The 55282-nt window shown below is 66.7% G+C and carries 58 protein-coding genes and 3 pseudogenes (2 of these 61 running past the window's edge); 36 read left to right on the top strand and 25 right to left on the bottom strand.

Going from position 1 to position 55282, the window contains the following annotated elements; translation table 11 throughout:
* The 6 genes and pseudogenes from EPN51_RS14220 to EPN51_RS29020 form a co-directional block, all read left to right on the top strand.
* On the top strand, positions 1-813 hold the 3' portion of the coding sequence (locus tag EPN51_RS14220; RefSeq protein ID WP_293043611.1) for a class I SAM-dependent methyltransferase. It extends 111 nt beyond the left edge of the window; 813 of the gene's 924 nt are visible here — the last part of the coding sequence; its start codon lies beyond the left edge, outside the window; the stop codon is at positions 811-813.
* Positions 814-974: 161 nt separating this feature from the next.
* On the top strand, positions 975-1157 hold the full coding sequence (locus EPN51_RS14215; protein ID WP_293043609.1) for a hypothetical protein: 183 nt from the start codon (positions 975-977) through the stop codon (positions 1155-1157).
* A 6-nt stretch (positions 1158-1163) separates the two neighbouring features.
* Positions 1164-2186, top strand: coding sequence for a YhjD/YihY/BrkB family envelope integrity protein (locus EPN51_RS14210; protein ID WP_293043607.1), 1023 nt, complete (start codon positions 1164-1166; stop codon positions 2184-2186).
* Between the two features lie 59 nt (positions 2187-2245).
* Complete coding sequence (locus EPN51_RS14205) at positions 2246-3019, top strand: enoyl-CoA hydratase/isomerase family protein (RefSeq protein WP_293043605.1); 774 nt, start codon at positions 2246-2248, stop codon at positions 3017-3019.
* Positions 3020-3085: 66 nt separating this feature from the next.
* Complete coding sequence (locus EPN51_RS14200; RefSeq protein ID WP_293043604.1) at positions 3086-3748, top strand: cutinase family protein; 663 nt, start codon at positions 3086-3088, stop codon at positions 3746-3748.
* A gap of 29 nt (positions 3749-3777) precedes the next feature.
* Positions 3778-3989: pseudogene (locus EPN51_RS29020) on the top strand (hypothetical protein).
* Here the strand turns inward: EPN51_RS29020 and EPN51_RS14195 are convergent.
* Complete coding sequence (locus EPN51_RS14195) at positions 3926-4771, bottom strand: MOSC N-terminal beta barrel domain-containing protein (RefSeq protein ID WP_293043602.1); 846 nt, start codon at positions 4769-4771, stop codon at positions 3926-3928. The pseudogene EPN51_RS29020 and the gene EPN51_RS14195 overlap by 64 nt on opposite strands.
* Before the next feature lie 99 nt (positions 4772-4870).
* A complete protein-coding gene (locus EPN51_RS14190) occupies positions 4871-6238 on the bottom strand; it encodes a PPE domain-containing protein (RefSeq protein ID WP_293043600.1) in 1368 nt (455 codons plus the stop codon).
* A 369-nt stretch (positions 6239-6607) separates the two neighbouring features.
* Here EPN51_RS14190 and EPN51_RS14185 point away from each other — a divergent pair, with 369 nt between their 5' ends.
* From EPN51_RS14185 to katG, 5 genes are all read left to right on the top strand, one after another.
* Positions 6608-7789, top strand: coding sequence for a glycosyltransferase (locus tag EPN51_RS14185; RefSeq protein WP_293043598.1), 1182 nt, complete (start codon positions 6608-6610; stop codon positions 7787-7789).
* Between the two features lie 61 nt (positions 7790-7850).
* The gene (locus EPN51_RS14180) at positions 7851-8894 is read left to right on the top strand and encodes a class I SAM-dependent methyltransferase (protein WP_293043596.1); all 1044 of its coding nucleotides are present in this window, start codon (positions 7851-7853) and stop codon (positions 8892-8894) included.
* A 124-nt stretch (positions 8895-9018) separates the two neighbouring features.
* The gene (locus EPN51_RS14175; RefSeq protein WP_293043594.1) at positions 9019-10245 is read left to right on the top strand and encodes an Ig-like domain-containing protein; all 1227 of its coding nucleotides are present in this window, start codon (positions 9019-9021) and stop codon (positions 10243-10245) included.
* 112 nt (positions 10246-10357) lie between these two features.
* Positions 10358-10798, top strand: a complete 441-nt coding sequence (locus tag EPN51_RS14170) for a Fur family transcriptional regulator (RefSeq protein WP_293043592.1) — start codon at positions 10358-10360, stop codon at positions 10796-10798.
* A gap of 50 nt (positions 10799-10848) precedes the next feature.
* A complete protein-coding gene (katG, locus tag EPN51_RS14165; protein WP_293043590.1) occupies positions 10849-13089 on the top strand; it encodes a catalase/peroxidase HPI in 2241 nt (746 codons plus the stop codon).
* A 156-nt stretch (positions 13090-13245) separates the two neighbouring features.
* Here the strand turns inward: katG and EPN51_RS14160 are convergent, their stop codons facing one another.
* On the bottom strand, positions 13246-14049 hold the full coding sequence (locus EPN51_RS14160) for a DUF1906 domain-containing protein (protein WP_293043588.1): 804 nt from the start codon (positions 14047-14049) through the stop codon (positions 13246-13248).
* 258 nt (positions 14050-14307) lie between these two features.
* Between EPN51_RS14160 and EPN51_RS14155 the strand changes: the two genes are divergently transcribed.
* From EPN51_RS14155 to EPN51_RS14145, 3 genes are read left to right on the top strand one after another with little or no spacing between them, the layout of a single operon-like run.
* Complete coding sequence (locus EPN51_RS14155; RefSeq protein ID WP_293043586.1) at positions 14308-15558, top strand: glycosyltransferase family 4 protein; 1251 nt, start codon at positions 14308-14310, stop codon at positions 15556-15558.
* A complete protein-coding gene (locus tag EPN51_RS14150) occupies positions 15552-16310 on the top strand; it encodes a class I SAM-dependent methyltransferase (protein ID WP_293043584.1) in 759 nt (252 codons plus the stop codon). Before EPN51_RS14155 ends, EPN51_RS14150 begins: the two co-directional genes overlap by 7 nt.
* Positions 16297-17373: a prenyltransferase gene (locus EPN51_RS14145; RefSeq protein WP_293043582.1), complete on the top strand. Its 1077-nt coding sequence runs from the start codon at positions 16297-16299 to the stop codon at positions 17371-17373. The genes EPN51_RS14150 and EPN51_RS14145 overlap by 14 nt, the downstream gene beginning before the upstream one ends.
* 13 nt (positions 17374-17386) lie before the next feature.
* Here the strand turns inward: EPN51_RS14145 and EPN51_RS14140 are convergent, their stop codons facing one another.
* Entirely contained in the window at positions 17387-18049 is a 663-nt protein-coding gene (locus EPN51_RS14140) for a class I SAM-dependent methyltransferase (protein WP_293043580.1), read from the bottom strand.
* A 125-nt stretch (positions 18050-18174) separates the two neighbouring features.
* On the opposite strand from EPN51_RS14140, the gene EPN51_RS14135 reads away from it, so the two are divergent.
* Positions 18175-18867 (top strand): cutinase family protein, encoded by a 693-nt coding sequence (locus EPN51_RS14135; RefSeq protein ID WP_293043578.1) that lies wholly within the window; start codon positions 18175-18177, stop codon positions 18865-18867.
* A gap of 204 nt (positions 18868-19071) precedes the next feature.
* The gene (locus EPN51_RS14130; RefSeq protein WP_293043576.1) at positions 19072-19713 is read left to right on the top strand and encodes a carboxymuconolactone decarboxylase family protein; all 642 of its coding nucleotides are present in this window, start codon (positions 19072-19074) and stop codon (positions 19711-19713) included.
* Between the two features lie 39 nt (positions 19714-19752).
* Here EPN51_RS14130 and EPN51_RS14125 read toward each other — a convergent pair whose 3' ends face one another.
* Together EPN51_RS14125 and EPN51_RS14120 are read right to left on the bottom strand one after the other, a co-directional pair.
* Complete coding sequence (locus EPN51_RS14125) at positions 19753-20208, bottom strand: hypothetical protein (RefSeq protein WP_293043574.1); 456 nt, start codon at positions 20206-20208, stop codon at positions 19753-19755.
* 132 nt (positions 20209-20340) lie between these two features.
* The gene (locus EPN51_RS14120; RefSeq protein WP_293043572.1) at positions 20341-20547 is read right to left on the bottom strand and encodes a hypothetical protein; all 207 of its coding nucleotides are present in this window, start codon (positions 20545-20547) and stop codon (positions 20341-20343) included.
* A gap of 253 nt (positions 20548-20800) precedes the next feature.
* Between EPN51_RS14120 and EPN51_RS14115 the strand changes: the two genes are divergently transcribed.
* Positions 20801-21649: a glycoside hydrolase family 16 protein gene (locus tag EPN51_RS14115; protein ID WP_293043570.1), complete on the top strand. Its 849-nt coding sequence runs from the start codon at positions 20801-20803 to the stop codon at positions 21647-21649.
* A 14-nt stretch (positions 21650-21663) separates the two neighbouring features.
* Here the strand turns inward: EPN51_RS14115 and EPN51_RS14110 are convergent, their stop codons facing one another.
* Both EPN51_RS14110 and EPN51_RS14105 read right to left on the bottom strand, forming a co-directional pair.
* Positions 21664-22509 (bottom strand): SAM-dependent methyltransferase, encoded by an 846-nt coding sequence (locus EPN51_RS14110; RefSeq protein ID WP_293043568.1) that lies wholly within the window; start codon positions 22507-22509, stop codon positions 21664-21666.
* 32 nt (positions 22510-22541) lie between these two features.
* A complete protein-coding gene (locus EPN51_RS14105; RefSeq protein ID WP_293043566.1) occupies positions 22542-23216 on the bottom strand; it encodes a hypothetical protein in 675 nt (224 codons plus the stop codon).
* Between the two features lie 75 nt (positions 23217-23291).
* Here EPN51_RS14105 and EPN51_RS14100 point away from each other — a divergent pair, with 75 nt between their 5' ends.
* Positions 23292-24302, top strand: coding sequence for an NADP-dependent oxidoreductase (locus tag EPN51_RS14100; RefSeq protein WP_293043564.1), 1011 nt, complete (start codon positions 23292-23294; stop codon positions 24300-24302).
* 3 nt (positions 24303-24305) lie between these two features.
* Here EPN51_RS14100 and EPN51_RS14095 read toward each other — a convergent pair whose 3' ends face one another.
* The 5 genes from EPN51_RS14095 to EPN51_RS14075 all read right to left on the bottom strand — a co-directional run bounded on the left by EPN51_RS14095 (position 24306) and on the right by EPN51_RS14075 (position 29917).
* Positions 24306-25142 carry a class I SAM-dependent methyltransferase gene (locus EPN51_RS14095; RefSeq protein WP_293043562.1) on the bottom strand — a complete coding sequence of 279 codons (837 nt, stop codon included), beginning with the start codon at positions 25140-25142 and terminating at the stop codon, positions 24306-24308.
* A gap of 29 nt (positions 25143-25171) precedes the next feature.
* On the bottom strand, positions 25172-25819 hold the full coding sequence (locus EPN51_RS14090; RefSeq protein WP_293043560.1) for a heme-binding protein: 648 nt from the start codon (positions 25817-25819) through the stop codon (positions 25172-25174).
* 266 nt (positions 25820-26085) lie between these two features.
* On the bottom strand, positions 26086-27540 hold the full coding sequence (locus tag EPN51_RS14085) for an aldehyde dehydrogenase family protein (protein WP_293043558.1): 1455 nt from the start codon (positions 27538-27540) through the stop codon (positions 26086-26088).
* 198 nt (positions 27541-27738) lie between these two features.
* Complete coding sequence (locus tag EPN51_RS14080; protein ID WP_293043556.1) at positions 27739-28638, bottom strand: NAD(P)-dependent oxidoreductase; 900 nt, start codon at positions 28636-28638, stop codon at positions 27739-27741.
* A 94-nt stretch (positions 28639-28732) separates the two neighbouring features.
* On the bottom strand, positions 28733-29917 hold the full coding sequence (locus EPN51_RS14075; protein ID WP_293043554.1) for an acyl-CoA dehydrogenase family protein: 1185 nt from the start codon (positions 29915-29917) through the stop codon (positions 28733-28735).
* 127 nt (positions 29918-30044) lie between these two features.
* Here EPN51_RS14075 and EPN51_RS14070 point away from each other — a divergent pair, with 127 nt between their 5' ends.
* Together EPN51_RS14070 and EPN51_RS14065 are read left to right on the top strand one after the other, a co-directional pair.
* Positions 30045-30425, top strand: coding sequence for an NYN domain-containing protein (locus EPN51_RS14070; RefSeq protein ID WP_293043552.1), 381 nt, complete (start codon positions 30045-30047; stop codon positions 30423-30425).
* A complete protein-coding gene (locus EPN51_RS14065) occupies positions 30422-31375 on the top strand; it encodes a nitronate monooxygenase (RefSeq protein ID WP_293043550.1) in 954 nt (317 codons plus the stop codon). Before EPN51_RS14070 ends, EPN51_RS14065 begins: the two co-directional genes overlap by 4 nt.
* A 15-nt stretch (positions 31376-31390) precedes the next feature.
* Here EPN51_RS14065 and tpx read toward each other — a convergent pair whose 3' ends face one another.
* Positions 31391-31885, bottom strand: a complete 495-nt coding sequence (gene tpx, locus EPN51_RS14060; RefSeq protein WP_293043548.1) for a thiol peroxidase — start codon at positions 31883-31885, stop codon at positions 31391-31393.
* Positions 31886-31995: 110 nt separating this feature from the next.
* On the opposite strand from tpx, the gene EPN51_RS14055 reads away from it, so the two are divergent.
* Together EPN51_RS14055 and EPN51_RS14050 are read left to right on the top strand one after the other, a co-directional pair.
* The gene (locus EPN51_RS14055) at positions 31996-32946 is read left to right on the top strand and encodes a GlxA family transcriptional regulator (RefSeq protein WP_293043546.1); all 951 of its coding nucleotides are present in this window, start codon (positions 31996-31998) and stop codon (positions 32944-32946) included.
* Positions 32856-33707: a DJ-1/PfpI family protein gene (locus EPN51_RS14050; RefSeq protein ID WP_366509436.1), complete on the top strand. Its 852-nt coding sequence runs from the start codon at positions 32856-32858 to the stop codon at positions 33705-33707. The genes EPN51_RS14055 and EPN51_RS14050 overlap by 91 nt, the downstream gene beginning before the upstream one ends.
* 74 nt (positions 33708-33781) lie before the next feature.
* Here the strand turns inward: EPN51_RS14050 and EPN51_RS14045 are convergent, their stop codons facing one another.
* The gene (locus tag EPN51_RS14045) at positions 33782-34258 is read right to left on the bottom strand and encodes a nuclear transport factor 2 family protein (protein ID WP_293043542.1); all 477 of its coding nucleotides are present in this window, start codon (positions 34256-34258) and stop codon (positions 33782-33784) included.
* A 59-nt stretch (positions 34259-34317) separates the two neighbouring features.
* Between EPN51_RS14045 and EPN51_RS14040 the strand changes: the two genes are divergently transcribed.
* Positions 34318-35088, top strand: a complete 771-nt coding sequence (locus tag EPN51_RS14040) for an SDR family oxidoreductase (RefSeq protein ID WP_293043540.1) — start codon at positions 34318-34320, stop codon at positions 35086-35088.
* A gap of 7 nt (positions 35089-35095) precedes the next feature.
* On the opposite strand, the gene EPN51_RS14035 is transcribed toward EPN51_RS14040, so the two are convergent.
* From EPN51_RS14035 to EPN51_RS14025, 3 genes are all read right to left on the bottom strand, one after another.
* Positions 35096-35779, bottom strand: coding sequence for a hypothetical protein (locus EPN51_RS14035; protein WP_293043538.1), 684 nt, complete (start codon positions 35777-35779; stop codon positions 35096-35098).
* A gap of 36 nt (positions 35780-35815) precedes the next feature.
* Complete coding sequence (locus EPN51_RS14030) at positions 35816-37048, bottom strand: serine hydrolase domain-containing protein (protein ID WP_293043536.1); 1233 nt, start codon at positions 37046-37048, stop codon at positions 35816-35818.
* Between the two features lie 72 nt (positions 37049-37120).
* Complete coding sequence (locus tag EPN51_RS14025; RefSeq protein WP_293043534.1) at positions 37121-38971, bottom strand: fatty acyl-AMP ligase; 1851 nt, start codon at positions 38969-38971, stop codon at positions 37121-37123.
* Positions 38972-39181: 210 nt separating this feature from the next.
* Here EPN51_RS14025 and EPN51_RS14020 point away from each other — a divergent pair, with 210 nt between their 5' ends.
* Positions 39182-39649, top strand: coding sequence for an SRPBCC family protein (locus tag EPN51_RS14020; RefSeq protein WP_293043532.1), 468 nt, complete (start codon positions 39182-39184; stop codon positions 39647-39649).
* A gap of 113 nt (positions 39650-39762) precedes the next feature.
* Here the strand turns inward: EPN51_RS14020 and EPN51_RS14015 are convergent, their stop codons facing one another.
* The 4 genes from EPN51_RS14015 to EPN51_RS14000 form a co-directional block, all read right to left on the bottom strand.
* A complete protein-coding gene (locus EPN51_RS14015) occupies positions 39763-40926 on the bottom strand; it encodes an LLM class flavin-dependent oxidoreductase (RefSeq protein WP_293043530.1) in 1164 nt (387 codons plus the stop codon).
* A gap of 172 nt (positions 40927-41098) precedes the next feature.
* Positions 41099-41482: a hypothetical protein gene (locus EPN51_RS14010; protein WP_293043528.1), complete on the bottom strand. Its 384-nt coding sequence runs from the start codon at positions 41480-41482 to the stop codon at positions 41099-41101.
* A 402-nt stretch (positions 41483-41884) separates the two neighbouring features.
* A complete protein-coding gene (aceA, locus tag EPN51_RS14005; protein ID WP_293043526.1) occupies positions 41885-44173 on the bottom strand; it encodes an isocitrate lyase ICL2 in 2289 nt (762 codons plus the stop codon).
* A 245-nt stretch (positions 44174-44418) separates the two neighbouring features.
* A complete protein-coding gene (locus EPN51_RS14000) occupies positions 44419-45132 on the bottom strand; it encodes an MBL fold metallo-hydrolase (protein ID WP_293043524.1) in 714 nt (237 codons plus the stop codon).
* 82 nt (positions 45133-45214) lie between these two features.
* On the opposite strand from EPN51_RS14000, the gene EPN51_RS13995 reads away from it, so the two are divergent.
* From EPN51_RS13995 to EPN51_RS13975, 5 genes and pseudogenes are all read left to right on the top strand, one after another.
* Positions 45215-45541 (top strand): metalloregulator ArsR/SmtB family transcription factor, encoded by a 327-nt coding sequence (locus EPN51_RS13995; protein WP_293043522.1) that lies wholly within the window; start codon positions 45215-45217, stop codon positions 45539-45541.
* Positions 45538-45651 (top strand): annotated as a pseudogene (locus EPN51_RS13990) (SRPBCC domain-containing protein); the annotation flags it as partial. The gene EPN51_RS13995 and the pseudogene EPN51_RS13990, both read left to right, overlap by 4 nt.
* 59 nt (positions 45652-45710) lie before the next feature.
* Positions 45711-46157: an SRPBCC family protein gene (locus EPN51_RS13985; protein WP_293043520.1), complete on the top strand. Its 447-nt coding sequence runs from the start codon at positions 45711-45713 to the stop codon at positions 46155-46157.
* A 66-nt stretch (positions 46158-46223) separates the two neighbouring features.
* Complete coding sequence (locus EPN51_RS13980; RefSeq protein WP_293043518.1) at positions 46224-46832, top strand: YbhB/YbcL family Raf kinase inhibitor-like protein; 609 nt, start codon at positions 46224-46226, stop codon at positions 46830-46832.
* 17 nt (positions 46833-46849) lie between these two features.
* Positions 46850-47704, top strand: a complete 855-nt coding sequence (locus EPN51_RS13975; protein WP_293043516.1) for a lipase family protein — start codon at positions 46850-46852, stop codon at positions 47702-47704.
* Between the two features lies 1 nt (position 47705).
* Here the strand turns inward: EPN51_RS13975 and EPN51_RS13970 are convergent, their stop codons facing one another.
* Positions 47706-49274, bottom strand: coding sequence for an NAD(P)/FAD-dependent oxidoreductase (locus EPN51_RS13970; protein WP_293043514.1), 1569 nt, complete (start codon positions 49272-49274; stop codon positions 47706-47708).
* A 104-nt stretch (positions 49275-49378) separates the two neighbouring features.
* Here EPN51_RS13970 and EPN51_RS13965 point away from each other — a divergent pair, with 104 nt between their 5' ends.
* The 7 genes and pseudogenes from EPN51_RS13965 (at position 49379) to EPN51_RS13935 (ending at position 54537) form a co-directional block, all read left to right on the top strand.
* Positions 49379-49978, top strand: a complete 600-nt coding sequence (locus tag EPN51_RS13965) for a TetR/AcrR family transcriptional regulator (protein ID WP_293043512.1) — start codon at positions 49379-49381, stop codon at positions 49976-49978.
* Between the two features lie 77 nt (positions 49979-50055).
* The gene (locus EPN51_RS13960; protein ID WP_293044057.1) at positions 50056-51027 is read left to right on the top strand and encodes a nitronate monooxygenase; all 972 of its coding nucleotides are present in this window, start codon (positions 50056-50058) and stop codon (positions 51025-51027) included.
* 65 nt (positions 51028-51092) lie between these two features.
* On the top strand, positions 51093-51575 hold the full coding sequence (locus EPN51_RS13955) for a carboxymuconolactone decarboxylase family protein (protein ID WP_293043510.1): 483 nt from the start codon (positions 51093-51095) through the stop codon (positions 51573-51575).
* A 21-nt stretch (positions 51576-51596) separates the two neighbouring features.
* Positions 51597-52238 carry a nitroreductase family protein gene (locus EPN51_RS13950; protein WP_293043508.1) on the top strand — a complete coding sequence of 214 codons (642 nt, stop codon included), beginning with the start codon at positions 51597-51599 and terminating at the stop codon, positions 52236-52238.
* Positions 52238-52732 carry an SRPBCC family protein gene (locus EPN51_RS13945; protein ID WP_293043506.1) on the top strand — a complete coding sequence of 165 codons (495 nt, stop codon included), beginning with the start codon at positions 52238-52240 and terminating at the stop codon, positions 52730-52732. The genes EPN51_RS13950 and EPN51_RS13945 overlap by 1 nt, the downstream gene beginning before the upstream one ends.
* 94 nt (positions 52733-52826) lie before the next feature.
* Positions 52827-53345: pseudogene (locus EPN51_RS13940) on the top strand (hypothetical protein); the annotation flags it as partial.
* 247 nt (positions 53346-53592) lie between these two features.
* Positions 53593-54537: an FAD-dependent oxidoreductase gene (locus tag EPN51_RS13935; RefSeq protein ID WP_293043505.1), complete on the top strand. Its 945-nt coding sequence runs from the start codon at positions 53593-53595 to the stop codon at positions 54535-54537.
* A gap of 2 nt (positions 54538-54539) precedes the next feature.
* Here EPN51_RS13935 and EPN51_RS13930 read toward each other — a convergent pair whose 3' ends face one another.
* On the bottom strand, positions 54540-54929 hold the full coding sequence (locus EPN51_RS13930; protein WP_293043503.1) for a phage holin family protein: 390 nt from the start codon (positions 54927-54929) through the stop codon (positions 54540-54542).
* Between the two features lie 51 nt (positions 54930-54980).
* Positions 54981-55282, bottom strand: the final stretch of a protein-coding gene (locus tag EPN51_RS13925) for an amidohydrolase family protein (RefSeq protein WP_293043501.1). The gene runs 766 nt beyond the window's last position; 302 of the gene's 1068 nt are visible here — the last part of the coding sequence; the start codon falls outside the window, past its right edge — the gene reads right to left on this strand; it ends in the stop codon at positions 54981-54983.

The raw sequence follows: 55282 nt of genomic DNA, 5'->3' as shown, positions 1-55282 counted from the left end.
CCGGACCCACTGCTTGACGACCGGTTCGCCGAGCCGTTGGTGCGGGCGGTCGGACACCCCTTCTTCACCCGGATGCTGGACGGCCAAATCCCGCTCGACAACGACGACTCGCCGATGACGCTGCAGCAGCGGCGCGAACAGATGACAGTGCGGACCAGGTTTTTCGACGATTTCTTCCGCGCCGCGACGGCCGCCGGCACCCGCCAGGCCGTCATCCTGGCCGCTGGGCTCGATGCCCGGGCCTACCGGTTGTCGTGGCCTGCGGGCACCGTGGTTTTCGAGGTCGACCAGCCCGAGGTCATCTCCTTCAAGACCGACACGCTCGCCCGGATCGGTGCGGAACCGGCCGCCGAGCGCCGCACCGTCGCTATTGATCTGCGCGATGATTGGCCAACAGCCCTGCGCGACAGCGGCTTTGACACCGCCTCCCCCACCGCCTGGATTGCGGAAGGCCTACTGCCCTACCTGCCGCCGGAAGCCCAAGACAGGCTGCTGGACAACATCACCGCGCTCAGCGCGCCGGGCAGCCGGCTGGCCACGGAGAACATCACCGATATGAGCGTGTTCACCGACGAACGGGCTCGGGCGATGCGCAGCAGCTGGCGTCGACACGGACTGGACATCGACGTCGCCGAACTCGTCTGGCTCGGGGCGCGCCGTCCGGCTGCCGAGCACCTGGCCGCCACCGGCTGGAACGTCACCCACCACCCCACCGAAAAGGTCTATGCCCACTACGGATTCGTGGTGCCTGACAACGAGATCCTCAAGGAATTCCGCCACGCCATCAGTTATCTCAGCGCCGAACTGAGCTGAACCGGCACCCGCGGCTTTTAGGGCCTGGTGTCGCACCACTCCCGCTCGAACGGCAACCGCCACGCATTCGGCGCGATCAACTGGTTGGGTTAGCGATCGCAGGATCGGGTATGGGATAGCGGCGGGCTCCCGGCAGCGGGATTCGCGGGCCCCACAAGCCGATGGAAAGCGACATGACAAGACCCGACAAAGACCCACTGAGCCGCGCTCAGGAGCTGGAGAACATCGTCGACCGACTCGAGGAGAAGGTTGCCGAGGACCGCGAAGCCGAAGGAGTTCCCGGCAAGCCCAGCGACCGGGAGCATGCCGCCGTCCGAGGCTCGGATAACGAGCCACCGGACTAGCGAGTCATGGTCGGTTGGCTAGACGAGCTGCAGCGACGGAATCGAACCGTCGGCGTGATCATCGCCGTCATCTACAAATACAACGACGACCAAGGCGGTTACCTCGCTGCCCTGATCACCTATTACGGGCTGGTGTCCCTTTTTCCGCTGCTGCTGCTGTTGACCACCGGCCTGGGAGTGGTGCTGGCCGGGCGACCCGATCTGCAGGCACAGGTGCTACACAGCACACTGAGCCAGTTCCCGGTCCTCGGCAGCCAGCTGCACCACCCTGAGGGACTCAGCGGCGGAACGGTAGGCGTGGCCGTCGGCCTGCTCGGAGCGCTGTACGGCGGCCTGGGTGTGGGACAGGCGCTGCAGAACGCGATGGATTCGGTGTGGGCGGTACCGAAGCACAAGCGGCCCAACCCGATTCGCTCCCGCCTGCGCAGCTTGCTGTTGCTGTTGGTGCTCGGCTCGGCGGCCATCACGGCCACCGTATTGGCCGCGGCGGGTCACGCCACCGGCGCCCTCGGCATTGTCGAAAAGGTCAGCCTCGCGCTTGCCGCAGTCGTGATCAATGCGTTGATCTGCCTGGTGGCTTTCCGCGTGACGACCGCCCGAGCACTGACCTACCGGCAGGTGCTGCCGGGGGCGGTTGCCGCGGCCTTCATTTGGCAAATGCTGCAGTGGTTCGGGGCCGGCTATGTGGCGCACACTGTGAAGCGGGCCAGCGCCACCAACAGTGTGTTCGCATTGGTGTTGGGGGCGTTGGCCTTTCTGTTCCTCGCGTCGGTGGCGCTGGTGGTGTGTGCCGAGGTCAACGTCGTTTTGGTGGAGAAGTTGTACCCGCGCGCTTTGCTCAGCGCGTTCAGCGACGACGCGGATCTGACGCCGGCCGACCGCAGGACCTACACCAAGAAAGTCAAGGCCGAACGCGTCAAGGTCTTCGAGCGTGTCAGCGTGCGGTTCGATGACGTCAGGCGGTCACCCACGAAAACCAATGGGCGACTTGCGGGTTCCGACGACTCTCACCGCTCCCGTACGCCATGAGGTAGGTTTACGGCCGCCTTCAGGCGGGGTCGCCGTGCCCGGAGCAATAGTCTGCAGTCATGAGTTTGGCCACCTATGAGCTGCAAGACCACGTTGCCACCATCACGCTGAACCGCCCGGAGGCGCGCAACGCCATCAACGGCGCGCTTCGCCAGGACCTCAACGCGGCCTGGGACCGTTTCCGCGACGACCTGGATGCGTGGGTAGGGATCCTGACGGCCAACGGCAGCGTTTTCTGCGCCGGCGGGGACCTCAAGGACGGCGAAGGCTCGGTCGGCACCTTCGGCGGCACCTTCTGGGAGAAACCGACGATCAACTCTTTCGAGAGCGGGATGGAATTGTTCAAGCCGACCATCGCCGCCGTGCACGGTCCCTGTATCGGCTACGGGGTGACCGGGGTGTTGTTTTGTGACTTCGTGATCGCCAGCACCGAGGCCACGTTCTGTTTCCCTGAGGTGTCGATCGGGGTGCCCACCATCGTCGGGGCGATCCGGCTTCCGCAGCGGGTGGGCTGGGCCAACGCCATGGAGCTGCTGTTGACCGGGAAGCCGATGAGCGCCCAGCGGGCCAAAGAGGTCGGCCTGGTCTGGAAGCTCGTCGAGCCTGACCAACTGCAGGCCGAAGCCCAGGCCTGGGCCCGCACCCTCACCGAGGCCGCTCCGCTGGCCCAGCGGGCGACCAAGGAGGTGGCGTGGCGGACCGCGGACATGGGCTGGATCGAGTCGGTGCGTTTCGGTGAGACGATGCGCAAGGTGGCCGGCGCGACCGAAGACGTGGCCGAGGGTATTCGGGCATGGGGTGAGAAGCGCAAGCCGCAGTGGCGCGGCCGTTGACGTGTGCGGATGCCGCACAACCAGCCACCGGCACCGTCGTGGCGGGCCATATGTCAGGATTCTGGGATGAATGCACGCGGACTTGCTCGCTTCGTTGGTATGTCGGTTGTGACGGCGTGGGCGCTGCTGAGTGCACCCATCGGTACTCCTACCGCCGCCGCTGATCCCTGCTCGGACGTCTCGGTGGTCTTCGCCCGGGGCACCCATCAGGAGCCCGGCCTCGGCAACATCGGACAGGCTTTCGTCGACTCGCTCACATCGCAGCTCGGTGGACGGTCCGTCGACGTCTATGCCGTCAACTACCCCGCCAACGACGACTACCACAACAGCGCGAACGCCGGCTCCAACGACGCGAGTGCCCACATTCAGGACACCGTGGCCAGTTGCCCGAACTCGCGGATCGTGCTCGGCGGGTACTCGCAGGGCTCGACGGTGATCGACCTCGCCACCAACGCGATGCCGGCGTCGGTGGCCGATCACGTCGCCGCCGTCGCCCTCTTCGGCGAGCCATCCAGTGGCTTCTCGACCATGCTGTGGGGGGGCCAACCGCTGCCGACGATCAACCCGGCGTATGGCGCCAAAGTCATCAGCCTGTGCGCCCCCGACGACCCCATCTGCTCCGGCGGCGGCAACATCATCGCGCACGTCTCCTACATCGACGCCGGGATGACCGCGCAGGCAGCGACATTCGCGGCCGACAAGATCAACCAGGCTGCGCCGCGCGTCTGAGCGGCGTCGACCGCTTCCGCTAAGACCTCATCGACGACGTCGCCCCTAGCGACATCATCGCCGTTGACCGCGGCTCCCGAGCACAGGTCTACGAGGTCGCGTTCAAAGACCCCACCGACACGGGAAGTCTCGTCACGTTGGAAAGCGACGCGGTGAAACCTTTCGGCTCGACCTCGCCTACGGCCCGATGGTGACGGGGTCACCCACGCAGATAACGCCTTTGGTCACCACCGAGAGGTAGGCCCCCGCGCACGGCTGCGCTGCGTGACCGCCTGTGTCCAAACGGTTTTCAGCCGCGGGTATGCGAAGCGCTTGCGGCGCCCGCGGCAGCGGGCCGTGCTCAAGCGTGGGAACCACGCACCGTGACGTGGCTGTCAGCACGCGCAATCTCGCTTCGCCGACGGTGATATCGCTTCCGATCCAGTCGTTTTCGGCCCACGGTGGGTAGCCCGGCGGCGTCGCGATCACCAGATTCGGCCGGTAGCGCAGCGCCTCCACACCGATGTGCTCGAGGGTTGCCGTCGTGATCGCGTGTAGTGGAGCTTCGTCGGTGAACGAGTCGCCCGGGGTGGCCTGAGCGATCCGCACAATACGCCCGTCGACCTCGGCATCGAGACCGAGTTCGAGCAATTTCTCCGGATCGGGGCGGACCAGCGTCGCCCCGTCGGGGCGCTGGGCCACGAGTTGGACGCGTCGTCCGGTCAATCGGGAGATCAAGTCATCGATACCGGGGTCTTCGACGGCCACGTTCATCCCATCGGGCAACCTGATGCTCACTCCCCCGGCGCCCACGTGGGCGGTGCACGTCAACAGGTCGCGCCACAGCCGCGGATTCTTGGCGCTGGCCACATGTCCGGTTTCGCCGTCCACGAGTGCCAGCCGCCGGTCACCCTGGGCGCCGCGCTCGTCGACCGACAGGGCATCCAGCGTTTCGCCGAGCATCGACTTCACCGGGTAACGGCGCAAAGCCTGCACCCGCATCTGCACGGCACCGGGACCGTTGCCGGCCGTCGACTTGTCCATAGGCACCTTCACTCGAGCGTCACTGCCCACTGTGCCCGAAATCGCAGGGCGTTACCACTGATCAAATGGGCTCCGCGAAAACGACGATTGACTGATGGGTCAACTTGGGAGCAGGCGCTTTTTCTGCTCTTCGAATTCCTGCTGCGTCAAAATTCCGGCGTCGCGCAGCGATGCCAGCTCGCGCAGCTCGGCGGCGATACTCGTGATCGGTCCGCCCGGCGAAACCCGCGGGGCGGTTGAGGACTCGTCGGTCTTCTCCTTCCTCGGGTCGCGCGTCCCCTTCGGCGTCTCGGCCCTACTTCGCTCTTTACCCAAGGCGCCGGTGCCGGCCATCGCGCGTCCGGCCATGCTCGCCGCGGCCATCTCGCCGAATAAACTTCCGGTCCCGCTGGGAGCGGTTGCAGCCTCGGCCGCGGCGCCGACACTGGTGGCCGGCAGCGCCAAGGCGGCCGGCCGTATCGCCGGTGCGGCGGCCGCCCACCCGGGCGGCACCGACAGGCCGCCGACGGTATTCGCCTGGCCCAGACCCGCCGACATCAACGATCCGAACCCGCCCGCCGGGTTCGTGATGACCGGGAACAGCGACGGCGGCACCGCGCCCATTCCCGGCCAGGACTGCACCCCGGCCCAGCCGCTGACGATGTCATCGGTGTGGAAACCGGTCAGCGCACCGGCCACGTCGAAGGGAAGAGCGACCAATGTGCCCGGAGCGTCGATGCCGAGTCCGGCGACGCTGGCCGGCGCGTCGAGGAAGACCGCGATGAGATCGCTCTCCAGGCCCAGCAGGTCCAGCGCCGACGGGCCGACGGCGGCCGGCGACACCGCGGCGTTGGTCAACATGTTGGGCACCGCCGAAAACGATTGCTGCATAACGGCGTTGCGCGTGCTCCCGGCGGCGGTACCGGTAGCCTGGGTGACGGCCCGGGTTTGCGGGGCGTCGGAGCTGGTGGTCTGCTCCGGCCGGGCAAACGGCGTCAGCCTCGTCGCCGACGCCGTAGAACCCGCATAGCCGAACATGGCCGCGGTGTCACGCGCCCACATCTCGGCATACTCGGTCTCGGTCGTGGCGATCGCCGGGGTGTTCTGCCCGAGAATGTTGGTCGCCACGAGCGATGCCAGCAGGGTGCGGTTGGCCGTGACAACCGGGGGCGGCACCGTCTCGGCGAATGCGGTCTCGTAGGCGAAGGCCGCGGCCCTGGCCTTGTTAGCGGTCTCTTCGGCCTGCGCGCCGCTGGTTCGCATCCACTCCAGATAGGGGGCCAGCGCTGCGGCCATGGACGCCGCCGACGGGCCGACCCACGGACCGGAAGTCAGGGCCGTGATCTCCGCCTGGTACGAGTTCGCCGTCGACTGCAACGCGGCGGCCAGTTCGTCCCAGGCCATGGCAGCGGCCAGCATCGGTCCCGACCCCGGACCGGCGTACATCCGCGCGGAGTTAACCTCCGGCGGTAGTACTGCGAAGTCCATGTCGTTCTCCTCCGATCGCTTTCATGGCCGCGGGAGCATCGACGGCTTCGGTGCGCGTCGTATGGGGGTAGCCAGCCGAGCAGCAAACAAATCGCAATCCCTCTGGTACGGTCTGTACCGCGAACGAAGGCGGCCTAATGAGACCGTCCCGACTGCTGAGGGACCGGTCTCACACGTTTGCAGGTGCGGCCCACGTTAACGAATACAGCGAAATTGTTGCGATGGGTTAACGATAGGTTACCGGCGCATGACACCGGAAACTCACAAGGGTTCGGCGCGTTCTGCGCAAATCACTCTCAGCCCATCCTCAACGGGACGCGATCGTCCTTTCTGCTTGGATTTGTACACCACCGCGAGTGAGGTCCGTTGATGAAATTTGTGTTCGCCGCCTACGGAAGCCGCGGCGACGTCGAACCATGCGCCGCCGTCGCACGGGAGCTGCGATGTCGGGGCCACGACGTCGTGATCGCGGTGCCGCCCGACAAGCTCGCCTTGGCCGAGTCGGCCGGGCTTGCCGCGGTCGCCTATGGGCCCGACAGCCGCGAGCAACTCGACAGGGCCACAGATTTCGTCCGCCAGGTGCAGGATCCGATCAGCGCGCTGCCGCAACTCATGGAGCGCGTCACGACGATCTGGATGGGGAAGGGCGAAACGCTGGCCTCGTTGGCAACCGGTGCCGATCTGCTGGTGGCCGGGATGAACGAGCAGCGGCTCGCCGCCAACGTCGCGGAGCGTTCCGGCATTCCGCTGGCCGCGCTGCACTTCTTTCCCGCGGACACGTTGGAACTCGGCTGGTTGCAGTCACACGTCACGAGCGCGGCCGAAGGCGTGCAACGTCAGGCGCTCGGTTTGCCCGCAGAAGCCGGGCCGTCGACGCCGCCGGCGCTCGAGATCCAGGCCTATGACGAGCTGTGCGTGCCCGAGCTGGCGCAACAATGGGCCGCCTCCGAGTGCCGCAGACCCTTCGTCGGTCCCCTGACGCTGGGACTGCCAAGCGACGTCGACGACGAGGTGCTGTCCTGGATCGCCGCCGGGACGCCGCCCATCTACTTCGGGTTCGGCAGCACGCCCGTCACCTCCCCCGGCGAGACGGTCGCGGTGATCAGCGCGGCCTGCGCGCGTTTGGGCGAGCGGGCCTTGATCTGCAGCGGCCCAAACGATTTCACCCATGTCTTCGCCGCAGACCACCTGAAGATTGTGGAGGCGGTGAGTCACCCCGTCGTCTTCCCGGCTTGCCGCGCCATCGTGCACCACGGTGGCGCGGGGACCACCGCCGCGGGTATGCGCGCCGGAGTGCCCATGCTGATTCTCTGGCTCTGGCTCGATCAGCCGCTGTGGGCCGAGGCCGTCAGCACCTTGAAAGTCGGTTTGGGCCGTCCGTTCTCGGCCTCCACCCTGGACTCACTGGTCGAGGACCTGCGCTCCCTGCTTGATCCGCACCACCTGAGCCGAGCCCGTGAGGTCGCCACCCGAATGACCACATCCGCCCACAGCGTCGCCCGTGCCGCGGATCTCCTCGAAGACGCTGCCCGCACTGCGCGGCCGGACTGATCGGCGCAAGCTGGTGGGCCGAACTGTGGTGTAAAGCCGGGCGGTCGTGTAAAAGGTTCTGGTGCAGGATCCGCCGAATGGGTCGTTCGATCCGTCGATGCTGCGCGAAGCGATCATCAGGCGGTCGTATCGCCGATCGTCGGCCGAGGGCCACATCCGGGTGCCGGCAGTCCCGGGCCTGATCGACGAGTACGTGCAGTTGTGCGGCAACGTCTGCGCCACCCTGGGCGTCTGGTACACCCCCGAACAATCGGCACAGCTGCGGACCGCGCTGGAAGTCGAGTTGGCGAAGGCCTTCAAGGCGTCCCCTCGTTCGGACGTAGTCATCTCCTATCACGCCCCGTTCGGGTCGGGCGTGAACTTCCGCGTCCAGGCCGACTGGAGGACGATCGAGGCCGACTACGCGCAGTGGGTCGGTGTGCGCCCGGAGCCGCTGTTCGGCACCGAGCCCGACGCGCGGGTGCTGGATCTGGCGGCGGAAGCGACCGACCCCACCACGCATCGGGTGCTCGACATCGGTGCCGGAACCGGACGCAACGCCCTCGCCCTCGCCCGGCGCGGCCATCCGGTCGACGCGGTTGAGATGACCCAGAAGTTCGCCGACGTCATGCGTGCGGAGGCCGACAGCGAATCGCTGCGCGTGAACGTCATACAAAGCGATGTGTTCACGGCGATGGAGGGTGCCCACGCGGAGTACCAGCTGATGGTGCTCTCGGAGGTGGTGCCCGACTTCCGGACTCTGCACGAGCTGCGCGGCATGTTCGAACTCGCCGCCGATTGTCTGGCCCCCGGTGGACGCCTGGTCTTCAACACCTTCCTGGCCCGCGACGGCTACGTGCCCGACGACGCCGCGGTGCAACTCAGTCAACAGTGCAACAGCATGATCTTCACCCGAGAAGAGGTGAGGGGCGCGGCGGCCGGTCTGCCTCTCGAGGCCGTTGGCGACGATTCGGCCTATGAATATGAGAAGGCGCGGTTGCCCGCCGACGCGTGGCCGCCCACGGCCTGGTTCGAGGGGTGGGCCAGCGGCATCGATGTGTTCGACGTCGAGCGCGACGACTGTCCGATCGAGCTGCGCTGGCTCGTCTTTCAGAAGACGAGCTGATCTCGTTTTGCGCCGAGTGTGCAATGGCGGCGAGGATTTCATGATTTCTTCGCCCGAAATGCACGTTCGGCGCGTGGCACCGCACGTTTACCGACAGCACGCCGCGGGTTATCAGGTGCACACCATGACAATCAGTTGGTCTCACCGGCTCCTGCTGGCCGTGTTCGTTGTCGTCGGGGTGGTCGGCGCGATCCAGATCGCCTCGCGGGATCGTCACTCCGGAACCGTCGCGACAACGCCCGGGCCGGCGCAAGTAACGTTCACACCCGGCCCCGATGCGCACGACGTGGACCCCGTCGCCCCGGTGATGGTCAAGGCCCAAGCGGGCACCCTGGCCGGCGTCGACATGGTCAACGAGACCGGTAGTTCGGTCCAGGGCGTCATGACGCCGGACAACCTGGTGTGGAAGCCCACCGTTCCGTTGGGCTACGGGCGCACCTACACGCTGACGATCACCAGCCGCGGCACCAATGGTGTTGCGGCCAAACAAGTCTCGACATTCACCACGTTGCAGCCGTCCAACCAGACCAAGGTGTCGTTCACCACCACGGCGGAGTCCGCGCTGCGAGACGGCGGCGCCTACGGTGTGGGAACAGTCATCGTCGCGCACTTCGACGAGCAGATCGCCGACCGGGCCGCCGCCGAGCGACACCTGGCCGTGACCACCGCCCCGAAAGTCCAGGGGTCGTGGTTCTGGGTCGACGGCCAAAATGCACATTGGCGGCCAGAGCATTACTACGCTCCGGGGACGGAGATCACCGCCGAGGCGCGAATCTACGGAATCGCTTTGGGCGACGGGCTCTTTGGGCAAGACGACACCCGGGTCTCGTTCCGGATCGGTGATGCGCATGTCTCAATCGCGGACGACGCCACCAAACAGGTGAGCGTCTTCGACAACGGAGCGCTGGTGCGCACGATGCCCACCAGCATGGGAATGGGCGGCACCGAAGACGTCGGCGGGCGCAAGATCTCACTGTGGACCCCGTCCGGGGTCTACACCGTGCTCGACAAGGGCAATCCGGTGGTCATGGACTCCTCGACGTTCGGGTTGCCTAAAAACTCCCGGCTCGGCTATCGCGAAACCATCAACCACGCCACCAAGATCAGCACGGACGGCATCTATCTGCACGAGCTCGAAGCGACGGTGTGGGCCCAGGGGCGCCGCGACACTTCCCACGGGTGCTTGAACCTCAACGCCGACAACGCGAAGTGGTTCTACGACTTTTCGGTGCCCGGTGACGTGGTCGAGGTCCATAACAGCGGCGGGCCGCCGCTGGCGCTGGCCCAGAACGGCGACTGGACGCTCGATTGGGACCAGTGGCGCAAAGGCAGCGCGCTCAAGCCCACGTGACGCTCGCCTGACGCCGCCGTAAAAGTGACCCAGTTCATTTGTCACCCAGAATTGTGCTCCACTTCACAAGAAACTCTTGACTCGTTCCAGATAAGTGCGTCATATTGGTGCGGTGTCATCGACGCACGAGTACGCGGCCAGGTTGCGGATGGCCGATCTGCGGGTGACCCGACCTAGGGTTGCCGTGCTGGAAGTCGTGAACGCCAACCCGCACGCCGACACCGAGACGATCTTCTCGATGGTCCGGATGGGGCTGCCCGATGTTTCCCGCCAAGCCGTGTACGACGTTCTCAACGCGCTGACCACGGTGGGTCTGATCCGGCGCATCCAACCATTGGGAATGGTCGCGCGCTATGAGTCGCGGGTCGGTGACAACCACCATCACGTCGTCTGCCGGTCCTGCGGGATCATCGCCGACATCAACTGCGCCGTCGGTGACGCGCCCTGCCTGACACCGTCGGACGACGACAACGTTCTTGATGGCTTCGTTCTCGACGAGGCCGAAGTCATCTACTGGGGCCTGTGCGCCGATTGTTCGACTCCAGGCTCCTAGGTCACAGCCCGTGATCGCAGCCCGATTCACCCACCCTCGAAAGGAATGCTGTGTCATCTGATACATCCGGTAGCCGCCCACCCCAACCAGACACCGGGACGGCCAGCAAGAGCGAAAGCGAAAACCCAGCAATCCCTTCACCGGAGCCGAAGGCCCATGCCCCGCTGACCAACCAGGACTGGTGGCCCGACCAGGTCGACGTCTCGAGGCTGCACCCGCACTCGCCGCAGTCCAACCCGCTCGGCGACGACTTCGACTACGCCGCGGAGTTCGCCAAGCTCGACGTCGACGCGCTGAAGGCCGACATGATCTCGATGATGACCACGTCGCAGGACTGGTGGCCCGCGGACTACGGCCACTACGGCGGCCTGTTCATCCGCATGAGCTGGCATTCCGCGGGCACCTACCGCATTCACGACGGCCGCGGCGGCGCCGGCCAGGGCATGCAGCGCTTCGCCCCGCTGAACAGCTGGCCGGACAACGTCAGCCTGGACAAGGCCCGCCGGCTGCTCTGGCCGATCAAGCAGAAGTACGGCAACAAGATCTCGTGGGCGGACCTGATCGTCCTCGCCGGCAACGTGGCAATGGAATCCATGGGGTTCAAGACCTTTGGCTTCGCCTTCGGCCGCGAAGACGTCTGGGAGCCCGAAGAGATCCTCTGGGGCGAAGAGGACGAATGGTTGGGCACCAACAAGCGCTACTCCGGTAAACGCGATCTCGCGCAGCCCTACGGCGCGACGACCATGGGCCTGATCTACGTCAACCCCGAAGGCCCGGAGGGCAAGCCCGATCCGATCGCCGCGGCGATCGACATCCGCGAGACGTTCGGCCGGATGGCGATGAACGACGAGGAGACCGCCGCGCTCATCGTCGGCGGCCACACCTTCGGCAAGACCCACGGCGCGGGCGACGCCGATCTGGTCGGACCCGAGCCGGAGGCCGCCCCCATCGAACAGCAGGGGCTGGGCTGGAAGAGCTCCTACGGCAGCGGTTCGGGCAAGGACGCCATCACCAGCGGCCTGGAGGTCGTCTGGACACCCACGCCGACGAAGTGGGACAACTCCTACCTCGAGACCCTGTACGGCCACGAGTGGGAGCTGACCAAGAGCCCCGCCGGGGCGTGGCAGTTCACCGCGAAGGACGGTTCCGGTGCGGGCACCATCCCCGATCCGTTCGGCGGGCCGGGCCGCTCTCCGACGATGCTGGTCACCGACCTCTCGATGCGGGAGTCCCCGATCTACGCCGACATCACCCGGCGCTGGCTCGACCACCCCGAGGAGCTGGCCGACGCCTTCGCCAAGGCCTGGTACAAGCTGCTGCACCGCGACATGGGCCCGGTCAGCCGCTACCTGGGGCCGTGGATCGGCGAGCCGCAGCTCTGGCAGGACCCCGTCCCCGCCGTCGACCACAAGCTGGTCGACGACAAGGACGTCGCGGCGCTGAAGAAGAAGGTGCTCGACTCCGGGCTGTCCATTCCGCAGCTGGTCAAGACGGCCTGGTCGGCGGCGGCGAGCTATCGCAACACCGACAAGCGCGGCGGAGCGAACGGCGGGCGGCTGCGTCTCGAGCCCCAGCGCAACTGGGAGGTCAACGAGCCCTCCGAGCTGGACAAGGTGCTGCCGGTGCTGGAGAAGATCCAACAGGACTTCAACGCTTCGGCATCCGGCGGCAAGAAGATCTCGCTGGCCGACCTGATCGTGCTGGCGGGCTCGGCGGCCGTGGAGAAGGCGGCCAAGGCCGCCGGCTACGAGATCGCGGTGCACTTCGCGCCCGGGCGTACCGATGCCACGCAGGAGAGCACCGACGTGGAGTCCTTCGCGGTGCTCGAACCGCGGGCCGACGGGTTCCGCAACTACATCCGTCCCGGCGAGAAGGCGCCGCTCGAGCAGCTGCTGATAGAGCGGGCGTACTTGCTCGGCGTGACCGGTCCGGAAATGACCGTGCTCGTCGGGGGTCTGCGTGCCCTCGGTGCCAACCACGGCAGCACCAAGCACGGGGTGTTCACCGACAAGCCGGGCGCGTTGACCAACGACTTCTTCGTCAACCTCGTCGACATGGGTAACGAGTGGAAGGCGTCGGCGTCGGCGGAGAACGTCTACGAGGTAGTCGACCGCTCTTCGGGCCAGGTGAAGTGGACGGCCACCGCCAACGACCTGGTGTTCGGATCGAACTCCGTGTTGCGTGCGCTGTCCGAGGTCTATGCCCAGGACGACAACGCGGGGAAGTTCGTCGAGGACTTCGTCGCGGCCTGGGTCAAGGTCATGAACAACGACCGGTTCGACCTCAAGTAAAACGCGGATCGTGAGCGATATCCCGCGAGCCGATGGCTCGCGGGATATCGCTTCGGTGGGTGAGCAGATCACTGCCAACGAGCGTCGGGCTTGTGCACTGAATCTGGACGGCGGTTTCAAGCGGTCGCCGTGAGGCAGCTCGCCGGATCGGCGCGATCAGCGAGCCAAATCCCATTGCCCGTAGTCGGGTGCGAGGACATCGTCGACGTCCACGTTGATCCCGCCGAGCAGCGGACTCGGGTTCGACGGGCTGTTGACCACCGCCTGGTAGAGCACCGCCGCGGGTTCACGCTCCCCGTGCGACCACGATCGCGTCTGCCACGCCCACCGGTGCCCCGGCGTGCTCGAATTTCCGATGACGCCGTCCCGGATCGCCCACCCGCACGCCCCGGCATGCCCGTAGATGCCGGTGCGACCGACACCCAGCACCGAGTTGATCCCGCGAAACCAGTCGACGCCCACGCTATTCCAGGTGTCGACGTCGATATCGTCGTCGATGCTGAAGAAGATCGGCGCCGAATCCGGTCCCCCGGCCGCGGCGTGCAGCCGCAGCGCCGTCTGGGCATCGGCCACGCCGCCGTCGTGCCCGCGCGTGTAGTCCGACGGGTCGGGCCAACCCGGCTTGCCGTATTGAAAGTTGCTGACGATCTGAAGGCCGGCCGCGCGCAACGAGTCCGCGTACTGGCGGGTGATGGGTTTGGCCTCGAAGTCCGCGCCCGGCCGCGACTCCGATACGTAATTGACCACCCCGCCGTATCCGGCGGCCTTGATCTCCTCCGGCGCGATCCTCTTTTCGGCGAAATCGATCAGCGTCAGGCCGGCAGCTGCCGCCTTCGGCCCGTCGGTAATCGCGCCCACCGCGGCCAGGCTCAGCAGCGCCGGGGCGAACGCGTATTTGAGGACGTCGCGTCTGGAAGCAGATCGCGGCGTGTGTCCCGCCGGTGCAGCCGAATCCCGCACCGCGCGATGGTAGCAAAACCCCTGAGCCGCTCATTGTGGCCGGTCAGCGCCCGAGTGCCAGACAATTTTTGCGTGTCGGACATCCCGGGGGGCCGGCTACACGCGGGACGGTGGATTTCAGGCTCGTTGCGCTCGCTTAGGTGATCGAACTATAGTTTGGACACATGTCCAGTTTGCTGCCACGGAGTTCGGGAACCCGTTGACCGCGATGGATTCGGCGCCCTTCCGCGGTCGTTTTCCAGCAAAGAAGAGTTGAGTATGCGAATTGCCTTGCTGTCCTACCGTAGTAAGACCCATTGCGGCGGACAGGGCGTCTACGTGCGCCATCTCAGCCACGGCCTGGTGGAACTCGGTCACGACGTCGAGGTGTTTTCCGGGCAGCCGTATCCCGACCTACTCGACCCTCGGGTCCGGCTCACCGAAGTTCCGAGCCTTGATCTCTATCGGGAGCCCGACCCTTTCCGGGTACCGCGGCCGAGCGAGATTCGCAACTCCATTGACCTTTTGGAATTGCTCACCACATGGACGGCCGGCTTTCCCGAACCGCGGACGTTCACGATGCGCGCCGCCCGGTTATTGGCCGAGCGGACAGCCGATTTCGACGTCGTCCACGACAACCAGAGCCTGGGTACCGGGCTGCTCAGCATCGCCGGCGCGGGGTTGCCGGTGGTGGCCACCGTGCACCACCCGATCACCCGCGATCGGGTATTGGATCTGGCCGCGGCGCGATGGTGGCGAAAACCGTTGGTGCGCCGATGGTATGGGTTTTTGGGTATGCAGCAAGAGGTCGCCCGTCACATCCCCGACCTGTTGACGGTCTCGTCGTCGTCGGCCACCGACATCATCAGCGACTTCGGCGTCTCGCCGGATCAGCTACACGTGGTGCCGCTCGGGGTGAATACCGAGCTGTTCAAACCGGGATCTGGCCCACGAGAACCCGGTCGAATCATCGCGATCGCCAGCGCCGACACGCCGCTGAAGGGCGTCCGTACCCTGTTGCAAGCGGTCGCGAGGCTGCGTACCGTCCGGGATCTCGAGTTGCGGCTGGTCGCCAAGGTCGAACCCAACGGCCCGACCCACAAGCTCATCGCCGAACTCGGAATCTCCGACATCGTGCACATCACCAGTGGGCTTTCCGATGCCGAGCTCGCTGCTTTGTTCGCGTCCGCGGAGGTGGCCTGCATTCCGTCGCTCTACGAAGGATTTTCGCTGCCGGCCGTGGAAGCTATGGCGAGCGGCACGCCGATCGTCGCCAGCCGGGTGGGCGCACTGCCGGAAGTCCTTGGGACGGACGGTGCTTGCGCCGAGCTGGTCCCGCCCGCCGACGTCGACGCCCTGACCCACGCGCTCGGTGAGCTCTTGGATTCTCCGGAAAAGCGCCGCAACCTTGGCAAGGCGGGACGGACACGCGCAGTCGACGTATTCAGCTGGGAGGCTGTGGCAGCCCAAACCGTTCGGGTCTACGAGCGGTCGATCGCACGCCACGCGCGGGGCGCGACGCCATGCTGACAGTCGATTTCGACCGGCTGGGAATCGGGCCGTCGTGCAAGGTCATCGATGTGGGTTGCGGTGCCGGGCGGCACACGTTCGAAGCGTATCGGCGTGGTGCCGACGTTGTCGCCTTCGACCGCGACGAGGCCGAATTGCGGTCGGTCGACACGATTTTGCGCGCGATGGCCGAGACCGGCGAGGCGCCGGCCGGAGCATTGGCGAAGGTGGTTGCCGGGGATGCGCTCACGTTGCCCTACGCCGATCAGACATTCGACTGTGTCATCGCCTCGGAGATCCTGGAGCATATACCGCAAGACGACATCGCCATCGCCGAACTGATCAGGGTGCTCAAAGTCGGTGGCACGCTGGCGGTCAGCGTGCCCCGCTGGCTACCCGAGCGGGTGTGCTGGTTGCTGTCCGACGAATACCACGCCAACGAGGGCGGCCACGTACGTATCTACCGGGCCAGTGAATTGCGTGGCAAGATCCTCGATGGCGGAATGGAATTGACCCATACCCATCACGCACATGCACTGCACTCCCCTTTCTGGTGGCTGAAATGCGCCGTGGGCGTCTCGAATACCGACCACCGTGCGGTGACCGCCTACCACAAACTTCTGGTCTGGGACCTGATGCAGCGGCCAAAGATCACGCAGCTGGCGGAGTCGGTGCTCAACCCGCTGGTGGGCAAGAGCGTGGCAATGTACTTCGTCAAACAGCAGAAAGCGGAAAGCCAAGCGACTGTGGGATATTCAGTTGCATCGGTCTAACCTGCCAGCGGTTGCGGGGGCACTCAGTCCCGAGCAGTGTCGACAGACCGCGCTGTCTGTTGCCGCCGCACAGGAATCCTCGGGAGCCATCCCCTGGTTCGAGGGCGGGCATACCGATCCGTGGGATCACGTGGAGTGCGCGATGGCACTCACCACCGCCGGCCTGCTGGAGCCGGCACGGGCGGCCTTCGACTGGAGCCGCCGCGCCCAGCGATCCGATGGCTCCTGGCCCATCCAGTTCCGGGCGGGCGTGATCGAAGACGCGAACAGCGACAGCAACTTCTGCGCGTACATTGCCGCCGGCGTGTGGCACCACATACTGGTGACGGGCGACGAGTCGTTCGCGGCCGAGATGTGGCCGGTGGTGCACAAAGCGATCGATTTCGTCATCGACATGCAGGTTGGCAACGGCGAGATCGGTTGGGCTCGAAGCGAAGCCGGCTTGCTGCCGGAAGCCCTGCTGACCGGATGCTCGAGCGTGTTTCACAGCATCCGCTGCGCGCTCGCGCTGGCGGCCTTCGTCGGGGATCCGCAGCCGGAGTGGGAATTGGCCCTGGGCCGACTGGGCCACACCATCACCGACCATCCGGAGGCGTTCACCGAAAAAGAGCGCTACTCGATGGACTGGTACTACCCCATCCTCGGCAGCGCCTTGCGGGGTCCGGCGGCGGTCGCGCGCATCAAGCAGCGCTGGGATGACTTCGTGGTCGATGGTCTGGGCATCCGATGTGTCGGCGATCGTCCGTGGGTAACCGGTGCCGAGACCTGCGAGCTGGTGCTGGCGCTGGATGCCCTCGGGCAGCGGTCAGCTGCTCACCGCCAGTTCGCCGCGATGCAACACCTGCGCGAGGACGACGGATCCTATTGGACGGGTTTGGTTTTCGCGGACGGGAAACGGTGGCCCGAGGAGCGGACCACCTGGACGGGCGCCGCGATGATCTTGGCGGCAGATGCCTTGTCGAACGCGACCGCCGGCGCAGGGATCTTCCGCGGCGACGCGCTGCCGATGGGCCTGCAGACCGACTTCGACTGCGAATGCGTCGCTACGGGACCGGGCCGGTAACCGGAGATTTCCGCTAAACCTGCTCCCCCGGCCGGCCGCTGACACGTTCGAGTACCCGTAGCGATCCGCTGGCCGCTACCTCCCGGAACTGACCGGAATCGATTGCACGACAGTAGATGTGATACGGTGGCCGCCCGCCATCCCTGGGGTCGGGGAACACATCGTGGATGACGAGCGCCCCACCGGCGGCCACCCACCTGGCCCATCCGTCGAAGTCCTGGTTCGCGGCGTCTTCGCTGTGGCCGCCATCGATGAACAGGAACTGCAGCGGCGTCCGCCACGCCCGTGCCACCAGCGGCGATCTGCCGACAATGGTGACGACGTGCTCGTCCAACTGAGCGGCATCGAGGGTGCGACGAAACGTCGGCAGTGTGTCGAACAGGCCCGTGACCTCATCCACCAACTCGGCGTCATGGTATTCCCAGCCAGCCTGATGCTCCTCGGAGCCGTGGTGGTGGTCAATCGTGTAGAGCACACTCGCGGTCTGTTGCGCCGCGGCGCCCAGCAAGAGGGTGGATTTGCCACAGTATGTGCCGATCTCGACGCCGGTACCGCCATCGAGATACCGCAGTGCCGCGTCGTACAACGCCCGCCCTTCGTCGGCCGGCATGAAACCTCGTACCTGTTCGGCCAGTGCGAACAAGCGCTCGGGCACACTCGAGTCGACGTGATCCATCAGCCGAACCTATCGCCTGGATCGACGCCGCAGCCACACTGGTCGATGTTCGCGCTGAGCGATCACACGAGGTTGGCTTGGCGACTGCCCAGCGGGCGTGGCGAGATCGCTTTACCATCATGGGCGTGCGCGCCCTGCTTATCCGTAGATCCGGTGCTGTCGGTCTTGCCGCGGTCACAACCGCGACTGCCCTGATGTCGGCTGCCGCGGTGCTTCCGCCCGGGGCGCCGGCCGCGGCGCCATCGGCCGCAGCCGCGAGCTGCCCGCCGGTGCAGGTCGTGTTCGCCCGCGGCCGCAATGAATCACCCGGGCCGGGCGTGCTGGGCAATGCGTTCATCAGCGCCCTGCGATCCAAGGTGAACAGAACCGTCGACGCCTACGCCGTGCGCTACCCCGCCGACACCGAGGTCGCCCAGGGTGCCAACGATATGAGCCACCACATCCAGGACGTGGTCAACAATTGCCCGGACACCCGGCTGGTGCTGGGCGGCTACTCCCTTGGCGCGGCCGTCACCGACGTCGTGCTCGCCGCGCCCATCAGCGCGTTCGGCTTCGATAGCCCGCTGCCGCCGGGCATCGATCAACACATCGCCGCGGTCGCATTGTTCGGCAACGGAAGCCAATGGGCGGGCCCGATCACCAACCTCAACCCGACCTATAACGACCGGACCATCGAGTTGTGCCATGGCGCCGACCCGATCTGCAATCCCGCCGACCCGAACACATGGAAGCAGAACTGGCCACAGCATCTCGCCGGCGCCTACATCGACGCGGGCATGGCCAATCAGGCCGCCGACTTCGTCGCAGGCAAGCTCTGATCGACCGGTAGTCGATCGTCGACGGCGGCCTCGCGCACGTTCGGGCCGCGCGGCGCACCCAGGCGGCGGCGAATCCGCTGCCCGGACCCTCACCAGCCGCGGTTGCTGCGAGCTGTGTTGACGCGACGGTGGAACCTAAGATCGAACACGATCCAACGCCGACTGTGTGGGCCCGATTCGTGCCGCCCGCTGAGAGGAGACGCGATGCCGCGTCTGAAGCCGATCCCGCGGAGTGAGGTCAGCGACGAATTCACGCTGAAGATGTACGACGTCATGTTCGGCGATCGTGATCCGGTGGCCGAGCCGGGCACCATCGGCGGCACACCCGGCAACTGGTGGACGGTGATGGCGCAATCCCCCGCCACCCTGCGCCACGCGGTACGTGGCTTCCGCTTGTACCGCGAAGAGGTTTCCATCCGGGCCGATCACCGCGAGCTGGGCCAGATCCGCGCGGGCTGGGTGGTTGGTAGCCAGTTCGTCTTCTCGCAACACTGCAAAGCGTGTCGGTCGGCGGGATTATCCGAGGACAAGATCGCGGCCGTACCGTCCTGGCAGACCGCCGACTGCTTCGACCAGACCGAGCGGCTGCTGCTGGCCTACACGGATTGCCTTGCGGGACAGCATGGCCGGGTTCCGGAACGGCTGATGACCCAGTTGCGGGAGATCTTCAGCGACGCCGAGATCCTCGAATTCACCTACACCACAACCATGTACGTGATGCACGCGATCATGTCCCGGGCATTGCGGCTGGAATTTGACGACGTCGACGACCCGACCGTCGAGGTCGTCGATCCGGCAGGCGGCGGTGTGCTCGACATCGGCGCCGCGACGTCCGGGCGTGACTGACCATCGCGGCGACCCGGTCCCCGGCGCGGGTAACGGCGGCTAGACAATTTCGTGACGGAGCTGGGCAGGCGGATCGATCACCGGCCGGCGCCTCGCTTTGAGGCCGACAAAACCGAGGATCAGTCCTGCCCCGATTTCGCCGGCGGCGGTGAGCCAGGAGAACCAGGTGACGTTGATCCGCGGTCCCGACGTGAAGCTGTCCTGGAAGTCAGGAAGAAAAGTAGGCAGCACATGCGCGTAGGCAAACAAGATCGCGCTACCGAATCCGACGACGATTGCGGCCCGGGCTGCCCACGGGTGATTGCGCAATACCAGCACGAGCGCGACCGCGACGATCAATCCCTGAATCGTCCCGCCAACCATGACCGCCGGCGGCGACGCCGTCGTGCCCCGCCGAAAATGGTCGATCCCATGAAGTGCAAACGCCGCGACGAAACCGATCATCGCCGCGATTACCGAACGGTGCGTTGCCACCGCATTCCAGTTATTGGGCATCGACTTCTCCCACCGGATAACTACTACACATGGTAGTAGTTATGGGAATGCGTGTAAATACCTCACTCGGGATTTACGGTATTGAGCGCTTCACCTGGGTTCAAGAACCCTTGGACGCCGATCGGACGGGGATCAGGCCGGGGTGTTGCCGCTCGAGTAAGCCTTGAAGTTACGGATGAGCGGAATGACGGCACTGCCCGAGGCCGCAGCGCGCTGACGGGCGCGATACGAAGGGTGGCGACGCATCGCTTCGCTGCGTTCGCGTTCGCGACGTTGGGCGGCGGCCCATACCGGATGGGAGCGAAGGACGACCACCGTGCCTTCTTGGGTATTCGCCACGATCGTCACTCCTCTCAGACCACCCGCAAATGCTAGGACAGTGGTTATCGGATCGTGATTCCAGAATGCCCGCCGAATCCTGAGACCAAACCATCCGTCAGGATGAGAATTGGCCGTGAATTCCTAAAACATGTCCGGGTGCCACTGCCGTGCCGCGGCCCGTGCTGGACCGGCCGCGATCCAAACGATAGCGGCGGGCTCCGACAATTCCCGTTTTATCGTCTTCACGGTTGGCTGCTAGGGTCCCTTGCTTATGCCGGAGATCGATCGCCGCCGCATGATCCTGACAACCGGAATCGGCGTGCTGGCAGCCGCGCTGCCGGCCCCGAAAACCTGGGCCCACCCGGGCGGACGGGATGAACCCGCCGGTCGGATACCGCCGCCTGCCGCGCCCAGCGGCCAGTCCGGGACCTACGTCTTCTCCGACGAATTCGACGGTCCGGCCGGTTCGGCACCCGATGCGTCCAAATGGGCGGTGGCCAAAGCCCGCGAGACGATCAAGGATCCGACCTACTGGGAGCGGCCCGACAACATCGGTCAGTACCGCGATGATCGCCGCAACGTGTTCCTCGACGGCAAGTCCAATCTGGTCCTGCGCGCCGCCAAGGACGGCCCCACCTACTACAGCGGCAAGGTGCAGAGCCGGTGGCGCGGCGGTGTCGGCCACACCTGGGAGGCCCGGATCAAGCTGGGCTGTCTGACCGCGGGCGCGTGGCCCGCCTACTGGCTGGGCAACGACGACCAGGGCGAGATCGACGTCATGGAGTGGTACGGCAACGGCAAATGGCCGTCGGCCACGACGGTGCACGCCAAGGCCAACGGTGGCGAATGGAAGACGCACAACATCGCGGTGGACAGCGCCTGGCATACCTGGCGCACGCAGTGGGACGAGGCCGGCATCCGGTTCTGGAAGGACTACACCGACGGCGCGCCGCCTTACTTCGACGTGCCGGCCAGCTCGCTGCCGGACTGGCCTTTCAGCGCGCCCGGGTACACGGCGTATCCCGTGTTCAACCTCGCGGTCGCCGGCTCGGGTGGCGAAGACCCGGGCCCGGGCAGCTACCCCGCCGACATGCTCATCGACTGGATTCGCGTCTGGTAGGAGCCGAGCCGCCGTCAGTGGGTGAGCAGGGCAATCGCACTCGACGATCTGCCGCCCGGACGGCGCAAATCCGGCCGAGGCAGCCAGGCAAGTGGGCGCATCCAGATCGGTAGGCGGTGCAACCGGTGGGCGGCGGCCAGCACCGATTCCGCTTCGACAGTGCGCCAGCCGAGGTCTTCGAAGAAGGCCAGCCCGTTCTCGGGCGCGAATTTGAACGGAGCGTTCGCCGCAATTCCGGCCATATTCTTATTGATCCGCTTCCTCAGGCCGGGAAACGCGAAATCGAGCATCCACCAGGCGACTTCGGGTCGCTTGATCGCACCCGAAAGCGCCGCGATGTCGGAGGTCTCCAGATACATCGACAGACCCTCAGTCAGCACGAAGGCCTTCGTCGCGCCATCCAGCGCTTCGTTGAAGAAGGTGTCTCGGGCGGGCGGGTCGGCGAGGTCAACCGCTATGCGGTGGAGCCGGCAGCGCGGGATCTGATCGCCGAGTACCTGCGTCTTCTCCTCGAGCAACTTGGGCAGATCGGCCTCGATCCAGGTGAGATCGGGTGGGAGGTCTAAGCGGTAGGGCCTGGTGTCCAGGCCGGCGGCCAGATTCAGCACCCGGTCGCAGCCGTTCGTGAGCGCGTCGGCGATGGCGTCGTCGATGAGCTTGGTGCGCGCGACCAGCCAAAAACCGCTGCGATCCGTCCAGCGAACGTTGTCGACGATCGCGCGACCGTGTGCACCGGCGAGGCGTTCCGCCAGTGGGTCGTGGAACAGCGCATCGGGGCGGGCCGATTCGGTCGCCCGGTGCAACGCCGTCCACCGGGCGGTGTCGGAAACATGGGTGATGGTGTGCGCGTCGCTTGACATACGTTGCGTTATAGCAGCCCCGGGGCGCCGCCCTACTGCCCAGCCCTGCCCCCGGCAAGCCAGGCCTCGGTGACGGCGCGGGTCGCAGGCGGCGGCAGGACGGCGTCCGGTGCGCCGAGGCGACCGACCTTGACGGTCCATGCCGCCGAGGAGCGGTCGATGCAGGATCCGGCGCCCTGGCTGGGCAGCCACAGCACGGCGAGTTCGCCGCCGGGGCCGCCGCATCCGTAGACGCCGACGTAGCCATCGGCCCGCCCACCCCACGCGCCGCCGTTGCGCAGCAGGCATCGGGTGCCGTCGTCGAGGGTGAGCGCGAACGGGTCCGGGTTGGCGGTCGCGCGCACGGGCGGAAGCCGACCGTCGAACGTCACCCGGTGCAGCTGCCTGTCCCACGGATTGTCCACGCACAGCAGCGATCCCGGCGTGGATGGCCAGCAGGTGCCGGCCCCGGCCGCGCTCGGCGAACAGTAGTAGACGTTGTCGGCCACCGCCGACGGTGACGGCTCCGAGCAGTCGCTGGCTTGCCCGACGCTGTCCGGCCCGGACAACACGTGGTAGCCGTTGATCGCTTCGCCGGCGGGCCCGACGGCCATCACCGCGATCACCTGGGTGGGCGGCGCATCGGCGAACGCGGATCCGGGCTGGACGAAAGCGGCCACCGCGATCGCGGTGATCGATACCAGGACAACTCGCGCCATCACCTTCATCGAGCGCACCTCCGGTAGAGCGGCCCCCTTTGTGCAGCGTAGAACGCCCGTGTGCGCTGAGGGTACGGTGCGCTAATGACCGGACGAAACCATCGCTTCCTGCTTCGCGAACGACCCACCGGACGCATCGGCCCGAACACTTTCGAACTGAGCGAGGAGGCGATCCCCGAGCTCGGTGATGGCCAGGCGCTCGTGCGCGTCGACTGGATTTCGCTCGACCCCACGAACCGCATGTGGATCAACGACACCCCGACGTACCTGCCCCCGGTCGGGATCGGCGAGGTGATGCGCGCCGCCGGGCTCGGTGAGGTGGTCGCGTCCAAGAGCGCCAGATTCGCGGTCGGCCAGCAGGTGCAAGGCCTGCTCGGCTGGCAGGAGTACGCGCTCCTCGACGACACGGCGATGGTGAACCCGGTCGACGTCGCGCAAGGCATCTCGCCGAGCGCCTATCTGGGCGCACTGGGCATGACCGGGCTCACCGCGTGGATCGGGATCCGTGACATCGGCAAGCCGCGGCCCGGTGAGACGGTCGTCGTCTCCGCGGCGGCCGGCGCGGTCGGCTCGATAGCGGGCCAGCTCGCCAAGGCCGCCGGCGCTCGTGTCGTCGGCATCGCCGGCGGGCCCCAGAAATGCGCGCTACTGACCGATCAGCTCGGCTTCGACGCGGCCGTCGACCATCGTGCGAACGACTGGGCCGCCCAACTGGCGACGGCCACGCCCGACGGTATCGACGTCGACTTCGAGAACGTCGGCGGCGATCTGATGGACGCGGTCTTCGCGCGCCTCAACATCGGCGCCCGCGTCGCGCTCTGCGGCCTGATCTCCGGCTACAACGCCGAAGACCCCCCGCCGGGTCCGCGCGCATTCGGCAACCTGCTCATTCAGCGCGCCACCGTGCAGGGCTTCATCGTGCTGGATCACTTCGGGCGCGCACCGGAGGCGATCGGCGAGATCGCCGGCCTGATCGAGGCCGGAAAGCTCACGCCCCTCGAGACCATCGTCGAGGGGTTCGAGCAGTTGCCGACGGCGATCAACATGCTGTTCGACGGCAAGAACGTCGGCAAGCTGGTGGTCAAGGTCGGCTGAGGCTCAACCGAATTCGAGGAGGGCGTAGATCCCGCGGTAGGGCTTCATCGGCGGGAACCGCCACAACGCGGGGTACAGGGTTCCGAAGAACACGCCCCGCCCCTTGGGCATCGGCACATCGTGTACGGCGCGGATGCCGGGCGTGGTCTGCGCCCATTTCGCCAGTTGACGCCCCGAGAGGCTGAACGGCATCGGCGGCACCCGGTAGCGCTTGGACGAACGCAGCCCGTTCCGCGCGATGCGCTTGACGATCGTCGGCGGTAGGTCGAAGAACATCTGGCCGCCGGGGAAGCTCTTGGCGCACTGGGCGATCAGTCCTAGCGCCTCGCCGGGCTGCAGGTACATCAACAGGCCCTCGGCGGTGATGAACACGCCGTGGTCGGCGTCGACCTTGTCGATCCAGCCGTAGTCGAGCGCGGATTGCGCGAGGTGGGTGATACGCGCCGAATACGGCAGCAGGCGCTGTCGAAATTCGACGACCGGCGGCAAGTCCACCGAGACCCACGTGAATTGCGGGTCGGGCAGTGCACGGTCCAGGCGCCAGAAGGAAGTTTGGAAGCCTTCGGCAAGCGCGACGACGGTCGCCCGGGGGTGCGTGGTCAGGTAGTCGATCGCGCACTGGTCGACAGCCAGCGAGCGCAGCGCCATCTCCTGGCCCTTGCGGCCGAATTTTTCGAAGTCGAAGTCGATGGACTCGACGAGGCTGACGGCCGCCGGGTCGTCGATGATCGGGTCCGGCTGCCCGGCCTGGTGTGCCCGTCCGTACAGGGTGAGAAGCGCCGTTTCCGAGACGCCGGTCAGCAGCCCGGCATCCACGTGCGGTTTGTCTCGAGGATTCATCACGCCAAACCGTAACCGTGCCGGTCCGGCTAGTCGGGCACGGAGGCCGGATCGACGGCGACGCTGATCTCGTTGCGACGCCGCATCGGAACCGTCCACGGTGGGTCGTAGAACCAGGCCTCGGAATCGCCGGTCGGTTGAATCCCCTTGTCCCGCAATATCGTCAACAGCTCGCCGGTGCGGGCGCTAACCGCATTGGCGCTGCGGTCACCGCTGAATCGCAGCACCGCCACGGTCGCGGGCGGCACTGTGACGAGACGGACCCGATCATCGTTGGGCGCGGGAAGGGTCTCCATCGTCCACTTGGCGGGCATGAAAAACCGGATCGTCCAGCCACGCTCGACGCCGGCGGATTGAGCGACGGGTGCGGTCATCGCGATCCGCTCGCCGCCTCGGCTCGACTGCTGGCTGACCGGTGCCGTCATCGAGATCGATTGATCGCGCCGGTTACCGCCGAAGATGTATCCCGCCAATCGCCGGAACCCTTCGTTGCGGGCGTTGTCCTCGGCGGCGTCGACAACCGTCTCGGCGGCGATCCGCGGACCGTAGCGGCGGATCTCGACGGTGTCGGTAAGTCGGCGGTGTGTGTACTGGGGCTCCTCGGTGCCCAGCCGGATGCCGCCCACCGCCAGGACCGATTCGGCGACCTGCTCGGCGAGCTTGATCGGATTCATCATGGGGAACCTCCCTCGAGTCAAGCGGCGGACGCGATCCCCCGGCGATCGTGGGCGTCCATCTGCATTGACCCACCCGCGCCCCGGTGCCGCAAGTGAGCTCACTCCCCGATCACGGTGCCACCCGACCCTTGCCATCCGGACCGAGGCAGGGGTAATGCTGCCGTCGTCGCACGCGACGCTTGGGATCGGTAGCCGATTCGCGGCGGGCGTCGGAAAAGTCCCGGACCTGCTTGCGGTCCGGGACTTTTCGTTGTGACACGACGGATTTAGAGCTGAGCCCAGACCGACTTCGTCTTCAGGTAGATCTCCAGGCCCTCTTTACCGAACTCGTGACCCCAGCCGGACTGCTTGTAGCCGCCGAACGGCACATCGTGGTCGAAGACCAGCTGGCAGTTGACCTGAACACTGCCGGCCTGCAACCGCCTCATGATCCGGTGCGCCCGACCGAGGTTCTCCGTCCACGCGGTGGCCGCCAGGCCGTAGGTGGTGTCGTTGGCCAGGGCCACGGCTTCGTCCTCATCGTCGAACGGCAGGATGCTGACGACCGGCCCGAAGATCTCCTCCCGGTACAGCCGCATGCTCGTGTCGACATTGGTGAGCACCGTCGGGTGGACGAAGTAGCCCTTGCGGTCCAGGCGGTGGCCGCCGGTGACCACTTCCACGCCGTCGCTTTTGCCCTCGTCGATGAAGCCCATGACCCGGGTCAGCTGCTTCTGGCTGATCAGCGGGCCACTGATGCAGCCCTCCTCGCTGGGGGCGCCCAGCTTGAACGAATTCGCCATCATCGCAATGCCTTCCACGACGCGGTCGAACACGCCGCGCTGCACGAAGATCCGCGAACCACACACGCAGCCCTGGCCGGAGTGCACGAAGATGCCCAGCGACGCCATCATGATGGCCTTGTCCAGGTCGGCGTCGTCGAAGATCAGCACCGGCGACTTCCCGCCGAGTTCGAGCGTGACCTTCTTCAGGTTGTCGGCCGAGGCGCGCACGATCTCCTTGCCGACCTCGGTCGAGCCGGTGAAGGCGACCTTCTGCACATCCGGGTGCGCGGTGATCGCGGCGCCCGCGGTGTGGCCGTAACCGGTGAGCAGGTTGACGACCCCCTCGGGCACGCCGGCCTCGTGGATGAGCCTGTCCAGCAGCAGCGCCGACAGCGGTGTCTCCTCGGCGGGCTTGACGAGCAGGCTGCCGCCCGCGGCCAGAGCCGGCGCAAGCTTCGCGCTGGCGTTGAAGATCGGGCCGTTCCACGGGAAGATCAGGCCCACCACGCTGTACGGCTCTTTGAGCGTGTAGGCGTGCATGTTGACGTAGTTGTCGGTCGCGATACCGTCGGTCTTCACGTCGTAGGCGACGCCGTTGATCTTCGAACACCAACCGGCGTAATAGCGGAAGAACTCCGAACAGGTGGACATCTGCAACTGGGCCTGCATCAACGGCATGCCGGTGTTCAGGGAGTCGAGTTGGGCGAATTCCTCGGCGTGTTCGTCGATCAAGTCCCCGATTCGCCACAAGATCTTGGCCCGCTCGCGTCCCGGAAGCTCCGACCAGACACCCGACTCGAACGACGCCTTCGCCCGCGCGGCGGCGTCGTCGACGGCCTCTTGCCCGCAGTCGGTGAATTCGGTGATCGTCTCCTCGGTCGCGGGATCGATGACCGCGATGACATCACCCGCTCCTGGGCGCTTGCGAATGTCGTCCAGTACCGCCTGCACCGTCATCTGATCCCCTTCGTCTTGCCAGTCGTGGCGCGCCGGCGCCGAATGCGCTCAGTGCTGAGCACCTGCTTAGCATTGAGCGCACGGCCTGGTCAAGCATCCGGTAATCCGCCGCCGAACGTCGAGTTGTTGGGGACTACTGCAAGAAATGGGCACAACTGTCGACGCTGGGCACGCTTACGCCACGAGTTCTGGGCGCACTCACGCCACGAGTTCCGGGTGGAACTTGGCCGCCATGCGGCGAATGCCCTCCCGCCAGTCCACCGTGGTGCCGCCGATGAGCTCGTGCATCCGGTCAATGGTGGTCGGGTTGCCGCGCAGCGCTTGTTCGCTCGCCTCGAAGATCGGCTCTTTGCCGACGAGTGAGCCGAGGTAGTCACACCACTCCTGCAGGCTGACGGTCTGGTCACCGCACCAGTTGACCGTGGTCGCCGGGACCGACGCGACCTCCAGCAGCTTGGGGATGGTGGCGATGATGTCGTCCTCGTGAATCGGGTTGTAGCGGGCGGGTTCACCGGGCGGGACGGGGATCGGGATGCCGGCCAGCATCATCTCCATGTGGTAGAACGGCCACCCGCCGTTGTTGCCGTAGGGGACGTTGAGCCGAGCGATCGTGGTGGGCAGTCCGAGCACGCGCGCCACCGAACGGGCGACCACTTCCCCGGCGATTTTGGAGATGGAATAGGTGGGGAACAGCGGCTTGTGGTTGTCGCCCAGGGCGGACCGCTCGCTGCGGGGGTCGTCGCCGGGCGGGTCGTAGACGGCGGCCGACGAACAATGCAGGAAGGCCTTCGCGTCGCGGCAGTGGGCCATGAGCAGGCCGACCGACTCCGCGTTGGCGGCCAGGTCCTTGTCCCAGCTCCCGCTCTTGGCCACCGCCAGGTTGAGGACGTAATCGAAATCCTTTGGCAGGCCGCCGAAGTCGCCGGACGCCAGATTCACCGTCTCGCATCGAATTCCGGCCGCCTCGAGGCCTTCTCGCGCCGCGGGAACGGTGAAGCGGGCGATTCCCCAGACTTCGTTATCGGCCGCAAGCGCCCGGGCGATGGGGGTGGCGATTTGACCGGTCGGACCGGTGATCAGGATTTTCGAGCCGCGCATGGGCGCAATGGTAGCGAGGACCTGATTGGCCGTCAGTTGATCCGTGAACGTCCGCCGGCCCGGGATGCCGCGGGACACCGCCCGCCTCGGCGCCTCACAGACCGGGCTGGTCTTCGATGATGCCCAGCCATATCTGGGCGACGTCGATGGCCACCTTCTCACTGATGAAGGCGTGCTGGGTGCCGGTGTAGATGTCACGGAAGGCGCGCTCCAGCCGGCTGCCCTCCCGGATCGAGCTGGTCCCGGCGGCGAGGTGGGCCCACTCGGCGCAGCTTCGGGCGGTGTCGGTGGCGTAGACGGCGGCCACCCGCATGTCGGCCCGCAGGGTCGGTGTCAGCTCCTCCCCTGCCGCCACCGCCGCCTCGGCGGTGGTGAACGCGTCGAGCACCAGCAGACGGGCCGCGCGCCAGGCCGCGCGGTGATGCGCCAGCCCCTTCTGGAAGGTCGGGCGGCTGGCCAGCGACGCCATGTCACTCATCCGGAATTTCGTCGCGGCCAGCTCTTGCACGTCGTCGAGCATGCTCTTGGCGACACCGAGCGCCCACGACGCGTGCCCGGCCGCGGTGACGGGCATCAGCCCCATCCGGGTGGCCGGCGACGTCCCGCGATAGGGCTGACGCACGAACAGTTCGAACGTGCGGTGTGCGGGGACGAACACATCGGTGGCGCTGTAGTCGTAGGAACCGGTTCCCTTGAGCCCCTGGACATACCAGCCGTCGTTGAAGCTGATCTCCTGCCGGGGAATGACGGCGACCCGCATCTCGGGGAAACCTTCACTGATCCAGCGCATCTCGCCGTTGTCCATCGGCAGGAACCCCGCCGCAACGTATTGCGAGTGGCCGATGCCCGAACCGAAGTTCCACGCTCCGGTGACGACGTAACCGCCGTCGACGGCGGCTCCCTGTCCGTTGGGAAAGAACTGCCCGCCCATGGTGACCCGGTTGTCGTGGGCGGTGAACACCTCGGCGAAGCCCTCGTCCGGCAGGTACGCCGCCGCGGCGAAGGACGATGGCAGATTGGCGATGCCCACCCAGCCGAATGAGCCGTCTTGCCAAGCCATTTCGATCCAGGTCTCGATCATCTCGGTGAACGACGGCTCGACCCCTCCGGCCGCGGCCGGGTTGAACGCGGACATCAGTCCGCTGGCCCACATCTCGTCGACGATCGCCGGAGTCAACGTGCGTAATTGTTCGGATTCGGCGGCCTGGGCAGCCACGAGTTCGCGCATACCGCGCGCCAGCGAAACGACCCGGTCATCCGTGTCGGCGATCGACGTCATCGGCCCACTCCCGTCATTGGGTGCGTCGGCATCCGTAGCGGAAACTGACATCGGTGACCGTATCAATCCGTCGAGGCCCGACGAACGAAAATCGCGTGTCACGCCGCGTCGCTTTACGGTGTGGGTTGTGCGCTGGATTGTCGACGGCATGAACGTGATCGGGAGCCGGCCTGACGGTTGGTGGAAGGATCGCAACGGTGCCATGGTCACTTTGGTAGAGAGGCTGGACAGATGGGCGTCGGATCGAGGAGAGACGGTGACCGTGGTGTTTGAGCGACCGCCGTCGACCGCCCTCACGTCGTCGGTGATCGACATAGCCCATGCGCCCAGGGCCGCCGCGAATTCGGCCGACGACGAGATCGTCCGGCTGGTTCAGGCCGACGCCCACCCGCACGACATTGCCGTGGTGACATCCGACCGAACGCTGACCGAACGAGTCCGCAGTCTGGGTGCCTCGGTGCATCGGTCGGAGAGCTTTCGCGACCTGGTCGATCCGCGGGGCCGATGACCGCCGGCAGCGGAAGCCCCGCCCCCAACCGGGTCTGCACACTCGCGCACATCGACATCCCGATCATTCAGGCGCCGATGACCTACATCGCCGGCGCCCAACTGGCCGCGGCGGTGTCGAACGCCGGTGCCCTGGGAATCATCGAGACCACCTCGGATCAGGGTCGAGCCGACCTGCGGCGCGTGCGCGACCTGACCGACGGTGCCGTGGGCGCCAACATCGCGCTGCTCTTCAACCGCGATCCCGCGATGCTGGATTTGCTTGTCGCCAACGACATTCGGTTCGTGACCACCTCGGCCGGGGACCCGGCGCTGTTCACCGGCCGGCTGCACGACGCGGGCATCACGGTCTTCCATGTGGTGGGCACCCTGGCCGCGGCGAAGAAAGCCGTCGACGCCGGCGTGGACGGGCTTGTGGTCGAAGGCGTCGAGGGTGGCGGATTCAAGAACCGGTTCGGGGCCTCCACGATGGTGCTGCTGCCCTTGGTGGCGGCCCATGTCGACGTGCCGATCGTGGCCGCCGGAGGGATCTGCGACGCGCGGTCCATGGCGGCCGCCTTCGTTCTCGGCGCCGAAGCCGTGCAGATGGGCACGCGGCTACTCGCCTCGGCGGACTCCCCGGTGCACGGCAACCTCAAGCAGGCGGTCGTCGAGGCCGACGAGACGGCCACCGTCCTGCTCCCCCTCGACGGCAAACGAATGATGCGCGTCATTCGCACGCCCGCCGCCGAGAGGCTGGAATCCGCGACGTCCGCCGGGGAGGGCGCCGCGGCACTGCAACGCGTACAGCGGCTCTACTTCGAAGGCGACCTGGACGCCAGCGTCGCCAACACCGGTCAGGTGGCCGGCCGTATCGACGACCTGCCCCCGGCCGCCGACATCATCGAGCAGATGTGGAAAGGATGCCGCGAGGCGCTGGCCGCCACTGCCGACCGGCTGGGCCGGTTGTAGTCAGTCCCCGCCGGGTCAGCCCACCGCAGCCAGCGCCGCGTCGTAATCGGGCTCCTGCGCGATCTCGGGCACCAACTCCGTGTACGCGACGTTGCCGTCGGCGCCGATGACCACCACGGCGCGCGCAAGCAGCCCGGCCATCGGGCCGTCGACGATGCTGACGCCGTAGCTCTGCCCGAAGCCGTCCCGGAACGCCGACCCCGTCTTGACGTTCTCGATGCCCTCGGCGCCGCAGAACCGCGCCTGCGCGAACGGCAGGTCATTCGACACGCACAGCACCGACGCGCCACTTGCGGCTGCGCGCTCGTTGAAGGTTCGCACGCTCGCGGCGCACACGGGTGTGTCGATGGACGGAAAGATGTTCAGCACGACGGGCTTACCGCTGAACTGGTCGTTGCCGACCGCGCCCAGATCCGTGCCGACCAGGTTGAAGGCCGGGGCCGGGGATCCGACGGAAGGAAGCTCGCCGGCGGTGTTGATCGGGTTTCCATGCAAGGTTATCTGTGCCATGGCCACAGTCTGCCAAGCCCGATGCGGCCGGTCGGGGTCAGGTCCGTATGTCCTAATTGGTGGGGTGCGCGGCGTAGACGACATACCTCCGCGTGTCCAACACTGAGTTCATGCCTCGCAAGGTGGTGATCGCCGGGTATCCGGGCGTGCAGGCGCTGGATGTGGTGGGGCCGCACGACGTGTTCACCGCCGCATCGCTGTTGACGGGCGGCGGCTACGACGTCACCGTGGCCTCGGTCGACGGCCGGCCGGTGGCGACGGCCACCGGACTGGCCTTCGTGGCGACGCCGTTGCCGGATCCGGGCGACCCGATCGACACGGTCGTGCTGCCCGGCGGCGCCGGCATCGACGCGGCGCGATCCGATGCGGAGCTCGTCGCCTGGGTCAAGGCCGTCGCCGGGCACGCCCGCCGCCTGGTGACGGTGTGCACCGGCGCGTTTCTTGCGGCCCAGGCGGGGCTGCTGGACGGGCAGCGCGTGACCACGCACTGGGCCTTCGCCGAACGCCTGGCGAGCGAGTTTCCCGCCATCGACGTCGACGCCGACCCGATCTTCGTCCGAACCTCGGACACCGTATGGACCGCGGCGGGGGTCACCGCGGGCATCGACCTCGCGCTCGCCCTGATCGAGGAGGACCACGGCACCGAGGTCGCGCAGACGGTTGCTCGTTGGCTCGTGCTGTATCTGCGCCGCCCCGGCGGACAGTCGCAGTTCGCGGCGCCGGTGTGGATGCCGCGTGCCAAACGGGACTCGATCCGCGAGGTGCAGGAGACCATCGAGGCCGAACCGGGCCACCCGCACACCGTCGACGATCTGGCCCGCCGGGCCGCGATGAGTCCGCGCCACTTCACCCGGGTGTTCACCGCCGAAATCGGTGAGGCGCCCGGCCAATACGTCGAGCGCATTCGCACCGAAGCCGCGCGCCGCCAGTTGGAGGAGACCGACGACACCGTCGTCGCGATCGCCAATCGATGCGGCTTCGGTACCGCGGAAACGATGCGCCGCAATTTCCTTCGCCGCGTGGGCATTTCGCCCGACCAGTACCGCAAGGCATTCGCTTAGCCGGAAAGGACGAAACGATGACCCAAATCGCAATCGTGGCCTACCCAGGTTTCACCGCGCTGGACATGATCGGCCCGTATGAGGTGCTGCGCAACCTGCCGGGTGCCGACGTGCGGTTCGTCTGGCACCAACCCGGGCCGATCACCGCCGACTCCGGGGTGCTGGTCATCGGCGCCACGCACTCGCTGGCCGAAACACCCTCTCCCGACGTGATTCTCGTCCCCGGTGGCCCGTCGACCCCGGTTCATGCCCGCGACGACGCGCTGCTCGACTGGCTGCGCCGTGCGCACCGCACCGCGCGCTGGACGGCGTCGGTGTGTTCCGGCTCGGTGATTTTGGCGGCCGCGGGCCTGCTCGACGGCCGGCGCGCGACGTCGCACTGGCTGACCATTCCCGCGCTGAAGGCCTTCGGCGCCGTCCCCGTGGCCGACGAACGCATCGTGCATTCCGACGACATCGTCACCAGCGCCGGCGTCTCCGCCGGACTCGATCTGGCACTGTGGCTGGCCGGACAGATCGGCGGCGAAAGCCGCGCCAAGGCAATCCAGCTCGCGATCGAATACGACCCGCAACCACCGTTCGACTCGGGCCACATGTCCAAGGCGTCGGCGACCACGAAGGCCGCCGCAACCGCGCTGCTATCCAGGGACAGCGTGAAGCCCGCCAACGTGAGGGCCACGACCTTGCTCGCCTGGGAGCAGGCGCTGGGCAAGGTCCGCTCGCGGCGGCGCAGGCGGGTCGCCCCGATGGTCGCGCGCTAACTCCAACCGCGAGTGTGAAATCCGCGACGCGACACGCTGGCGACGTGTCGCGGATTTCACACTCGTCGGCCTAGTTAGGCGTTGGGCTGCAAGATCTCGGTCGTGGCGAGCTGTCCGCCGGCCCGCATCCAGGCCGCAACGACACGGGGTGCGTCGCGGTCGGGGTTGTAGATGTCTTCCTCGCTGGAGAACAGGCCGTCGCCAGCGTAGACCAGCCGCGTCCAGTTCGGGAACCAAAACGGTTCACCCTTGGGATCGGTGGGATGGTCCAGCAGGTTCTTGATCATGACGACGACGGCGTCGTTGTCTTCGTCGTGGGCAATCCAGTCGTTGGGAAAGCGCATGTGTGGAAACGGCGCCATCACCGCGACGATCCAGTCCCGCACCGCCTCGCGGCCGTGGAAGACCCCGTAGTGATGCTCGGTGTAGACGACGTCCTCGGTGAAGAGATCCGCGAAGGGTCGCCAGTCGCCCGACGTGCTGCATCCTTCGACGACCCTGGTGTAGTTCTCGACGGCATTATCGATTTCGGCCCTGGTGAAATTGCCCATAGCGGACACACTAGAACGTGTTCCGGTTTCGGGCCGGTTGTTGCGAATAGGGTTATCGAATGAACGTGTTGGACATGTTCGCCGTGCGCGGCAAGCGGGCGCTGGTGACGGGGGCGTCCAGCGGTATCGGCAAGAAGGTGGCGCAGGCATACGTGCAAGCCGGCGCCCATGTGGCCATTGCCGCGCGGAATTTCGAAGCCCTGCAACGCATCGCCGGCGAGCTCGCCGCAGACGGTGACGGCAGGGTCGTGCCGATCGCCTGCGACGTGACCCAGCCCGACCAGGTGAACGCCATGGTGGACCGGGTGGTCGCGGAGCTGGGCGGCATCGACATCGCGGTCTGCAACGCCGGCATCATCGCGGTCATCCCGATGCTGGAGATGTCGCCGGAAGAGTTCCAGCGCATCCAGGACACCAACGTGACCGGCGTCTTCCTCACCGCCCAGGCGGCCGCCCGGGCGATGGTCCGGCAGGGCCACGGGGGCGCCATCATCACCACGGCCTCGATGTCGGGCCACATCATCAATGTCCCGCAGCAGGTCGGCCACTACTGCGCCTCCAAGGCGGCCGTCATCCACCTGACCAAAGCGATGGCCGTCGAATTCGCGCCCCACCGGATTCGGGTCAACAGCGTCAGCCCCGGCTACATCCTCACCGAACTGGTCGAGCCCCTCGAGGAGTATCACCGCCAATGGGAGCCCAAGATTCCGCTCGGCCGCATCGGCCGGCCGGAGGAACTCACCGGCCTCTACCTGTATCTGGCCAGCGAGGCGTCCAGCTACATGACCGGCTCGGACATCGTCATCGACGGCGGATACAGCTGCCCGTAGCGCGCACTCACCGCTCGATCTCGCCGGAGATCCCGCGCTCGATGTTCGCCTGCGTGCTCGAGGGCAGCACCAACAGGCCGTCGAGTTCGTTACGGGCCACCTCGTAGGCACGCTGGCGTTCGTGCGCGGCCGCCGCGGGGTCGGCCGCCACCCGCAACAGGCTCTGCGCGCGCGCAATCCGTTGCTGATCCGTCCGGGAGAAATCGTTGCGGCGTCGGCGTACCGCTTCGGCCTCCGCGGCATTGAACGCGGTCGCGTAATCCTCGACGGCGGCCATGTATTGCACGGCGGCTTCCCGGTCGTCGAGGAGATCCTCGGCCTTGACGGGGCGCAGGAAGTCGGCGCGGAGCTTGGCTTTGTGGAACGCGATCGTCAGCGCGTCACGCATGTCGGTCATCAGCGGAAAGTCCAGCAGCTTGGCGACGTCGAGTTCGTACTCGAGCCAACGGTCATCGGTGCGGTTGTGCTCGTCGAGAACGCGCCGGATCGCGCGCCACTGGGCCGCGTGATTGTTAGCGGCGCCGGCGGGGGCGGGCGCGGGCGCGTCGCGCGTTGGTGCCCGGTCGAATTCCCGCGGCTGCTCGTCGGCGCGACGCCGATAGGCGCCGAACGCGCGCACCGCGGCCACGATCGCGCCCGTCAGCGGCAGGATGACGATCAGCAGCTCCGCCAACCGGAATAGCAAGCCCACATGGCCAGGATGCCACCACGAGGGTCGGGCGTTCGGTCAACTCTGCGGGCGCGCCCCGAGCACATCGCGAAACAGCGCCTGCCGCAACGCGAGTTCGCGGGGATCGCTCCACAGGTGAAACCCGAGCCGGTTCATGACGTAGGCGAAGCCGATACCGGTATCGGGGTCCGCGCATCCGAAGGACCCGCCGAAGCCGGGGGTGCCGAAGGCCCTGTCCGACGATCCGAATGTGAAGTGCGGCACCGGCTTACAAAAACCGAGCGCATACGCGACGTCGATGTGCATCACCTTGTCGCGCACGCCGTGACTCGGCGAGATCGCCGGTGCCGCCAGGGCCTCGAGCGTGCCGGCGCTCAGACCCAGCTCGGCGCCTCCAGCGGCGGCGCTGCCGTACATGAACGCCACCGACCTGGCGGTTCCGATGCCGTTGGCCGAGGGGATCTCGACCGCCCGGACGTCGTCGCGGTTGTAGTCACCGTTGAACGGGTTGACCCCGCGTGGGACCGCGATGGTGCGTGCCGTCAGGCCGACCGGGTTGAGCGAGGCGCCGACGAACCCCGGGGGCATCACGCCCAGATGCAGCAGTGTTTCCGCGCGCACCCAGTTGTGGACGTGCGCCACTCGCGTGCGGTCGACCGAAGCCGGCAGGCCGATGTGCAGGTCGAGTCCCGACGGCGTGACGATCTCGTCGGCCAGGAACCGGCCCAGGGTGCGCCCGGCGGGGTCGGTACGGCGGATCAACTCGGATTCGTACCAGCCGAGCGTGATCGCGTGGTATCCGTGTCGGGTGCCCGGTCGCCACGCCGGTGCCTGGGCGGCCAGGATCGGCGACAGCCGCTCCGGCTCGGCCACGTCGGCCAGCGTCGGCTTCGGTTTGAGCGCGCACAAGCCGGCCTGATGTCCCAGCAGTTGGCGGACCGTGACATCCGGCTTTCCCGATTGGGCGAATTCCGGCCAGTAGTCGGCGACCTTGGCGTCATAGGAGATGAGCCCCCGGGACACCGCCAGCGCCACGACCAGGGCGGCGACCCCTTTGGTCGTGGAGAACATATTCACCATCGTGTCGGGCTGCCATGGATCCTTGGTCAATCCGTTGCGGTACCCGCCCCACAGGTCGACCACCTTGACGCCGTCGCGGTAGACGGCGACGGTCGCGCCCACTTCTGCGCCGCCGCGAAGAGTCGCGCGGAAAGCGTCGGCCACCTTGCCGTAACCGGCATCCACGTCGCCGCCGATCAAATCCGGCGACACCCTCACCCTGAGAACCATCTCGCGCCTCCGAGTGGAGACTAGCCAGCCGCGTCCGCACGCAGGGTCATTTGGACGTTCCGGTCGGCCCGGTCAGTGGGCGCCCAGGTCGCCCGCGAGGTATTCGGCGCGGCATGCCCGACGGGCGAGCTTGCCGCTGGTGGTCCTCGGGATGGCGCCGGCGGGCAGGAGACGCACGTCCGAGACGGTCACACCGTGTCGCCGCGACACCGCTTCGTGGATCGCCTCGATCGCCGGCTGTGGATCCTGGCGGCTGGTGCCCGCGGCACGTTCGGCGACGACGACGAGCTCATCGCCGCCCGGGTTCGTCTCGGCCGGCACCGAAAACACCGTCACGTATCCGCGCCGAACCATCGGCGACGCTTCCGCCACGGTGGCCTCGATGTCCTGCGGATAGTGGTTGCGGCCGTTGATCGTCACGAGATCCGCCATCCGGCCCGTCACATACAGCTCACCGTCGAGGTATACGCCCAGGTCGCCGCTGCGCAGCCACGAGCGTTGGAGGTCGGCGCCCCGCGCGTGGCTGCCGTCCGAGAGTCGGGATTGCAGCCTGGCGCCGAACGCCAGCCGGGTCGCCTCGGGAAGTCCCCAGTAGCCGCGGCCGATGTTGTTGCCCTGCACCCAGATTTCGCCCACCTCGCCGTCGGGTAATTCGGCTGCGCTGCCGGGGTTGACGATGACCGCCCACGCGCTGCGTGCCACCTGGCCGCAGGACACGTGAGCGACGGCGTTGGGAGCGTCCGGGCGGACCCGCACTGCGTGCCCGGCGCCCAGCTGTTCGCGGTCGAAGTGCGCCGCCGTCGCTTCGGCCTCAGGGGCGATGGTCGCGACGAGCAACGTTCCCTCGGCGATGCCGTAGGACGGTTTGAACGCGGTGCGGGGCAACCCGTACGGCGCGAACGCCTTGTTGAAGGTCCTGATCGCATCGATGCTGACCGGTTCGGAGCCGATGATCATCACCACGTTGCGCAGGTCGATGTCCTCGCCGCCGGTGGGCAGGCCGCGCTGCGCGGCCCACTCGTACGCGAAGTTCGGCGCCGCGGTGACGACATTGCCCCGCCGCGAGCCGTCGGACAGGGCCTGGATCCACCGCAGCGGCCGACGGACGAACGCCGCGGGAGACATCAGCGTGGAGTGGCCACCGTAGACGGCAGGAAAGCCGATCATCGACAAACCCATGTCGTGGTAGAGCGGTAACCAGCTGACGCCGTGGGTGTTTCGGTCCAGCAGGTCGATCGACAGAATCATCTGCACCAGGTTGGTGCCGACCGCGCGGTGGGTGATCTCGACGCCGACCGGGGGGCGGGTGGAGCCCGACGTGTACTGCAGGTGTGACACATCGTCCATGCCGAGCTCGGTCGGCGCGAACGACTCCCCCGCCGAGTCGGGAATCTGGTCGATGGCGATCACCTGCGGCCGGCGCAGGTGCGGGTGGCCGGCCAAGAAATTCTCGACCGCATCGTGCGCGGCGGTGGTCGTGAGTAGGACCGTGGGCCCCGAATCGCGCAACGCGGTATCCAGGCGTTCGGCATGCCCGGGTAATTCCGGGGCGAACAGCGGGACCGCGATGGTTCCGGCCTTGACCGCCGCGTAGAACCCGGCGATGTAGTCGATGCCCTGCGGCGCGAGGACCGCAACGCGCTCACCGCGACTCGCGATTTGTTGGATGCGCGCGCCGATGGCTTCCAGCCGGACGCCGAGCCGGGTCCACGTCACCTCTTCGGCTTTGCCCTCCCCTGGGCCGCTGTAGTCGAGGTAGCGATAGGCGACGGCGTCGCCGACGTTTGCGATGTTGCGGTCGATGAGAGATATCAGGTTGACACCGGGCGGCAGCGCGACACCGCCGTCGGCGTCCAGGCAATCCTCGATGCGCAGCAGGCCGGCGGGGCTACCTGCACCGTTTTGCCGGGAAGCGAAATCCATGAATGCAGTCTAGGCAAGCCGATGCGGCGCCCCGGCCTCGGTGAATCGGCAAACACCAAGAGCGGCCGCCGTATTCGCTGATTCCGGCAGACGTGCGATCATCGGGTGCGCAGCGACGCTCAACCCGATCCGCCGGGCGCCCGGCGTGGACGGTAGCCTACCGGCGGGCGGCGTCCAGGGCCGTCGCGTTTGCTACCACCAGGAGTTGTCATGCCGGGCCGGAAGTTCTCCTTCGAAATCACCCGTACCAGCAGTGCGTCCGCCGCGACGCTGTTTCGGCTCGTCGCTGACGGTGCCAACTGGTCGCAGTGGGCCAAGCCGATCGTCATGCACTCGAGTTGGGCACGCCAGGGTGATCCGGCACCGGGCGGTGTCGGGGCCATCCGCAAGGTGGGCATGTGGCCGGTCTTCGTGCAGGAGGAGACCGTCGAGTACGAGCCGGACCGTCGCCACGCCTACAAGCTGGTGGGGCCGCCGAGCCCGGCCAAGGACTATGCCGGTGAGGTGGTCTTCACGCCGAATGCGGCGGGCGGCACGGACATCCGCTGGACCGGTTCGTTCACCGAAGGTGTCCGCGGAACGGGTCCGGTGATGCGAGCCGCCATGGGCGGGGCGGTCCGATTCTTCGCGGGCCGGCTTGTGAAGGCGGCCGAGCGCGAGTCGGACGGCGTGCGGTAACGGCGTACGCCCGGAGGGTTAGATGGCGTGGGTAGCGTCGGGGACGCTGCCCGATTCCGGCGAAACACGTTGTCTACGAAGTATATTCGCGCGGTGGTTCGGTATCTGAGCGCTTACTTGGAGCCGACCTCGTCCTGATATTTCTTGGTCATGTGCGCGACGGCATCCAACTGCGACTGCGCGAGGCTCTCCCGGGCTTGGCCGGCGCGCGCGGCGGCGTCCAGCGTCGGCTGCGCCTGGCCCTGGAAGTGCGGCATCACTTCGGCGGCAAACAATTCGGCGGATCGCTTGGTTGCGGCCGGGTTGGCCCATTCGTGGCCCATCTGCAGCAGGCAACCGAATCCGCCGGACTGGTCCCACAGCCGCTGCACCTGTTCGCGCGCCCGCTCGGGCGTGCCGACCACACCCGCCCCGTTGTCGTTGATCACGTCGATCATCTCGTCGAGTTGTTCTCCCGGCATTGTCATCTGGGGGAACGCGGCCACCTTCTGGAAGTACCGGAACCACGGCTCGATGCCGAATTTGACCTCTTCACGGGCTTGTTTTTCGGTCTCGGCGAGGTGGAACAGACCGACCAGGCTCCAGTCCTTACGGTCGACCTGCGTGCCGAAGGTCGCCGCGCGCTCTTCGACGATGTCCCAGTGGTAGGAGAGTGCGTTGAAGCCCTCGACGGTCAGGGTCGCCCCGATGGACAGCAGGCCGATGCCATGCTTGCCGGCCAGCCGCGCGCCCGTCGGCGACGCGACCGCGGCGACGGACAGCGGGATCCCGCCGTCGGAGTAGGGGGCAAGCTGCAACCTGGCGTCGAACAACTGGTGGGTGGCTGTTTTGGCGCTCACCGTCTCGCCTGCCAGCAGCCGGACGACGACGTCGAGATTCGTCTCCAGCAGCTCACGCGTATCCGTGGGGGTGAGCCCGATCATGGACGAGTCGCTGGGCAGCGAGCCCGGCCCGACACCGCCGATGATGCGGCCGTGGGTGAGGTGGTCCAGCAGCATCAGCCGGTCCGCAACCCACAGCGGGTTGTGATACGACAGTGAAATGACCCCGGTGCCGAAGCGGATTCGCTTTGCGCGTTCGGCGGCGGCGGCGATGAAGATCTCCGGGGAGCTGATGATTTCGCTACCGGCCGAGTGGTGTTCGCCCATCCAGACTTCGTCGAAGCCGAGGGCGTCGAGATGCTCGATGAATTCGAGATCGCGTTGCAGCGCCAGTGTCGGATTGGTGCCCGCGCGGTGGAACGGGGCGATGAAATATCCAAACCTGAGCTTGGCCATGGGGATCCCCTTGCAATCGAGTCCCCCGAACCATAGCTCAAAGCGTGCTGCCGGAAGCCAGAAGAATAAACCCAGGAGTTATCAGCCGGCGGGGCCAGGCAACCATGGCCCCACCGGCTAGGGAAACAAGTCTGGGCTTCGAACTAGAAACAGGCTCAACGACAGTGGCTGATCACGGGTAGCCGCCGCAGACGTTGCCGACGCAACCGCCGCCGCCGCCCGGTCCGCCGCCGCCACCGCCGACGCCGGGGATGCTGCCACTGCCGCCACCCGGTCCGCCGCCGCCGGTCGGGCCGCCGGGCACGCTGCCACCGCCGCCGCCCGGTCCACCGCCACCGGTCGGGCCGCCGCCCGGTCCACCGCCACCGGTCGGGCCGCCGGGGGCACCGCCGCCCTCACCGGGTGTCGTGGACGGCGCGACGCTCGAAGATGGCGTGGTCGTCGTGGTGGTCGTGCTGCTTGGGCCTTCTTTGTGACCGCCGCCGCATCCGACCGCCAGCACCAGCATGGCCGCGCCGCCGAACAGGGCAACCGTCGTCCTCGGTCCAGATCCCATCAGATCCCCAATCTTCGCTTGCGCCACATCGCGCCGCCCACTTTTTCTTACCCCGGGGGCCCGGCGCGCAAACTACTTCCGGCCGGAGATTGCGGTCGACGACGATGGCCCGTCAGACGGGTCTGACGGGCCATGGGCGGAAAGTGGCGGCCGAACAACTGCAATGGCGAAGCGCTTATCGGCACAAAGTTTGATCTGACCAACGAGGTCTTGAGAGCCGATGGCCCATCTCGGGCCTATGGACCATCGGCGAACAGAATCGTATCCGGAACCGGGGTCCGCCGTACGCGGAATTTCTCCATTCGTTAATTAGAAAATTCCTTATATTCACTAATTAGACATCGGCGGATCGGGGCTCGTCGGCCGCGCACGGCTGTGACCTGGGCCGGAGCCGAACCGCGGCTAACCCTCTTTGGTGATCAGTTTGCGCAGCGCCACCCGGTCGGGCTTCAGCAGTTCGGCGATGCGGGGCTGGTTCACCTCGGCGACGATGATCTCGCCGACCTCCTGGTAGACCTCGCTGAAGATGCCGTGGGATTTCATCTTCGAGGTCTGATAGAGGTTGTCCTCGGTCGGCGTCACGTAGATCACCCCGTCGGCCTTGAAGCGGTGCACCAGCCAGAGATGGATCAAGGTCATCAGCCGCTTCTGCCGTAGCTTCTCGGCGAACGTGTTCTGGTCGCGCACCTGAAGGATGCTGCGGCCGTGCCGGTCCTTGATCGGATCGACGACCACATTGGCCAGCTGCTCGTCGCCGTTGCCGTAGATGCCGAGTTCGAGCACATCCGAGCCGGCCCGGCGGGGCCGCAGTTGCACCCGCAGTTTCTCGTCGAGGTCGTAATTTTCGCTCCACATCGCCAGCCACTCCTCGAGCAGCTTCTTCGGCACCTCGGTCTGCACCAGGTGCTGGTGCTGGGTCGAGCCCTCACCCATTGACTTGGTGGTTGCGGTGCGGCCCGAGGAGGCGGTCAGCGCCGCATCGCTGCGTGGCCCTCCGACCAGGGTTTGCGGTGTGCGGTAAGGAGATTCGACCAGGCGCATCTTGCGCTGCAGGCGGGCCAGCGCGAGCATGCCATCCTGTTGCAGCGAGGTGGCGAACTCCTCGGCGGCCACGCCGTCGATTTGGTGTCCGCCATAGGTGATGAAGTTGAAGACGAAGCCCATCTTGCCCAGTTCCTCGGGGAACTGCTTCATCTGCTCGTCGGTCATGCCGGTGGTGTCCCAGTTGAACGACGGGGACAGGTTGTAGGCCAGCATCTGGTCGGGGAACTGGGCGTGGATCGCGTCGGCGAACTGCCGGGCATCGTCGAGGTCGGCGGTCTTGGTCTCCATCCACAGAATGTCGGCGAACGGCGCGGCCGCCAGTGATTTGGCGATGGCGTACGGGATGCCTCCGCGGATCTGGTAGTAGCCCTCGGGCGTCTTCGACAGTTCGCAGTCCCAACCAGGGTCGACGCCCAACTCCTTCGCCTTGGCCTTGGCGGAGTAGAGCGATGCGCTCGCCGCGAAAACCCGCCATTCGTCGGCGCTCATATCGGCCGGTTCGCCTTCGCTGGCGGCGAACGCGAGTACATCGGCGACGGCCTGGCCGTAGGTCATCAGGCCGGCGTCGTCCTCCCAGGCCGCCACGAATCGCGACTCGACTTGGTCGAACAGGTCGTCGATCGATTGTTGACCGTTCTCGTGCCAGGCGTTGACCGCGTCGGAGATGACGCCCTGGATCCCTTGGCGCTCAAGCCATGCCGCGGCCTCGGCGTACTCAGCTTCGGGCAGTGCGTAAAGAAGGTGACCGTTGAGGTCCTTGACACCGAGCTCGTAGAAGCGACGCACCAAGGCCAGGAAGCAGGACTTGTACGAAGGAATCCTGAGGTTGGTGGCGCCGAGCAGGAAGGGCTGGTCGCGCTCGTCGGCGCGGCTGTCCAGCAGGTTGGCGGCCTCGGCGTCGGTGCGGGCGACGATGATGCCCGGCACTCGCATGATGTCGAGCTGGAATCGCGCGGCGTTGAGGCGTTTGATTTGTTCGTCGGACGGCACCAAGACCTTGCCGCCCTGGTGGCCGCACTTCTTGGTGCCCGGGCGCTGGTCCTCGATGTGGTAGCCAGGCACGCCGACCTCGACGAATCGCCGGATCAAGTTGCGCACGTGCGGGTCACCGCCGTGGCCGGTGTCCGCGTCGGCGATGATGAACGGCCGATAGTCGTACGCCGTAGCCGTCGCGCGCTGTTGTTCGCTCATCTGCAGGCGCTGGTACTGCTGGTTGCGGTCGGCGGTGAGCAGGGCGCGCACCAGCACCGCGGCGTCGTCGGGCACCTGACTCAGCGGGTAGCTGGCAAGGTCGGGTCCGGGGTCTTCGGTGGTGGAACCCTTGGCCGACGTTGCCCAACCGCCCAGGTAGATCCCCTCGATGCCGATGCGCTTCATCGCGACCGCCTGGCCGGGCGAGTACGGGCCGAACGTAGTGATGCTCTTCTTCTCGGCGAACAGCTCGCGCAACCGTTCGTAGAACGCCGCCGCCGCGTTTCGTGCCACCGTGTAGTCCGTGGGGATGGTGCCGCGCTGCTCCGCTACCTGGCGCGCGGTGTACAGGCGGGTAATGCGAGCAAAGCGTGGATCGTCGAAGTATCGCTGTGTCGCAGCGACCTCGTCGTCAAAGGATGGCCGGACTTGTGTGTCCTTATCGACGATCGCCATGTCTTACGCCCCTCTCCGGCACGACTCCACTGAACGTGAGTCTATCCCCGGGAAGGGCAGTTCAATCAGGAGTCGAAAGACTCGAGCCAAAACTGTTGCCAGGCCCTGTACTTGCGAGAGCTTTTCGGCTGCGGGTCGGTGACCGGCGCGCACCGTTCGCCGCTCCGAACGCTCGCGGACCGGGATGCCATGCTCGTGCGCGGCGTCGATGCCCTGGGGCACAATACTTTTCGGCACCGTGTCGATCACAGCGCAGCCGCACGGCGCGTCAGCCAGTCCCGCTGGCGCCGGACGAACCCCGCGTCGACGACGCCGCCATGGCCCGGGACGTAGATCGCGTCGGGGCCGCCGACCGCCAGCAGCCGGTCCAGGGTCGCGGGCCAGGCCGCGACATCGGAGTCGGCGTCGATCGCGGGCTCGCCGGACTCTTCCACCAAGTCACCGGTGAACACCACGACCCGCTCGCCACCGTCCCTTCCGGGCGCGACCACCACCAAGTCCGACGCGGTATGGCCACGGCCGAGGTGGGCGATCGCCACCGTCCGGTCTCCCAGGTCGGCGACGGCGTCGTAACCGCCGCTGGGCGCGGGCCGCAGCGCGGCGATCGCCGCGTCCACCTCGGCGGGGTTGGCGCCATGCCGCAGGGCGTCCTCGCGGAGCTGGTCGGTTGCCGAGGACAGGTGTTCGGCCACCTCGGGGGCGCAGTGCACCCGCGCCCCGGTGAACAGCGACGAACCCAGTACGTGGTCGAAGTGCTTGTGCGTCAAGACAATATGGTTCACCGGGCGCCCGGCGAGCAGCCGGACGTCGGCGTCGATCGCGGCCGCCTCGGTGAGCGTGGTCCCGGTATCGACCAGCAACGCCGCGCCACTGCCCCACACCAGCCCGATGGTCACGTCGCAGAACGGGAGCCGGCAGCGCTGCACGCCGCTGGTCAGTCGTTCCCAGGTGAGATGCATACCCTCCGAAGGTAAGCCCGCCGGCTTCCCGCCGGCGCCTTATTATGTCGGAAATAGTTGACATGTCGGGAATATCCGACATATGTTGCTGGACGTGGCCAGCGTCGATCGCGTCTTCCTCGCCTTAGCCAATCCCGTGCGGCGCGAACTGCTGGAGATCCTCTTCCGCCAACCGCTGTCGGCGGGGGAACTCAGCGAACGGTTCGAACTCAGCAGGCCGGCGGTCGCCGAACACCTCAAGGTGCTGCGTGAGGCGGGGCTGGTAGCCGACCAGCCGCACGGGCGTCATCGCATCTATCGCCTGACCGCGGAGCCGTTGGCGGAGTTGCGCGAGTGGCTGCATCCCTTCGAGAAGGTTTGGCGTGCCCGACTGGCCAAGCTCGCCGAGGTAGCAGAGGAGCTTCAATGACCGAAACGTCACGGTTCGCGACGATCCGGGTGGATCAAGTCGTGGCGGCGCCACCGGCCACGGTGTGGCGATTGCTGACCGAACCCGCGCTGCTGAAGCTGTGGTGGGCGAGTCCCTGACGCGCCGTTCGGCTGGTTTCGAGCCGCACCGCTCCGGCTATTTCCAGGACATGGCTATCACCGATTCCCGGGAAGTCGTCATCGAGGCGACACCCGACGAGATCATGGATGTGCTGTTCGACATCGAGTCCCTGACCGAGTGGTCGTCGGCCCACAAGAAGGTCGAAGTGCTCGAGCGCGACGATCAGAACCACCCGACCAGATCCCGACAGGTCGTCAAACTCGTCGGCGTCAGCGACGAACAGGAGCTGGCGTACACCGTTCACCACGACGGCATCGGCTGGACCCTGGTCAGCTCCAAACAACAACGCGCTCAAGAGGGTCGGTACACGCTCACCCCCGACGGCGACTCCACCCGTGTCCACTTCGAGCTGATGGTGGACCTGGTGGCGCCGGTGCCCGGGTTCCTGGTGAAGAAGGGGGCCAAGAGCCTGATGGACACGGCCACCGAGGGGCTGCGCAAGCGGGTGCTCGAAGTCGAGAAGCGTGGCAGGTAGCGGCACCGCGGTCCGGTGAAAATCGGGTCCTTCCCCACCGCGGGCGCGCGAGTCAGACTGTTATGCATGGAATCGACGCCGGCGGGCACGCTTCACCGAATCGCGGCGATCATCGGTGCGCTGGCGATCGCGCCGGGCTTGGCCGGCTGCGGCGGCCACGGTAACAGCCACCAGACCACACCGCCGGCGCCGAAGATCACCACCCTCGGCCGCACGGCGCCGAGCGCGCCCGCGGACGGACCGATGACGATCAGCAGCCCGGCTTTCGCCGACGGCGCGCCGATTCCGTTGCAGTACACCTGCAAAGGCGCCAACATCGCGCCCCCGCTGACCTGGTCGGCGCCGCTGGGCGCGGCCCTCGTCGTGGACGACCCCGACGCTGTCAACGGCGTGTACATCCACTGGGTCGTCGTCGGGATCGCCCCCGGCTCGGGCAGCACCGCCGACGGTCAGACCCCGGCCGGGGCGACCGCCCTGCCGAACACGGCGGGCCAATCCGCGTACAAGGGCCCCTGCCCCCCGGCCGGAACCGGCACGCATCATTACCGGTTCACCCTTTACCAGTTGCCCAACGAGTATCGACTGCCCGGCGGTCTGGCCGGCGTTGAGGCGGCGCAGACGATCGCCGGCGCCGCGACCGCGCAGGCGCAACTCACCGGAATGTTCGGCGGCTGAATCCGAGCGGGAGCGCCATGCCAACACCATCGACGTTCGACGTAACACGGGCAATACAATTCGCTCAGCTCGTCAATGCGGCCTATGGGACGTCGCCTAGCGATCTGACGAACAAGGCGGGTCAACCCCTGAGCGCCGGCGGCGTCGACTACACCGTGGTGACCACGATCTACGCGAACGATCTGGCGACCGACATGAACCCGGCGCGTGGCGCCGACGAAGTGTCCATGGGGCTGATCTGCCAGGAGGTCAAGACGGGCGACGTCGCGATCGCAATCCGTGGCACCGAGGGATGGCTGGAATGGATTCACGACGCCGACTTTCTCCAGGTGCCATGCCCGTTCCTGGCCGGCGCCGGCCACACCGAAGACGGCTTCACGAACATGTACGCGTCCCTGCGCACCGGAGCCGCGCCGGGTTCGCCGACGGTGGTCGACGCGCTCGGGACACTCCCGTTTCCGCAATCCGTTGGCTCGCTGACGGTCTGTGGGCACAGCCTGGGAGGGGCACTCGCGACACTGCTCGCTCTTGACATGGCCGCGAACACGGCGTTCACCAATCCGGCCGTTTACACCTGGGGCAGTCCACGCACCGGCGACTCGCTGTTTGCGGGCACATTCGACCAGGTCGTCAAGAACTCCTACCGCGTCGCAAACCGCTTGGACATCGTCCCCGCGTTGCCCCCGCCCATCGACTACGAGCACGTACTCAATCCGGTTGAGCTGAACCCGATCCGGTTGATTCCGCTTCCGCCCAAGGTCCTGGTGAAATACACGGTGTCGTGCGAACATTCGCTGACGACCTACCTATATCTGTTGTCGCTGCAATCCGGTGGCGCCGTGCTTGGGCTCGAAGCCGCATGCAAACCCTGATTCAGGCCATGTCGTCGAGCACCTGATAGCCGGCGTTGTACCCGGGGGTGAAGGTGATGCCCGGTCCGCCATGGCAGCCGGCGCCACCGAGGTAGAGGCCGTCGATCGGGATAGGTGAATCGAGGAAGCCTCTCGGGCCGGGCCGATTGGGGCCCATCAGGTCTGGGTGCAAGAGCCCGTGGCAGAAGTCGCCGTCGGGCGCACCGAACATGGTGTTCATGTGGTAGGGCGCGAACGTGATGTGGCGTATCACGATGTCCTTGAAGTTCGGCGCAAACCTGGTGATCTTGTCGATAACTCGTTGCGCCATCTCGTTTTTGAGGTGCCCATGTTGCTCGCGCTCGACTTCGACCGGAAAGGCGTAGGCGAACGCGCTCGCGGCGTGCTTGCCGGGCGGCGCCATGCCGGGGTCGTGTACCGACGGGATCTGCATGCCCATCGACGGGCTGGCCGGAACGATGCCCCGCCGGCAATTTTCCCAGTGCAGCTGCTGCTCCTCGGGCGACCCGAAGATGCCGACCGACTGCTGCATGCCGTCGGCGTTGAGGAACTCATACGGCGGGGCGAATTCGGGTAGCCCGTCCAGGGCGAAGTGGATCTGCACGAAGGAGGCGCGGTGGTCGCGGCCGGACACGCGCGAGATCAGCTCCGCGGGAACGTGTTCGGGTGCGATGAGCTCGGTGAGGGTGACGTCGGGTGACAGGTTGGACACCACGATCGACGCCGAGATCGTCGACCCGTCGCGCAGTCGCACGCCGGTCACCTTCTGCCGGTCGACGAGGATCTGCTCGGCCTTGGTGCGGAAACGCATCTCGCCGCCGTGCGAGATGAAGAGCTCGCGCAGGTGTTCGGTGAGTGCGCCGATGCCGCCCTTCAGCTTGGTCATCATCGCGGTGCCGCCGTCGGGCACCGCAAGCGCGAACGCCAAACATGTTGCGCTGCCCGGTGTATACGGGCCGCGGTAGGTGGAGTTGACGGCCAGGAATGCCAGCATCCCGCGCATCACCGCGTGCTTTTCCTTGTCGGGCAGATAGCGGTCGATCACGTCCATGGCCGAGCCGAACAGCATTTCGTGGATGGCCCGGCGTTCGGCGTCGTTGGTCGCGCAGGCATACATCTCGTCCAGCGTCTTGGGCGGCCGGCGTACGTCGAAGCGGCCGAGCGCCTTCGCCGGTCCCTGGCTCCAACCGATCAATTCGGCCATGCCGGTGACGGCGTCGACGCCGTGTTTCTCGCCCAGGTGCGTCATCAGTTGCATCGGGTCGCGATAGAAGATCATGGGTTCTTCACCGTGCTCACCGATGTTGGTCGACATCACCTCGGGCTCCACCGCCGGCAGCGTGTCGAGCCCGAGGTCCTTGGTGAGTTGGCTTGCCATGGGGAACTGCACCGAACCGGCGATCTCATATCGGAAGCCGTCGATCAATTCGACCGTCGCCGCCATGCCGCCGGCATAGGTGTTCGCTTCCAGGCACACCGTGCGCAGGCCCGCGCGTTGCAGTATCGCCGCGGCGGTCAGCCCGTTGTGCCCGGCCCCCACCACGATTGCGTCGTAATCGGTTGTGCTCATGACCCTCGCCTTCGTCGGGTTACCGAATGCAGAATATGTCAGTACTGACATAGTTGAAAGATGTCAGTTATGACCACTTCGGCTGGGATACGATCTCCCCTGAGATGACCGCCCCGGGCAACCGTCATGAACAACGACGACGATCGACGCATGAGGCCCTTCGCCGTGCGGCGTTGAAGAGCTTCGCCCACAAGGGTTTTGCGAATGTCACCGTCACCGAGCTGGCGCGCGAGGCCGGTGTCACCGAGCGCACCTTCTTCCGGCATTTCCCCACCAAGGAAGCCGTTCTTTTCCAGGACTACGAGACGCAGCTGGAATGGTTGGTCGCGGCGCTCGCGCAACGCCCGCCGTCCGAGTCGCTGTTCGATGCGGTGCTGGCCAGCGTCGCCGCCTTCCCACACGACCTCGAAGTGGTCCGCCAGGCCGCGAGCGCGCGCGCGGAACTGATCAGCGCCAACCGGATCGCCGGCCACCTCCGGGTGGTGCAGTCCTCGTTCGCGCGCGTGCTCACCGATTTCGTCAGGACGCGCAACCCGGAAGTGGTGGACATCGACCTGCTCGCCGAGGTCGCGGGTTCTGCGCTCGCCGCGGCCCTCGTTGCGGCAGTGGAGAATTGGGGCCGCAGGGGTTGCGCAGGCGACCTCGGTGAAGACGTGGCCGCAAGTCTGGGCCTGGTGCGCTCCGGACTGGCGCCGCTTGCCTGAGCGACCCGCACAGCTCCGGCGCGATTGTCACGCCAGCCGCTCGCATCGCGCGACCGTGTGCTGAAGTGAGTAACACCATGGCATTGCACACCCGCCTGACGGCCTTCTTGGGTATCGAGCACCCCATCCTGCTCGCGCCGATGGCGCTGGTCTCGGGGGGCCGGCTCGCGGCGGCGGTGACATCGGCGGGTGGGCTGGGCCTCATCGGCGGGGGCTATGGCGATGCCGAATGGCTGGAGCGCGAATTCGACCACGCCGGTGGGGCCAGGGTCGGATGCGGATTCATCACCTGGAGCCTGGCCCGCGACCCGGGCGTGCTCGACATCGCGCTGGCCCGGCAACCGGCGACGGTCATGTTGTCGTTCGGCGATCTGCTGCCGTTCGCCGATCGCATCCACGGGGCCGGCGTTTCGCTCTCCGCCCAGGTGCAGAACCTCGACCAGACACGCCGGGCCGTGGACGCCGGGGCGGAGGTCATCGTGGCGCAGGGCAGCGAGGCGGGCGGTCATGGAATGAGCGGGCGGTCGACCTTCACGTTGGTGCCCGAAGTCGTCGACCTCGTGGCCGAACGCTCGCCCGGCACCTTGGTGGTGGCTGCCGGCGGCATTGGCGATGGCCGCGGTTTGGCGGCTGCGCTGGCGCTGGGCGCTGACGGCGCGGTCGTGGGAACCAGGTTCTGGGCATCGGCGGAGGCGTTGGTGTCACCGCGAGCGCAGCAGCGCGCCGTGGCGGCCGACGGCGACGACACCGTACGCACCCGCGTCTATGACGTCGTGCGGCGCCTCGATTGGCCCGCCGAATACGACGCGCGGGCGCTGGGGAACGCGTTCCTGAACACCTGGCACGGTAACGAGGCCGAGCTGTCGGCGCAGCTGCCCCAAGCCGTCGCCAGCTATGAGAAGGCCGTTGCCGCAGAGGATTTCGATACCGCAGCCATATTGACCGGCGAAGCGGTGGGACGCGTCCGCGATGTGCGTCCCGCCGCTGACATCGTGGATGACATGGTCGCCGAAGCGGCACACATCCTCAACCGGGACCCCCGGGCCTAGACAGCCGAGCTGAGCGTCTGGTTTGCTCAGCTCGACACCTCATTTTTGCGGGCAGGAGTTCGCTGATGGCCCGTCTCAACGTGCCGGACGGCCCCGGTGGCGAAGCCGCCATGATCTGGACGCTACGGCCGCAGCTCGCCGGCATGGTCGAACGCATGATCCGCGGCGCCTACCAGCAGAGCATCCTGCCTCCCGACGAGCGTGAGCTGGCCAGAATGCGGATCGCACAGATCAACGATTGCGTCGCGTGCTCGGGCTTTCGCGCCCAATCGGTGCTGGATGCCGGTGTGGCACCCGAGCTGTACGACAACGTCGCCGCATATGCCAGCTACCCCGGTTACACGCCGCGTCAGCGCCTTGCCATTGAGTACGCCGAGCGCTTCGCCAACGACCACGCATCCATGAATGATGCGTTCTTCCAACGACTTCGGGATTCGTTCTCGGACGAGGAGATCCTGGATCTCACGCTGTGCGTTGCCGTCTTTCTCGGCCTGGGGCGGTCGTTGACCGTGCTGGGCGTCGACCAGTCCTGCGCCATCGACCTCTAACCACGCATCGGGAAGGAACCCATGGACATCGCCACCGTCGACGAACTGCTGAGCACCACACGGTCGGTGCGCAAACGGCTCGACCTGACCCGGCCGGTCAGCCGCGACGTGATTCTGGAGTGCATCCAGCTGGCGATGCAGGCGCCCACGGCGAGCAACACGCAGGACTGGCGTTGGCTGGTGATCACCGACGCGGACAAGCGCGCGGCCATCGCCGAGATCTACCGCAGCATCGGTGCGCAGTACCTCGCGTACGCGGCCGACAACGCGACCGACCCGCAGACGCAGCGGGTTTACCAGAGCGCGATGAGCCTGACCGAAACGCTGGCACAAGTTCCGGTGCACGTCATTCCCTGCCTCAACCAGCGCATCGACACCGCCGAACCGGGCATTGCCGCGGCGGCGTGGGCGTCGATCATCCCGGCGGGCTGGAGCTTTCTGCTGGCGCTCCGCTCGCGCGGGCTGGGATCGGTCTGGACGACGATGCATCTGTTCAAGGAGAAGGAGGTGGCCGAGCTGCTCGGCATTCCGCCCACCGTCACGCAAGCCGCGCTGTTCCCCGTCGCCTACACGATCGGCACCGACTTCCGGCCGGCCGCCCGGCCACCCGCGGCGACCATCACCTATTGGGACACCTGGGAACGGCCTGCAGGAGAAAGGTGATGCAGTCCTACACCGTGCGATTCCACATCGATGCCCCGCCGCGGAAAGTCTGGCGGGTGCTGCATCCGCCGGCGCCACCGAACGCCCCGCGCCCCCGGGTGCTCAAGTGGCCGACCGGCAGCATGGAAATCCTCAACGAGGGCAACGAAGCCGGCGAGGGACTGGTCCGCACCTGCATTTTCGAGGTGCCCAAATACCTGCTGACCGGCGGACGGGCGCGCTCGTGGGAAACCGTGACCGAAGCCGAGATCAACAAACTGTCGCGTTATGTGGCCGTCGGCGCCCCGCTGTGGTCACGCGCCGAGGGGTATCACCAGCTCGAAGAGCAGCCCGACGGAACCACCGTGCTGACGTTCCACGAGACGTACCACGCCTACAACCCGGTGCTGCGCTTCTTTCTCGAACGCCCGGTGCATGCGAAGATCTCCCGCGACAACCTCGAGACATACGAACATGCGCTCGGTTACGCGGGCCGGGTGCGACGGCTCGTTTAGGCGTTCCTTGCCGCTCTCTTCGTTTCACAACGGCATTCGGTTCGTCACCCCGGTACCCTCGATTCCTATGGGTGGAGTAGCTACTGCGGTAAGGCTGGCTGCTGCGAGCTTGACGGTCGCGGGCTGGGCCGCGTCGACGGTGGTTGCCAGCGCCGATCCGGACGAGACACGGGGGCCGGCACCGGGGCCGGCGGCGTCGCCATCGCCGGCCGCTTCGCCGTCGCCGGCGGCGCCACCAGCACCTTCAGCGTCCCCGGCGCCCGCAGGATCGCCGGGGGACGCACCGGCTCCCCCGCCGCCGGCGCCGAAAACCACCATCGACAATGACGGCATCTACGCGGTGGGGACCGACATCGTGCCCGGCATCTACAGCTCCGGCGGCCCCGTCGGCAACGGCACGTGTTACTGGAAACGGACCGGCAATCCCGACGGCACACTCATTGACAACGCAATGACCAAAAAGCCGCAGGTCGTTCAGATCGATCCGGGCGACAAGTCGTTCAAGACCTCGGGCTGCCAGCCCTGGCAACTGACTCCGGACGCGGTCCCACCCGCCCAGACGCCACCCGCGGCGGTGCAGGGCACGCTCGGCATCCTCAACAGTCTGATGGGCGGGAACGGACAGCACGCCCCGCAAGCGTCGCCGGCTCCGCAAGCACCGGCACCCGCGCCGGCCCCGCAAGCACCGGCACCCGCGCCGGCACCCCGAGCGCCGGCGGCCCCGGCCACCCCGCAAGCGCCCGCGGGCGCGCCGGCAACCCCGGTAACCCCGCAAGCCGCGCATTCCTGATCGGCCGCGCTAGCCCCCGACGCTGACCAGCGGCGGCCCGCTGCCGGCGTGTTTTCGCTACGGTGGCGCCGTGACCAGTACGCAGCAGATCGTCGTGGTCGGCGCCGGCGTGAGCGGACTGACGTCGGCCATTTGCCTGGCCGAGGCGGGCTGGCCGGTCCGGGTATGGGCGGCCACAATGCCACGGAAAACGACCTCGGCGGTGGCGGGCGCCGTCTGCGCGCCGCGGCCGATGCGGCCTAGCGGCAAAGCCGCGGAGTGGAACAAGCACTCCCTCGGGGTATTTCGCGACCTGGCCCAGCACCCGACCACGGGGGTCCTGATGGCGCCGGCGCTGATCGTCGGGGACGTCGACGCAAACCAGAAGAAACTGATTCACGACCTGCGGCCGGCAGAACCCGCCGACCTGCCGGCGGGCTTCGACTCGGGGTTTCGCGGCACGATGCCGATGATCGACATGCCGCACTATCTGGACTACCTGACCCGGCGGCTGGCAGCGGCCGGCTGCGAAATCGAAGAGCATCCCGTCCGATCCCTGGCCGAGGCCGCCGACGCCGCTGGAATCGTCGTCAACTGCGCCGGCCTCGAGGCGCGCGAACTCGCCGGGGACAACGCCGTCGAGCCGCTATTCGGACAACATGTCGTGCTGACCAATCCCGGTCTGCAACAACTGTTTCTGGACATGACGCGGGAGCCGGAATTCACCTGTTACTTCCCCCATCCGCAGCGAGTGGTGTGCGGCGGCGTGAGCATCGGCGGCCGCTATGACACCACCGCGGACCCCCAGATCACCGAACAGATCCTCGATCGCTGCCGGCGCGTCGAGCCGCGACTCACCGAAGCCGAGGTGATCGACGTCATCACCGGATTGCGTCCCCACCGTGACTCGGTGCGTGTGGAAGCCGAGCCGCTGGGGCGCGCGCGGTGCATTCACAATTACGGGCACGGCGGCAACGGCGTCACCCTGTCCTGGGGTTGCGCGCGCGACGTGGTGAGCCTGGTCGGCAGCCGCTGATCTCAGGCGCCGGTGCGGCGAATTATCAAGGACAGCAACCAACTGACGACCGACAAGACGATCGCGGCCCATATCGCGGTCCACCAGAAGTGGTCGATCTGCAGGCCCCAGTGGGTGGTGTGCTCGGTGATCCACGCGGTGATCCAGAGCATCAGCGCGTTGATGACGACATGGAACAGGCCCAGCGTCACGATGTAGAGCGGGATCGACAAGATCTGGACGACGGGCTTGATGAACGCGTTGACCAGACCAAAGATCACGGCGACGACAAAGATGATGCCGACCCGCTCCAGCTTCGTGTCGCCACCCACGAAGCTCAGGCCGTGCACGAACAGGGTGACGATCCACAACGCAAAGCCGGTCAGCGCGGCGCGCAACAGAAAAGGGCCCATGCCCCGGAATCCTGCCACCCGCCCGGCCGGGTAAGCCGGAAATCGGCGCGATCAGTTCAGGTTGTAGAAACGCTGCGCGTTGCGCCCGCCGATCTTTTCCCGGGCTTCCTCGCTGATATCAGCACGAGTTCGCAGGTACTTGGTGCTCTCCGGCCACTCGCCGTCCCAGTGCGGGTAGTCGCTGGCGAACATGATGAAATCGGCGCCCAGCACGTCGATCACCCCGGGCAGGATCGGTTCTTCCGGCTCACACGTCACCCAGATGTTGCCCGCGGCCAGATAGTCGTGCGGATCGCGACGCCAGCCGCCCTGGACCCAATCGCCGCGCTTCTCGTAATGCTCGTGCAGCCGGT

It is taken from the genome of Mycobacterium sp. (assembly GCF_004298145.1).
Classification (GTDB): domain Bacteria; phylum Actinomycetota; class Actinomycetes; order Mycobacteriales; family Mycobacteriaceae; genus Mycobacterium.
Note: the sequence above shows the minus strand (reverse complement) of the source record. Positions and strands in the feature narration are given on the sequence as shown.

Bases quoted from the DNA above. Each gene is read 5' to 3' on its own strand.
- EPN51_RS14075 (WP_293043554.1), bottom strand. From the start codon at position 29,917: ATGACGTCGATCGCCGACACGGATGACCGGGTCGTTTCGCTGGCGCGC.
- aceA (WP_293043526.1), bottom strand. From the start codon at position 44,173: ATGGCGATCGTCGATAAGGACACACAAGTCCGGCCATCCTTTGACGAC.
- EPN51_RS14190 (WP_293043600.1), bottom strand. From the start codon at position 6,238: ATGGACTTCGCAGTACTACCGCCGGAGGTTAACTCCGCGCGGATGTAC.
- EPN51_RS13975 (WP_293043516.1), top strand. From the start codon at position 46,850: ATGCCAACACCATCGACGTTCGACGTAACACGGGCAATACAATTCGCT.
- EPN51_RS14065 (WP_293043550.1), top strand. From the start codon at position 30,422: ATGACCGCCGGCAGCGGAAGCCCCGCCCCCAACCGGGTCTGCACACTC.
- EPN51_RS14140 (WP_293043580.1), bottom strand. From the start codon at position 18,049: ATGGATCACGTCGACTCGAGTGTGCCCGAGCGCTTGTTCGCACTGGCC.
- EPN51_RS13930 (WP_293043503.1), bottom strand. From the start codon at position 54,929: ATGGGCCCTTTTCTGTTGCGCGCCGCGCTGACCGGCTTTGCGTTGTGG.
- EPN51_RS14210 (WP_293043607.1), top strand. From the start codon at position 1,164: ATGGTCGGTTGGCTAGACGAGCTGCAGCGACGGAATCGAACCGTCGGC.
- EPN51_RS14105 (WP_293043566.1), bottom strand. From the start codon at position 23,216: ATGAAGGTGATGGCGCGAGTTGTCCTGGTATCGATCACCGCGATCGCG.
- EPN51_RS14215 (WP_293043609.1), top strand. From the start codon at position 975: ATGGAAAGCGACATGACAAGACCCGACAAAGACCCACTGAGCCGCGCT.
- EPN51_RS14020 (WP_293043532.1), top strand. From the start codon at position 39,182: ATGCCGGGCCGGAAGTTCTCCTTCGAAATCACCCGTACCAGCAGTGCG.
- tpx (WP_293043548.1), bottom strand. From the start codon at position 31,885: ATGGCACAGATAACCTTGCATGGAAACCCGATCAACACCGCCGGCGAG.
- EPN51_RS14045 (WP_293043542.1), bottom strand. From the start codon at position 34,258: ATGGGCAATTTCACCAGGGCCGAAATCGATAATGCCGTCGAGAACTAC.
- EPN51_RS14175 (WP_293043594.1), top strand. From the start codon at position 9,019: ATGACAATCAGTTGGTCTCACCGGCTCCTGCTGGCCGTGTTCGTTGTC.
- EPN51_RS14115 (WP_293043570.1), top strand. From the start codon at position 20,801: ATGCCGGAGATCGATCGCCGCCGCATGATCCTGACAACCGGAATCGGC.
- EPN51_RS14050 (WP_366509436.1), top strand. From the start codon at position 32,856: ATGCGGCTTCGGTACCGCGGAAACGATGCGCCGCAATTTCCTTCGCCG.
- EPN51_RS14095 (WP_293043562.1), bottom strand. From the start codon at position 25,142: ATGAATCCTCGAGACAAACCGCACGTGGATGCCGGGCTGCTGACCGGC.
- EPN51_RS14015 (WP_293043530.1), bottom strand. From the start codon at position 40,926: ATGGCCAAGCTCAGGTTTGGATATTTCATCGCCCCGTTCCACCGCGCG.
- EPN51_RS14150 (WP_293043584.1), top strand. From the start codon at position 15,552: ATGCTGACAGTCGATTTCGACCGGCTGGGAATCGGGCCGTCGTGCAAG.
- EPN51_RS14110 (WP_293043568.1), bottom strand. From the start codon at position 22,509: ATGTCAAGCGACGCGCACACCATCACCCATGTTTCCGACACCGCCCGG.
- EPN51_RS14155 (WP_293043586.1), top strand. From the start codon at position 14,308: ATGCGAATTGCCTTGCTGTCCTACCGTAGTAAGACCCATTGCGGCGGA.
- EPN51_RS14040 (WP_293043540.1), top strand. From the start codon at position 34,318: ATGAACGTGTTGGACATGTTCGCCGTGCGCGGCAAGCGGGCGCTGGTG.
- EPN51_RS14000 (WP_293043524.1), bottom strand. From the start codon at position 45,132: ATGCATCTCACCTGGGAACGACTGACCAGCGGCGTGCAGCGCTGCCGG.
- EPN51_RS14080 (WP_293043556.1), bottom strand. From the start codon at position 28,638: ATGCGCGGCTCGAAAATCCTGATCACCGGTCCGACCGGTCAAATCGCC.
- EPN51_RS14185 (WP_293043598.1), top strand. From the start codon at position 6,608: ATGAAATTTGTGTTCGCCGCCTACGGAAGCCGCGGCGACGTCGAACCA.
- EPN51_RS14055 (WP_293043546.1), top strand. From the start codon at position 31,996: ATGCCTCGCAAGGTGGTGATCGCCGGGTATCCGGGCGTGCAGGCGCTG.
- EPN51_RS14085 (WP_293043558.1), bottom strand. From the start codon at position 27,540: ATGACGGTGCAGGCGGTACTGGACGACATTCGCAAGCGCCCAGGAGCG.
- EPN51_RS14090 (WP_293043560.1), bottom strand. From the start codon at position 25,819: ATGATGAATCCGATCAAGCTCGCCGAGCAGGTCGCCGAATCGGTCCTG.
- EPN51_RS14010 (WP_293043528.1), bottom strand. From the start codon at position 41,482: ATGGGATCTGGACCGAGGACGACGGTTGCCCTGTTCGGCGGCGCGGCC.
- EPN51_RS13945 (WP_293043506.1), top strand. From the start codon at position 52,238: ATGCAGTCCTACACCGTGCGATTCCACATCGATGCCCCGCCGCGGAAA.
- EPN51_RS14130 (WP_293043576.1), top strand. From the start codon at position 19,072: ATGCCGCGTCTGAAGCCGATCCCGCGGAGTGAGGTCAGCGACGAATTC.
- EPN51_RS14025 (WP_293043534.1), bottom strand. From the start codon at position 38,971: ATGGATTTCGCTTCCCGGCAAAACGGTGCAGGTAGCCCCGCCGGCCTG.
- EPN51_RS14125 (WP_293043574.1), bottom strand. From the start codon at position 20,208: ATGCCCAATAACTGGAATGCGGTGGCAACGCACCGTTCGGTAATCGCG.
- EPN51_RS13960 (WP_293044057.1), top strand. From the start codon at position 50,056: ATGGCATTGCACACCCGCCTGACGGCCTTCTTGGGTATCGAGCACCCC.
- EPN51_RS14200 (WP_293043604.1), top strand. From the start codon at position 3,086: ATGAATGCACGCGGACTTGCTCGCTTCGTTGGTATGTCGGTTGTGACG.
- EPN51_RS14030 (WP_293043536.1), bottom strand. From the start codon at position 37,048: ATGGTTCTCAGGGTGAGGGTGTCGCCGGATTTGATCGGCGGCGACGTG.
- EPN51_RS13985 (WP_293043520.1), top strand. From the start codon at position 45,711: ATGGCTATCACCGATTCCCGGGAAGTCGTCATCGAGGCGACACCCGAC.
- EPN51_RS13950 (WP_293043508.1), top strand. From the start codon at position 51,597: ATGGACATCGCCACCGTCGACGAACTGCTGAGCACCACACGGTCGGTG.
- EPN51_RS13955 (WP_293043510.1), top strand. From the start codon at position 51,093: ATGGCCCGTCTCAACGTGCCGGACGGCCCCGGTGGCGAAGCCGCCATG.
- EPN51_RS13980 (WP_293043518.1), top strand. From the start codon at position 46,224: ATGGAATCGACGCCGGCGGGCACGCTTCACCGAATCGCGGCGATCATC.
- EPN51_RS14205 (WP_293043605.1), top strand. From the start codon at position 2,246: ATGAGTTTGGCCACCTATGAGCTGCAAGACCACGTTGCCACCATCACG.
- EPN51_RS13995 (WP_293043522.1), top strand. From the start codon at position 45,215: ATGTTGCTGGACGTGGCCAGCGTCGATCGCGTCTTCCTCGCCTTAGCC.
- EPN51_RS14100 (WP_293043564.1), top strand. From the start codon at position 23,292: ATGACCGGACGAAACCATCGCTTCCTGCTTCGCGAACGACCCACCGGA.
- EPN51_RS14195 (WP_293043602.1), bottom strand. From the start codon at position 4,771: ATGGACAAGTCGACGGCCGGCAACGGTCCCGGTGCCGTGCAGATGCGG.
- EPN51_RS13965 (WP_293043512.1), top strand. From the start codon at position 49,379: ATGACCGCCCCGGGCAACCGTCATGAACAACGACGACGATCGACGCAT.
- EPN51_RS13970 (WP_293043514.1), bottom strand. From the start codon at position 49,274: ATGAGCACAACCGATTACGACGCAATCGTGGTGGGGGCCGGGCACAAC.